The sequence below is a fragment of the Actinomadura gamaensis genome, from assembly GCF_042652125.1.
GTDB lineage: Bacteria > Actinomycetota > Actinomycetes > Streptosporangiales > Streptosporangiaceae > Spirillospora > Spirillospora gamaensis.
The window spans coordinates 228,989-283,706 of sequence record NZ_JBHSIT010000003.1 but is presented as its reverse complement, the minus strand read 5'-3'; the positions used below and the strand labels follow the sequence as shown (position 1 = coordinate 283,706).

Genomic DNA, 54,718 nt, shown 5'->3' with positions numbered 1-54,718 from the left:
TCGCCGCGACCGCCGCGCTCGTCCCGCAGCAGACGTTCATGTTCGACGACACGGTCCGGGGCAACATCACGCTCGGCCTGGACGTCCCGGACGAGCAGGTCTGGGCGGCGCTGCGGCTCGCGCAGGCCGAGGGCTTCGTCGCGGCGCTCCCGGACGGCCTGGACACCAGGATCGGTGAGCGGGGCGCGACGCTGTCGGGCGGGCAGCGGCAGCGGCTGGCGCTGGCGCGCGCGGTGGTGCGGCGGCCCCGGCTCCTCGTCCTGGACGACGCGACGTCGGCCGTGGACCCGCAGGTGGAGCAGCGGATCCTCGCGGGCCTGCGGGAGTCGGAGGAGAACGAGGCGGCGACGGTCGTCGTGGTCGCCTACCGGAAGGCGACGATCGCGCTCGCCGACGAGGTGGTGTTCATCGAGCACGGCCGCGTCGTCGATCGCGGGACGCACGCGGAGCTGCTGGAACGCTCCGAGGGCTACCGGAACCTCGTGAACGCCTACGAGCGCGCCGAGGCCGAGCAGGAGGCCCTCGAAGAGTCCGCCGCGGAAGTCGTGGAAGCCGACGACGCGCAGGCGATCGCCGAGAGAGAAGAGACCGGCGGCGCCCACGCGACCGGCGCTGCGCAGGCGACCGGCGCTGCGCAGGCGACCGGCGGCGGGCAGGCGACCGGCGATGTGGAGGAGACCGGCGGAGTGGGAGGCAGGGCATGACGGCGCTGAGCGAGTCGGCCTCGGCCGAGAGCGCGCTGAGCACGCTGCGGCGGGGGCTGCGGATCAGCCCCGAGTTCCGCGCCGGCCTGGCCGGGACGCTGCTGCTGGCGCTGGTCGCGACGGCGGGGCGGATCGTGGTCCCGGTCGCGGTGCAGCAGGTGATCGACAAGGGGCTGGGGAAGGGCGACGCGCATCCGGACCTGCCGTTCATCCGGACGGCGGTCGCGCTGTGCGCGGTGGGCGTGCTGGTCACGGCCGTCTGCGCGTACCTGATGAACGTCCGGCTGTACAGGAGCAGCGAGACGGGGCTGGCGGCGCTGCGGGTGCGGGCGTTCCGGCACGTCCACGACCTGTCGATGCTGACGCAGAGCGGCGAGCGGCGCGGCGGGCTGGTGTCGCGGGTCACCGGCGACGTGGACCAGATCAGCCAGTTCATGCAGTTCGGCGGGCTGATGATCATCGTGTCGGCGGGCCAGCTGGTGGTCGCGAGCCTGCTGATGGCGGTCTACTCGTGGCCGCTGATGCTGCTGGTGTGGGCGTCGTTCCTGCCGCTGGCGTGGGCGCTGCGCCGGTTCCAGCGGATGATCTCCGCGGCGTACACCCGCGTCCGCGAGCGCACCGGTGACCTGCTGTCGGTGGTCAGCGAGAGCGTGGTGGGCGCGCCGGTGATCCGCGCGTACGGCGCGGAGGAGCGGACCGCCCGCCGGGTGGACGAGACGGTCGACGCGACCCGCGCCGCGCAGACGCGCGCGCAGGGGCTGATCGCGATGACGTTCCCGTCCAGCGAGCTGGTCGCCGCGCTCGCGACCGCCGCCGTCGTGGTGTGCGGCACGCTGCTCGGCCTCGGCGGGCACCTGACCGCCGGGGAGCTGGTGGCGTTCCTGTTCCTGGTGACGCTGTTCGTGTCGCCGATGCAGACCGCGACCGAGGTCCTGAACGACGCGCAGAACGCGATCGCGGGCTGGCGGCGGGTGCTGTCCGTCCTGGACACCGAGCCGGACGTCGCCGACCCCGGCGAGGACGGCGAGACGCTGCCGCGCGGCCCGATCGAGGTGGAGTTCGAGCGCGTCGGGTTCGCCTACCCGGGCGGCCCGCCCGTCCTGCACGAGGTGAACGCGCGCATCGCGCCGCGCAGCCGGGTCGCGATCGTCGGCGAGACCGGATCGGGCAAGACGACGTTCGCGAAGCTGCTGACGCGGCTGATGGACCCGTCCGAGGGCGAGGTCAGGGTGGACGGGGTGCCGCTGCGCCGCGTCCGGTTCTCGTCGCTGCGGGACCGGATCGTGATGGTGCCGCAGGACGGCTTCCTGTTCGACGCGTCGCTCGCGGACAACATCCGGTACGGCCGTCCGGACGCGTCGGAGGCCGAGCTGCGGCTCGCGCTCACCGAGCTGGGCCTCGCGGACTGGCTGGACGGCCTGCCGCAGGGCCTCGCGACGCCGGTCGGGCAGCGCGGCGAGTCGCTGTCGGCGGGCGAGCGGCAGCTCGTGGCGCTCGCCCGCGCCTACATCGCCGACCCGGACCTGCTCGTCCTGGACGAGGCGACCTCGGCGGTGGACCCGGCGACCGAGGTCCGCATCCAGCGCGCCCTGGACGGCGTGACCCGCGGCCGGACGGCCGTCTCGATCGCGCACCGGCTGTCCACGGCCGAGGCGGCGGACGAGGTGATCGTGTTCGACAAGGGCCGGATCGTCCAGCGCGGCCCGGCGTCCGAGCTGGTCAAGGTGCCCGGCGTCTACGCGGACCTGCACGCCTCCTGGGTCGCCCAACGCAAGATCTGACTCCCCGTGCCCCGCCCCATATGAGCGCGTCCGCGCGGCAGCGGGCGCGGGGGCGGGGTGCGAGTGGGATCGGACACGTCTTCGGGAACCCGGGACGAACCGGGACGGCGCTCCGTGTCGTCTCGATCCGCGGCCGGGGCGGGGGGCGAGGTGGGTCCGGGAAGGGGTTCGCGGTGCCGGGGGCGGGGTACGGTCGGGGCGCGGCGCGGGAAAGCACTTGCCCGATATCTGGTCGAGTGCGCATTCTGCTGGGGTGAACAACGAGGTCGTGGTGGAATCGGCGAGCACCCTTCACGGGCAGCTCCAGCGTGGACTCGGCAGGGCGGCGCGCCGCGCCGCCGAGCGTCGCGGCGCCGGTGAGTACGTCTATGACTGTGTGCGGCGCGACCCCAGATGGGATCGCCGGTGCGAGTCTCGCGGCCTGTACTACGCGCGGTTGCTGGTCGATCTGGAGCTGCCCGTCGGGCCGCTCTCCGACCATCTGTTCGACGCCGCCGACCAGGACGACGAGGACGGCAGCCGGCCGGGACAGCGGGTCGATCTGGCGCTCGAGGTGCTCTCGGACCTGGTCCGGCTGAGCCGCCGCGAGGCCGCCGAGCCGCTGCGCCGGTACGCGCGGGAGGGCGCGCACTGGTTCGACGCGCTGAAGCTGCTCGTCGATCTGCGGGACCCGGCGCTGACCTGGGACCTGGACGACGTCGCGGACGGACGGTGCGACGATCACGAGCTGGCGCGGCTCGCGCTCGACACCGGCAATCCGGTGCTGGAGATGTGGGCGGCGCGGAAGCCGCGCGTCGCGGCGGCGCTCGCGGAGGAACGGGAGCGGAGGGCGCGGCGTCCGGTGGGGCGGTTCCGCGATTCCCGGGACCGCTTCGCGCGCGCAGGAGGGACCGCCGGGGTGGGCGGTGGTGAAGGCGGGCCCTCCGACACCGAACTGGTCGAGCTGGCCCGCCAGGGCGACGACACGGCGATCGCGGCGCTGTTCGAGCTGGGCCGCCGACGCGTCCCCGCGCTGCTGGACCTGGCCGAGGAGATCCTCCCGCAGCGCAAGCCGCGCTGGATCGGCGCGGTCGGGAAGGCAATCGAGTTCTACGGGCCGGACGCGCTGCCTCGTGCGCGCGTGTGGGCGAACTCGCCTGGTCCGTGCTCGTACGTCGGGAGGCGTCTGATCGCGAACCACGGCACCCGCCAGGACATCCCCCTGCTCATGGACGAGCTGACCGACGCCGTCGAGCGCGGTGAGTGGGGCTCGGCGGCCGAGCCCGTCGAGGGCCTCGGCAGGCTCCGCGCCGGCCAGGCCGTCCCGCTGCTGAAGTCGGCGTGGGTGGACACCGAGTACGCCTACCTGCGCCGCCGCATCCTGACCGCGCTGATCCGGACCGCGCCGCACACCGCCGAGTCCTACGCGGTCGAGGGCCTGTGGGACTGCGAGGAACCCGTCCGGCGGACGGCCGTGGAGGCCGCGCCGATCACCGAGGAGACCCGCACGCGACTCCAACGGCTCCAGCACGACTCCCCCGAGAGTCCGGAGGTCCGCGCGTCCGCCGCGTCGAGACTCGCGCACTGACTCCGCGCCGTTCCCGAACGCGGTGACGCCGGAGCCCAGACGTACTGAGGCGCGCGGAACTCGGGCGCTCTGAGGCGCGGAACTCGGGCGCTTCGCTGAACCGGGGCTCGGGGGGACGCGTACCAGAGCGCGACCCACACTCCGGGAGGCGCGATGAAACGCGAACTGGCGGCGATGCTGCTCGTCGGCGCGACTGCGGCGGCCTGCGGCGGCGGCGGAAGCGGAACCGGCGGCCGGGACGGCATGGCGGGCATGGGCATGGGATCGTCGTCCGGGCCCGCCGCGTCCATCGAGCAGCTCGCCGCGAAGACCGGCTGCACGCTGACCGGACGGCGCAGCTCCGACCAGCTGCGGCAGGGCGCGTGCCGGACGGCGAAGGGCCGGTACACGCTGGTCGGCTTCGACAGCGACAAGGACCGGGACGCCTGGCTGGACGAGGCGAGACCGTGGGGCGGTTCGTACCTGGTCGGGACGCGCTGGGTCGCCGTCGGCACCCCGGAGACGCTCCAGGCGCTCCGCGCGGACGTCGGCGGAACGGTCATGACGGGCGCCGAGCACGCCCACTGAGTCCCGGGACGGCACTACACTTCGCTCATGCGTTCGATCAGCGTCGCCGAGCGGCGGGCCCGCCTCGGCATCCGGCACAGGCTCGCCGCGGGTACGCGCAGCGAGGATCCGCTGGAGATCGCCCGGTCCCTGACCGCGCTCCACGCGACCGACCCGGCGACGGTGTACCTGCAGGTGGCGGCGCGCAGCCGCACCGCCGGGCCGACCCACGTCGAGCAGGCGCTGTACGGCGACCGCACGCTGCTGCGGCTGCTGGCGATGCGGCGGACGATGTTCGTCGTCCCGACCGACTTCCTGCCCGCGTTGCAGGCGGCCGTCGCCGAGCCGCTCGCCGTCAAGCAGCACCGCAGGTACGGCAAGCTCATCGCCGACGCGGGCGCCGTCGACGGCGACGTGGACGGCTGGCTGCGCGACGTCGAGGACGCCACGCACAAAGCGCTGCTCGAACTGGGCGAGGCGACCGGGGCGCGGCTCAGCGCGGCCGAGCCTCGGCTGCGCACGCAGGTGACGCTCGCCCCCGGCAAGCCGTACGAGAGCACGACCGGCATCACGACGTGGGTGCTGGTCACGCTCGGCTGCGAGGGGCGGATCGTCCGGGGCCGTCCGAACGGGTCGTGGGTCAGCAGCCAGTACGTGTGGTCGCCGGCCGAGACGTGGCTGCCGGACGGCGTGCCGTCCACCCTGCCGGTGGACGAGGCGCGCGCCGAGGTCGTCCGCCGCTACCTGCGCACGTTCGGCCCGGCGAGCGCGCTCGACGTCAAGTGGTGGACGGGCTGGACGGCGGGCGAGGTGAAGAAGGCCCTCGCCGGGCTCGACACGGCCGAGACCGACGCGGGGATCGTCCTCGCCGACGACCTCGAACCGGTCGCCGCGCCCGAGCCGTGGGCCGCGCTGCTGCCCGCGCTCGACGCGACGCCGATGGGGTGGAAGGAACGCGACTTCTACCTCGATCCCGGTCACATTCCGTCACTGTTCGACCGGAGCGGCAACATCGGCCCCACCGTCTGGTGGGACGGCCGGATCGTCGGCGGCTGGGGTCAGGACGCCACCGGAGCGGTCGCGTTCCGGCTCCTGGAGGACGTCGGGTCGGACGCGGAGGCCGCCGTGACCGCCGAGGCGGAACGTATATCCGCCTTCCTCGACGGCGTCCGGATCGTCCCCAGGTTCCGGACGCCCCTGGAACGCGAACTGTCGTCGTGACGGAGCGTGCGTCCGCGAAGACGGGGCCATGCCCGCTGAACGGATGCTCCCCACCCCCGGATCCGAGGACCTGATCGCGCTCACCCGCGGGCTGGCGGCCAGGGAGCTGGCCCCGCGCGCCGCGCCCGCCGAGGAGGCCGCCGCGTTCCCCCGCGAGGTGTTCCGGCTGCTCGGCCGCGCGGGACTGCTCGGCCTGCCCTACCCGGAGGCGGACGGCGGCGGCGGGCAGCCCTACGAGGTGTACCTCCAGGTCGTGGAGGAGATCGCGTCGGTGTGGGCGTCGGTCGCGGTCGGCGTCAGCGTGCACACCCTGTCCTGCCTCCCGCTCTGGACGCACGGCACCGGCGAGCAGAACAAGCGCCTGCCGGACCTGCTCGCCGACATGGCCGCCGCCGTCGAGTCCGCCCGCGCGTCCCTCCGTCCGCCGGGCGCTGGCGCCATGTGACGGCGGGCCGGCTTCCGCCCGGCCCGCCGTCACACCGTCATACCGTCATCTTCGTCATGCCGTCATGTCGTCACGCCGGGTCCGAGCGATCAGCCGGTCGCGCGGGCCGACTTCGCGGCGCGGTCGATGATGCCCGCGATCACCTGCGCGGTCTCCGGCGGATGGCGGGCCAGCCACCGCAGGACGGCCCGGTCGTATTCGCCCAGCTCGACGTCGTGCTGGGCGCAGACCGAGACGAGCAGGTCGTGCGTGCGGGCGCGCATGACCCCCCGCTTGCCGTGCGAGGCGTAGATGTCCCGCACCTCCATGTAGGCGTCGTTCTCGGTCTCGTAAGGTCCGCTCATCCCCTGGCCTCTCATAGCCCCGTTTACCTCTTATTCGCCGCAGCCGGAAATCGGTTCCCGGTCTCCGCTCAGCGGACCTTCGCGAGCTTGGCCGTCCGCCCGTCCTGCCAGAGCAGCCAGTCCCCGGCGGCGAACACGCGCCCGGGCCAGACGACGCGCTCGTGCGTGCGCAGGTCGTAGACGAACGACCCCACGCGTCCGCGCGAGTCGGTCACCGAGTAGGCGATGACGTCGTTCCCGACGGTCAGCTGCGAGGTTCCGCTCATGGTGGGAAGGTGGTCGACGCTGACGGGGGCATCGGAGGACCCGTTCATGCGGTCCTTGAGGTAGAGGGTCCGGCCGTTCACCCAGGCGAGCGTCTGCTTCGTGGCCGCGGCGACCCACGTGCGGCCGATGTCGGACGTCTTCGCCGGAAGCATGGCGCGCGGAACCGGGAGGCTCCGTGCGAACCGCGGTGGAGTGGTGCTGAGGTCGATCTCGTTCAGTGTCGTGAGCTTCGTGGAGTCCAGATAGAACAGCGTCGGATCCGACAGAGCGACCGGGAACGCGTGCGCTCGGGCGAGCATGTCGGAGGTGGCGAGGGTCTCGGCGTCCTTGGGAGAGGCGTGACCGCAGAGGCGGTAGGCCCTGATCGCCCAGGGTTGCTCGGTGTACACGACATGCGTCCCGTCCGCCCAGACTCCGTAACGGGTGTCGATCGGTCCGTAGCCGGCCTTCACCTCTCCGGCCGCGTTGGCGCAGCTCATCCCGTCCTGGAAGGCGTAGATCCGCGCTTGCGGTGTGATCGCGTACCGGGAGTTCGGCTGTGGGTTCTTCGCACTCGGGAAAGCACGCTCGAGTGAGTACAGGCGGGTGCTCTTCCCGGGGCGCGGCTGCCCGCGTGTCAGAGGGGCGCCGATCTGCCAGAGTTCAGAGCCGAAGCGGGCCAGGAACGAGCCGTCCGGGGAGAGGGCCACCGGGACCATGGGTCCGGCGGGCGAGGCGGGGACCTCGACCGGTACGGACTTCTTGGTGAGGTCGGCCGGGTCGCCCTTCTTCTTGACCAGGGCGCCGGACGTCGTGCCCGAGGTGATCCGGGAGATCGGCAGGTGGGCGCTGACCGCCATGGGGACGGTGACCGCGGCGACGGTCGCGGCGGCGGCGCAGGCCAGGGCGGCGTGGCGGCGGCGGGTGGCGCGGCGGACGCGGTGGCGGTTGTCCGCGGCGGCGTCCGGGCTCGGGCGGACGGCCGCCGCGCGGCTTTCGAACGCCTCCTTCAGGCGGCTTTCGAGGTCGGTCATGGCGTGTCCTTGAGTTGCTCGCCGAGCGCGGCGATGGCGCGGGAGGCGTGGGCCTTGACGGTTCCGACGGCGACGCCGAGGGTGTCGGCGGTCTCGCGTTCGGTGAGTTCGAGCCAGTAGCGGAGGATGAGCACCTCGCGCTGGCGGCGCGGGAGCGCGTCCACGGCCCGGAGGAGTTCCGCGACGTCCTCCTGGTCGAGGGCGGCGGTCTCCGGGGTGCCGGACGCGGCGGGCGCGACGGCGAGCTGGGCGTGGCGGCGGCGCGCCATGCGCAGGTGGCGGAGCCGACTGCGGGACGCGTTGCACACGCTCGCGCGCACGTAGGCGAGGGCGGCGTTGGGGTCTCGCAGGAGGCGCCGTCTTCGGTGGAGGCGGACGAACGCGTCCTGCGCGACGTCCTCCGGATCGTCCGCGCCGAGGAGCCGCGCCAGGCGGACCATGCCCCAGAAGTGCGCTTCGAACAGCTCGTCGTAGGGCACCTCGGGGACGGGCACCGCGACGCCCTCCGCTGTCAGGTGTTGGATCACGGACCAGAGACGAAGCTGACGCCTCGGGGTTTACCGTAAGCCGAGACTTTCTGCGAGAGGAGCGTGGCCGATGGCGCTGCCCGAGCTGGAACCCGGCGTGCTGCCGCCCGGGACCGAGCGGCTGCGCGGGGAGGTGCGGGACTTCCTGCGGGCGGCGGACTTCGAGCCGCGCTGCGACTCGTGGCTGACCGGCGCGGACCCGGAGTTCAGCCGGGCGCTCGGCGCGCGCGGCTGGCTCGGGATGACGCTGCCGGTGGAGTACGGCGGGCGCGGACGCTCGCCGCTGGAGCGGTTCGTGGTGATCGAGGAGCTGCTCGCGGCGGGCGCGCCGGTCGGGGCGCACTGGATCGCGGACCGTCAGATGGGACCGTCCATCCTCGCGAACGGCACCGAAGAGCAGAAGCGCCGCTTCCTGCCCGCGATCGCGCGCGGCGAGTGCTTCTTCGCGATCGGCATGAGCGAGCCCGACGCCGGTTCCGACCTGGCGTCCGTCCGGACCCGGGCCGAACGGGCGGACGGCGGGTGGCGGCTCAGCGGGACGAAGGTGTGGACGAGCGGGGCGCACATCGCGCACGCGATGGTCGTCCTGGCGCGGAGCACGCCGGGCGCGACGCGGCACGAGGGTTTGAGCCAGTTCATCGTGGAGCTGCCGTCGGACGGCGTGACGATCCGTCCGATCCGGGGGCTGTCGGGTGAGCATCACTTCAACGAGGTCGTGTTCGACGGGGCGCCCGCGGAGCTGTTCGGCCGCGAGGGGGACGGCTGGCGGCAGGTGACGGCGGAGCTGGCGTACGAGCGGTCCGGGCCGGAGCGGTTCCTGAGCACGTTCGCGCTGGTCAGGCTCATGTGCTCGCTGTCGCCTGGCGCCGCGTCCGGGCGGCTCCTCGGCCGGCTGTGGGCGCTGCGGCAGGCGTCGCTGGCCGTGGCGGGCGCGCTCGCGGACGGCCGCACGCCCGATCTCGAAGCGGCCATGGTGAAGGATCTCGGGACGCGTTTCGAGCGCGAGGTGATCGAGGTGGCGCGCGAGCAGCTCGGCGTCGAGCCGGACCCGGCTTCGCCCGACCAGGCGGCGCGGATGCTGGCGCAGGCCGTCGTGCAGGCTCCCGGGTTCACGCTGCGCGGCGGGACGAACGAGATCCTGCGCGGCATTGTCGCGCGCGGCCTGGGGGTGCGCTGACGTTGACGCCGGTCGAGAGGACGAAAGCGCTGAAACTTGCGTCGGTCGGGGAGATGAGGCCGCTCAGGAGCGCGTCCGTCGGAAGGCGGGGTCGTTCATGAGCGCGCCGGTCGGAAGGCGGGGTCGTTCATGAGCGCGCCGGTCGGGGAGAAGGCGGCCTGGTGGGTCGCGTCGGTCGAGGTGGGGGTGCGGTGAGCGTGGAGCTTCTCGAAGAGACCGCCGGCGCGATCTTCGCGGGGGACGATCCGTGGCACGGCCTTGAGGAGACGGGGCTGACGGGTGTGGGCGTCCCGGAGGAGGCGGGCGGCAGCGGCGGTGATCTCGCGGACGTCGCCGTCGTGCTGCGGGCGCAGGGGTATCACGGGGTGAGCGTCCCGTTGGCGGAGACGATCCTCGCCGGGCGGCTCCTCGCGGCGACGGCGCATTCGGTTCCGCCCGGTCCGCTGACCGTCGTGGCGGGACGGTTCGCGCGGCGCGTGCCGTGGGCGAGCAGCGCGCACCGCCTGGTCGTCCTGCATCGGGGCCGCGCGGCGATCGTCGATCCGGGGGACGTGGCGATACGGCGGGGATCGAACGTGGCGGGTGAGCCGCGCGACGACGTGACGGTCGCGAGCGATCAGGCGGCCGTGGCCTGTCCGGTTTCGGCCGAGGACGTGTTCCTGCGCGGCGCGCTGTTCCGGGCCGTCCAGATGGCGGGGGCGATGCGCGGAGTTCTGCAACGATCGGTGCAATACGCGGGCGAGCGGGAGCAGTTCGGACGGCCGGTCGGGCGGTTCCAGGCCGTCCAGCAGCAGCTCGCGGAGCTGGCCGCGGAAGTGGCGGTCGCGGACGTCGCGGTGCGGGCGGCTTTGCGCGTCCCGGACGACGAGTTCGCGGTCGCGGCGGCGAAGCTGAACGCCTCGCGCGCGGCCGGCGTGGTCGCCGGGATCGCGCACCAGGTGCACGGCGCGATGGGCGTGACCTCGGAACATCCGCTCGGCGCGCTGACCACGCGGCTGTGGGCGTGGCGGGAGGAGTTCGGCGGCGAGGTGTACTGGGCCCGGCGGCTCGGTGAACTCGGCCGGATGCCGTGGGACGCGGTCAGTCGAACCGGCGGCGCACCGACTACCGTTACTTGGTAGTAGCCCCCCGACGGAGACGAGAAGCATGGCTCTACTCGACCGCCTGCCGACTCCCCCGCTGCCCCAGCTCCGGGTGCCCCGCTACACCGTCCACCGGCGGATCCCGGTGACGATGCCGGACGGCGTGACGCTGCTCGCCGACCGGTACGTCCCGCGCGGCGCGAAGAAGCCGCCGCCGACGCTGCTCGTCCGCACCCCGTACGGGCGGCGCGGCCCGGCGGCGCTGCTCAACGGCCTGCCGTTCGTTCCGTTCGGGTTCCAGCTCGTCGTGCAGAGCGCGCGCGGGACGTTCGGGTCGGGCGGCGAGTTCGACCCGCTCGGCAGCGAGCGCGACGACGGCGTCGCGACCCTGCGCTGGCTGCGCGAGCAGCCCTGGTTCGGCGGGTCGCTCGGCCTGTACGGGGCGTCCTACCTGGGTTATTCGGCGTGGGCGCTCGCGGCGGACGCGGGCCCCGAGCTGAAGGCGATGGCGTTGCAGATCACCGCGTCGTCGTTCCGCGAGGCCGCCTACGTCGGCGGGTCGTTCGCCCTGGAGTCGACGCTGACCTGGACGGACCTGACGCACCGGCAGACCGGCCGGTTCGGCGTGCTGACCGCGCCGCTCGTGTCGCGCCGCCGGGCGCTGCGGGCGGCGGCGTCGCTGCGCCCGCTCGCCGAGCTGGACGTCCTGACCGGCGGCGCGCCGATGCGCTTCTACCAGGACCTGCTCGCCGCGCACGCGGACGGCTCCGACTACTGGCTCACGCGCGACTTCTCCGGCAGCGTCGGACGGGTCGAGGCCCCCGTCACGCTCCTCGGCGGCTGGTACGACGTGTTCCTGCCGTGGGAGATCAAGGACTACCTCGCGCTGCGCGCCGCCGGGCACCGGCCGTACCTGACGATCGGCCCGTGGTGGCACGCGGACGCCCGGCACGGCATCGTCGCGTTCCGCGAGTCGCTCGCGTGGTTCCGCGCGCACCTGATGAACGACCCGTCCGGGCTGCGCAAGCATCCGGTGCGGCTGTACGTCACGGGCGCGCGCGAATGGCGCGACTACCGCGACTGGCCGCCGCCGGGGATGCGTCAGGAACGCTGGCACCTGCACAAGGGCGGCGGGCTCGGCCCGGACGGTCCGCAGCGGCACGAGCCGAGCACGTACCGGTACGACCCGGAACGTCCGACGCCGGCGCTGGGCGGGCCGACGCTGCTCGGCAGCTCGAAGCCGGTGGACAACCGCCCGCTGGAGAGGCGTCCGGACGTGCTCGTGTTCACCTCGCCGCCGCTCACGTCCGACCTGGAGCTGATCGGGCCGGTATCGGCCGACGTGTATTTGCGGTCGTCCCGAGCGCACACCGACCTGATCGTCCGGCTGTGCGACGTGGACGAGGAGGGCGTGTCCCGCAACGTCTGCGAGGGCGGGCTGCGGCTCACGCCCGTCCACCCCGCGGACGGCGACGGCGTGCACCGCGTCACCGTGGACCTGTGGCCGACTGCGCGGCGGTTCAGGCGCGGGCACCGGGTGCGCGTGCACGTGACCAGCGGCGCGTACCCCAAGGTCGCGGCGAACCCCGGCACCGGCGACCCGCTGACGAGCGCGGCGCGCCCGCCGGTCCCGGCCGACCAGGAGGTGTTCCACGACCCGGACCGTCCCTCCGCGATCCTGCTCCCGGTCGTCGAGCGGTCCCCGGAGGCGTCCGTGCCCGCCGCCCCGGACGCCGAGATGGGCGGCGCCGCGAACGGGAACGGCGGGGCCGAATAGGGCACCGCCGAAACCTCCCCTCCGGGAGGGGCACCTTCGTCCCGGCGAACTCCGCCGGGGCGCCGGAGTAGCCTTCGATCATGACCGACTGGCGGACCACCGCCGATCCGTCCGCCTTCGAGGCGGCGGTCGGCGGCCTGCTGCGCGCGGACCCGGTCCGCCACACCACCCAGTTGACGATCCTGGACGCCTTCCGCCGCACCGGCCCGCACGCCTACGGCCTGGACGACCCGCTCTTCGGCTGGCTCGGCGAGCCCGAACCGGTGGCCGCGTTCCTGTGCACGCCCGGGTTCCCGGTGCTGCTGACGTCGGTCGCCGACGACGACGCGCGCGCTCTCGCGGACACGCTGCCGATCAGCCCGGCGGGGGTGAACGCCGAGCCGTCCGCCGCCGTCGAGTTCGCCGAGGCCTGGCGGAAGCGGACCGGCGCGGCGTCGTGGCCGCTCATGCGGCAGCGCCTCTACCGGCTCGGCGACCTCGCCCCGCCTCCGCCGCCGCCCGGGAGCGCGCGGACCGCGACGCCCGCCGACGCCTCGCGCGTCCTGACGTGGAACGCCCTGTTCGCCGACGAGGCGCGCGGCGGCGTCCCGCCGCAGACGATGATCGACCGGCTGCGCTCGGGCTGCGTCCTGCTGTGGGAGGTGGACGGCGAGGCCGTCTCGATGGCCGCGCGCACCCCCGCCGTGGACGGCATGACCCGCGTCGCGCCCGTCTACACGCCGCCCGAGCACCGGCGGCGCGGCTACGGCGCGGCCGTGACCGCCGCGCTCAGCCGCGCCGCGCTGGACGAGGGCGTGCGCGACGTCGTGCTCTTCACCGATCTCGCGAACCCGACGACCAACGCGATCTACCAGGCGATCGGCTATCGCCCCGTGGGCGACCGCCTCATCCTGGGCTTCACGGAGGCAGCCACGTGAACGGGACATCGAGCGCCGGCGACGAGGCGACAGACGCGAACGGCACGCCGGCGGACGCGAACGGCACGCCGGCGGGGGGACGGGCGACGGGGGTTGGGGTCCCGGCGGGGATCGATCCGTCGCGGCCCTCGGCGGCGCGGATCTATGACTACTTCCTCGGCGGTAAGGACAACTTCGAGGCGGATCGGGCCGTCGCCGAGCATCTGCTGAAGCTCGATCCGAGGACGGTCGAGGCGGTGCGGGAGAACCGGCGGTTCCTCGTCCGGGCCGTCCGGCATCTGGTGGAGGACGCCGGGATACGGCAGTTCCTCGACATCGGCACCGGCCTGCCGACGCAGGACAACGTGCATCAGGTGGCCGCGCGCTACGCGCCGGACGCCCGCGTCGTCTACGTGGACAACGATCCGCTCGTCCTCGCGCACGCGCGCGCGTTACTGAGCGGCGGTGGCGCGACCATCGTGCAGGGCGACCTGCGGCGGCCCGACGAGATCCTGGCCAATCCCGACGTGCGGGAGGCGCTCGACTTCTCCCGTCCGGTCGCCGTTTTACTTGTGGCGGTGCTGCATTTCGTCGCGGACGACGAGGATCCGCGCGGCGCGGTCGCGACGCTGCGCGACGCGGTGCCGTCCGGGAGCCGGATCGTCCTCACGCACGGCACGGCGGACGGCCCGTACGCGCGCGGTGAGGAGTCGACCGAGGCGTACCGGAAGGCCGACAGGTCGCTGACGCTGCGCTCCCTCGACGAGATCAGCCCGTTCTTCGACGGCCTCGACCCGGTGCCGCCGGGCCTGACGTGGGTCCAGCGCTGGTGGCCCGAGCGCCCCTACGAGGACGGCGACCTGCGCGGCATGTACGCGGGCATCGGCGTCAAAAGGTGACGGGCAGCCGTTCGGGACGGCGGACCATGAGGCCGCTGCGCCACGGGATCGCGTCCGCCGGTTCGGCGAGCGCGAGGCCCGGCAGGCGGCGGGCGAGCGTCCCGAAGGCGACCTGGAGTTCCATGCGGGCGAGGTTCGCGCCGAGGCAGTAGTGCGGCCCCTGCCCGAACGTCAGATGCGGGCATTCTTCCCGCGTCTGGTCGAAACGGTCGGCCCGATCGAACACCTCGGGGTCGCGGTTGGCCGCGGCCGACAAGGGCATGACGGCCTGGCCCTTCGCGACGCGTCCGGACGGCAGCTCGACGTCCTCCAGCGCGACGCGCAGCATCCCGCCGTCGCCGGGAACGTCCCAGCGCAGGATCTCCTCCACCGCGGTCGGGACGGACTCAGGGTCGGCGACGAGCGCGGCGTACCGGTCCGGCTCGGCGAGCAGCGTCAGCGCGCCCCGCGCGATCACGGTCGCGGTCGTCTCGTGCCCGGCGACGATCAGCCCGACGACCATCCGCAGCAGCTCCCGCTCGGACATCGCCTCGCCGCCGTCACGGGCCTCGATCAGCGCGTCCACCAGGCCGTCCGAGGGGTGCGCCCGGCGCTCGGCGATCAGTTCGGCGACGTACCGGGAGAACGCCCGGCCCGCCTCGGCGCGCTCGTCCGCGCCCTGGTCGGACGTCGAGAGGAACGCGTCCGACCAGACGCGGAACCGGTCCCAGTCCTCGGGCGGGACGCCGAGCAGCTCGGTGATGATCCGGATCGGCAGCGGGAACGCGAACGCCGCGACCAGGTCGGACGGACTGCGCATGGCGTCCACGAGGTCGTCGGCGATCCGCTGCGCACGAGGCCGCCACGCCGCGATCCGGCGCGGCGTGAACGCGCCCGACGCCAGCCTCCGCAGCCGGGTGTGGCGGGGCGGATCCATGTTGATCAGCGCGCTCGGGTCGTCGCCGACGTCGGTGCCGCGCAGCAGCCGCGGCGCGCCCGGATAGTGCAGCTCGCGGCTGAACCGCGGGTCGCCGTACACCTGCCGGACGTCGGCGTGCCGCACCGCGACCAGCGCCTCGTCCCCGCTCGGCAGCCGCACCGGCGCGAGCGGGTCGTCCGCCTGCCTGCGGTGCGGCTCCGACTCGTCCTCGAACGGGAACGCGCGCACGGCCCACCTCCTTGATCACGTCCGCGCCCGCCAGTCTCCCCGCCCACTGGACACCTGTCCAGGGCCCCGGAAAACCCTTCGCGCCGTCCGGCCGGCGCTTCCTACGATCGGGCCATGGACGATCCCGACGGCTACTTCGGTGAACAGGTGGCGGCCCGCTACGACGACGATTCCTCGGAAAGGTTCCGTCCGGAAACCGTGAACCGGACGGCCGACGTCCTGGCCGACCTCGCGGGCGGCGGCCGGGCCCTGGAGTTCGCCGTCGGCACCGGACGCATCGCGCTCCCCCTCGCCGCCCGCGGCGTCGAGGTGCACGGCATCGAGCTGTCCCGCGCGATGCTCGCGCGCCTGCACGCCAAGCCCGGCGCCGACAAGGTCCGCACCACCGTGGGCGACATGACGACGACCCGCGTGGACGGCCCGTTCTTGCTCGTCTACCTGGTCTTCAACACCATCACCAACCTGACGACGCAGGACGCGCAGGTCGCCTGCTTCGAGAACGCCGCCGCCCACCTGTCCCCGGGCGGCCGCTTCGTGATCGAGGTCGGCGTCCCCGAACTGCGCAAGCTCCCGCCCGGCCAGACGATGATCCCGTGGCACACCGGCGAGACGTCGTACTGCTACGACGTCCTGGACGCCGGCACCCAGTCGATGATCGGCCACTACATCACCGTGGACGGGGAGCGTTCGGAGCACAAGACGATCCCGTTCCGCTACGTCTGGCCGTCCGAGCTCGACCTGATGGCGCGCCTCGCGGGCCTGCGCCTCGTCCACCGCTGGTCCGACTGGACGCGCGAGCCCTTCACCCACGAGAGCACCGGACACGTCTCCGTCTGGCGCAAACCCGCCTAGCATCGGTCATGGGGAGCTGACCGTAATGGAGCGTGCTCATGACCGCATGGAGCGAGTACACGACCGGTGAGCGCGTGAAGATTTTGCGCGGCACCGAACTCACGCAAGCGGGGCTGGCCGAGGCGGCGGGGGTGTCGCTGGCGCTCGTCCAGAAGCTGGAACAGGGCGGGACCGTCAAGGTGGCCTCGCTCATCAGCGTCGGCGACGCGCTCGGAACGGACGTCTCGGTGCTGCTCGGGCAGCAGGCTCCGCGCCGTTCCATGTCGCGGGCCGAGCGGACGGCGTTGCGCACGATGTCGCTGGCCATCCACGACAGCGCGCTCACGCCGCCGGACGCGTCCGTCGAGCCGCCGCCGCTCGCCGATCTGAAGGCCGCGCTCGCGCGGGCGTGGGACGGTTACTGGCGCGGCGACTACCTGAACGCGTGCGCCATCGCGCCGCGGCTCATCGCGGAGGCGCGCGCCTTCGTCGAACGGCATGAGGGACGGCTGCGGGAGCAGGGACTCGCCGTCCTCGCCGACACGCTCCAGATCGCGGGATGCGTGGCCAACCTCTTCGGCAAGCCCGACCTCGCCTACGCGGCGATCACGCACGCGCTGCGCGCCGCCGACGGCTCCGGCGACGTGCTCCTCACGTCCGTCCTGAACTCGGCCCTCGCCTGGATCCACCTGCGGGACGGACGCGTCGAACGCGCCGTGTCCGTCTCCGAACAGGCGGCGGTCGCGATCGAGCCGAGTTTCGGGCGGGCCGATCCGGACCGGCTCTCGGTGTTCGGCAACCTGATGCTCCGTGCCGCCGTGTCGTCCGCGCGCTGCGACGATCGCGTCCGCGCGGAGGACTACCTCTCGCAGGCGCACGCCGCCGCCGCGCGCCTGGGCGTGGACGGCGACCGCTACCACACGCTCTTCGGCCCGACCACGGCGCGCACGCACTCCTTGGAGATCCATCTCGCCTTCGGCGACGTCGGCAAGGCCCTCGACCTGATCGCGGAGACCCGTCTCCCCCGCAACGTCCCCCTGGCGGCGTGGGGACGCCACCAGCTCAACGTCGCGCTCGCCTACAGTGACGCCCGGCGCTGGGACGCCGCCACCGACACGCTCCTCGAAGTCTGCGACCGGGCACCCAACTGGATTCGCCACCAGGTTCTCGCCGGAGCGGTGGCCCAGCGCATCGGCGACGGCTCCACCGCCAACCTCCGCAAGGTCACCCAGCACCTCGGCGTCCCCCTGCTGCCCCGCTGACTCTTACGGGTCGTAAGAGTCGGGCAAGGGCGGCGCTCCGGACTGGAGTGCACATACCTTAACTCTTCGTGTTCGCACTGCGACTGTGGGGGCATGAAGGCGCGAACCCCTGGCCTGGGACGGATCCGGGCGATCGTTTACGTGCGTGAGCGGGACGCCGAGCGGTGCCGCCGGTGGGCGGGCTGCCATGACTGGACGGTCGCGGCGGTCGTGCGGGAGATCTCGCCGGACGGGCCGCCGATGGCGCGGCTCGGGCTCCGGACGGTCTTCGGCCTGCTGGACGCCGGGTGCGCCACGGTGCTGCTGGCCGCGACGCGGACGGAGGTCGCCGAAGGCCCGGACGGCTTCCTCAAGGTGTGCGCGCGGGTCGAGCGGGCCGGCGGGTTCGTGCACGTGCTCGACGATCCCGAGGAGGACGGCCATGCGCCGTAGCCATGCCGACCACGCCCGCCGCGACGGGCTGCACGACTTCGCGGAGTCGCCCGCTCCCCCGCCCGTCGAGGCCCGGGCCGTCCACCTGGAGATGCTGGCGCGTGCGGTCGCGGAACTGACCGGGCTGCGGGCCCGGGTCGTGCCGGCGGGGCCCGCGTTCCTGCGGGTCGTCAACCCGAAGGCGGCGAGTCTCGCGGAGGACGTGCGGTGCGATCTGCTCGCGGGCGAGTGGTGGTTCGTGTGGAGCTGGGGTGACCGGCTCGGTCCGGCGGACGATCCGGACGGCGCGGCCCGGATGCTCGACCACGTGCTCAGTCCGGGGCGCTGACGGTTTCGAGCAGGCGGGCCGTCAGGGGGTTCGGGTCGTCGCGGCGCCAGGCCACGGCGACGCGGGTCCGGGCGGGCGTGTCGAGGGCGCGGAAGGCGACGCCCTTGAGGCGGACGCGGCGGATGCCCGCCGGGGCGATCGAGACGCCCAGGCCCGCTTCGACCAGCGCGCAGACGGTCTGCCATTCGACGGCGTTCTGCGTGACGTGCGGAGCGTGGGACGCCGCCGTGCAGAGGCCGACGATCCGGTCGTGGAGACCCGGCCCGGCCTCGCGCGGGAGGAGGATGAACGGTTCGTCCGCGAGGCTCGCGACCGGGACGGTACGGCGGGCGGCGAGGGCATGACCGGACGGCAGGACGGCCACGAACCGCTCGTCCAGCACGGTCGCGAAGTCGAGGTCCGGGTCGTCCTCGGGTGGTTCGCGGAGGAGGCCGGCGTCGATGGTCTTGTCGCGGAGCGCGGTGAGCTGCGGTGCGGTCGTCATCTCGTGGATGTCCAGGTGGACGTCCGGGAACCGGTCGCGGAAGCGGCGCAGCAGGTCGGGCAGGACGGTCAGGGCGAGCGAGGCGGCGAAGCCGATGCGCAGGCATCCTGACCGTCCCTCGCCTGCGGCGCGAGCGGCGGCGAGGCCGTCCGCCAGGCCGGAGAGGGCGCGCTGGGCGGCGGGCAGCAGCTCGCGTCCGGCGGGAGTGAGGGTGATGCGTCCGGGTTCGCGACGGAACAGCGGATGGCCGACCTTGTCCTCCAGGCGCCGGATCTGCTGGCTCAGCGGCGGTTGCGCGATGCCCAGCCTGGCCGCGGCGTGCCCGAAGTGCCGCTCCTCGGCGAGGACGACGAACGCGTGCAGTTGCGGCAGCGGCAGTTCGGGGCGGTCCATACGCCCAGAGATATCACGGCTGAGGCTCGCCGGTATTGGACGTATCGCCGCTGGTCATTCTAGGTTCGGCGGGTGACAGAGCGACGTGCGATCCTCAGCGGTTCGACCTTCGAGGAGCAGATCGGATACGCCCGCGCCGTGGTGGACGGCGACCGGGTGCACGTGTCCGGGACGACCGGTTTCGACTACGCGACGATGACGATCCCGGACGGCGTCCGGGAGCAGGCCGAGCAGTGCCTGCGCAACATCGGGGACGCGCTGGCGCAGGCGGGGTGCGGTTTCGCCGACGTGGTCCGGGTGCGCTACCTGCTGCCCGACCGCGCCGACTTCGAGCCGTGCTGGCCCGTGCTGCGGGCGGCCTTCGGGGACGTCCGCCCGGCCGCGACCATGATGGTGTGCGGGCTCGCCGACCCCAGGATGAAGATCGAGATCGAGGTGGACGCGCGCCGGCCCGGACCGGCTCGTCCGGCGGCCGGGGAGACTACGCCCGCCGTGGTAGGGCGGGACACTCCGCACGCATGACGACTCGGGGCGGCGGGGCGTCCGATGATCGGGCGATGGACACCTCGATCCCCCTCGGACGCCGCCGCTTCCTCCGGCTCTCCGGCACCACGGCCGCCGCCGTCGCCGCGGGCGGAGGGACCGCCTCGGCGGCGTCCGGCGAGAACGCGATCAGGCATCGGACGGTCCGGACGAACGGCATCCGCATGCACGTCGCCGAGGCGGGACGCGGACCGGTGGTGCTGCTCCTGCACGGCTTCCCGGAACTCTGGTACTCCTGGCGGCACCAGATCCCGGCGCTGGCGGCGGCCGGATTCCGCGTCCTGGCTCCCGACCTGCGCGGATACGGCCGGACGAGCGCGCCCGCCGAGCCGTCCGCCTACCGCCTGCGCGAGAACCTCGCCGACCTCACCGGCCTGCTGGACGCGCTCGGCGTCCGGACGGCGGCCGTCGTCGGCCACGACCAGGGCTCGACCATCGCCTGGGCCGCCGCCCAGCTCCACCCGGACCGCTTCCCCGCGGTCGTCTCGCTCGGCGTCCCCTACACCGCCCGGACGCCGATGCCGCTCACGCAGCTCCTCCGCAAGAACAATCCGGGCAAGTTCAACGTCGTCCTGTACTTCCAGGAACCGGGGGTGGCGGAGGCCGAGCTCGACGCCGACGCGTCGCGGACGCTGCGGATGACGATGTACGCGCTGTCCGGCCAGGCTCCGCCCGATCTCGTGCCGCGATGGCTCCTCGGGACGCCCGAAGGGTCCGGTTATCTCACGCCGCTGCCCGATCCCGGCGTGCCTTCGCGCTGGTCGCCCTGGCTCACCGACGCGGAATTCGGTCACTACGTGCGGGAGTTCCGGCGCACCGGTTTCGACGGGGCGATCCGGCGCTACCGGACGTTCGACATCGACTGGTCCGACCTGCCGATGGTCGGCACGATCGAAGTGCGCCAGCCCGCCCTCTACGTGACGGGCGACCTCGACTCGGCCTACCGGTTCCAGAGCGATCTCAGCGCCATGCGCGCCGGCGTCCCCGGCCTGCGCGGCGTCGAGATCCTGCCCGGCTGCGGCCACTGGACGCAGCAGGAACGTCCCGCCCGCGTCAACGAACTCCTCATCCGCTTCCTGCACTCGCACCACACCACCCCCTAGCCCGCCCACGCGAACACCACGCCGCGCAAACAACGCGGCACCCTAACAACGCGCCGCGCCGCGCAACCGAGGCCTCGCGCGAACGCCACGCCTCGCGTGAACGACGCGGCGCGCGAACGAGGCGGCGTGAACTAGGGGTGCTGGGCGTAGGACGCCAGGCGGTCGGCGAAGTCGGCGACGAGGTCGCGTAGTTCGTCCGGGCGCTCGATGACGAACGGGCGGTCGAGCGAGGCCAGCACCGGCGGCAGCCAGTCGAGCCGCTCCGCGCGCACCTCGACGCGCCGCCATCCCTCGGTCGCGTCGTCCTCGACGAGCGCGACACTCGCGGGGAGGCGGGCGCGGATCTGGTGGACCGTCGCCTGGATCCGCAAGGTCACTTCGTGCCGGTACTCGGCCGTGGCGAAGCCGGACAGGAGGCGCTCCGCCGGGTCCGTCCGCTCGGGCGGCGGCTCGAACGAGCCGGGGAGCGTCCTCGCGTCCTCGATCCGGTCCAGCCGAAAAGTGCGCGCCTCGCCGAGCTGCACGTCCTCGCCCGTGACGTACCAGCGGCCCGAGTGGGCGACGAGGCCGTGCGCGTGCAGCGTGCGCTCGCTGCGGCGCCCGTCGCGGCCGGTGTACCGGATCGAGATCGGCCGGTGGTTCCGGACGGCGTCGGCGACGGCGAGCAGGATCCCGGTGTCCGGAGCGTCCGGTTCGCCGGGGCTGTCGGTGAAGGCGACGGACTCCAGGACGGCGTCCACCCGCCGGGCCAGATGCCGGGGCAGGACGCGCCGGATCTTGGCCGCGGCCGTCTCCCCCGCCGTCCGCTCGGCCGCCGTCAGCCCCGTCCGGCGGCCCGCGACCAGGCCGAGCAGCACGGCGAGCGCCTCGTCGTCGCCGAGCATCAGCGGGGGCAGCCGGTAGCCGGGGCCGATCCGGTAGCCGCCGTAGCGTCCGCGCACCGACTCCACGGGGACGTCGAGGACGATCAACTGGTCCACGTACCGCCGCACGGTGCGTCCGTCCACGCCGAGCCGGTCGGCGAGCTCGGCGACCGTGCGCGTGCCGCCGGACTGGAGCAGCTCCAGAAGCGTCAGCACGCGGCCGGTGGGACGGGACATGTCTCCACTTTAATCCGAATACAGGACGGGTTCTGTCCAGTATCCCGCCTAGCGTGCGAGACGCGTCAGACCCCGACACCCTCGACAACTTCGGAGAACGTCATGGAATTCGTCTCGATCCGCATCATTACCGGCGATGTCGCCCGTCTCGTCGACTTCTACGAGCGCGCCACGGGCGTGGCGGCGGAGTGGGCCACCGAGGAGTTCGCCGAGCTCCGGACGCCGTCCGCCACCCTGGCGATCGCCGGAACCGGCACCGTGCCGCTGTTCGCGCCGGGCTCGGCCCGTCCGGCGGACAACCACACGGTGATCATCGAGTTCCTCGTGGACGACGTGGACCGGACGCACCGGAACGTGGCCGGTCTCGGCGCCGACATCGTCGCCGGGCCGACCACGATGCCCTGGGGCAACCGCTCCCTGCTGTTCCGCGACCCCGACGGCAACCTCGTCAACTTCTTCACGCCCGTCACCCCGGCGGCCGTCGAGAAGTTCGCCCGACGCCGCCCCGCCTGACCGGCCGCCCGCCCCAGCCCCGCCCGACCGGCGCACCCCCGGCCGCGCCCCGGCCAGGACGGGCAGCGCGGCCCGAGCACGCCCCGGTCACGCGGGCAGCGCGGCCCGAGCACGGCCCGGTCACGCGGGCGGCGCGGCCCGAGCACGCCTTGCCTGCTCGGGCCGCGGTCGCCACGACTGCGGAGTCAGAGGCGGCCGTTCGCGGCGGCCACCTCGGCCGGGACGCGCGGCTTCGCGTCGCTGTTCGGCCTGCCCTCGCCGGTCGTGAGGAGGGCGGGCAGGCTCTCGGTGACGAAGAACGTCCACGCGGAGTGGCACGCGTCGTAGCAGTCGTAGGACGGGACGAGCCCGTGCTGGGTGAAGACCAGCTCGGTCGCGCCGTCCTTCTCGGTGATGTCGAACGTGATCGTGTTGCCGATCCACTCGGTCTTGTCCTCGACGAACGCGAAGTCGTTGTCCAGGACGAGCCAGGCGACGCGGCGTCCGGGCACGGCCTCGGTGACGCGCATCCGGGTGCGGTGGGTGTCGAGGTAGTGGTAGCCGAACTCGGCGCCCACGCGGTCGGCCGGCCCGTCGATCTCCTCCGACCACCAGGCGCGCGGGTCCAGGACGGCGTCGTAGACCTGCCGCGCGCTGACCCCGTCCACGGTGATCGCGGTGGTGAAACTCTGCTCGGACATGGCGTTGCTCCTTCTGGCCGGACTACTGGTCGAGATGCTTCTTCAGCGCGTCCAGGTGGCCGTCCCAGTCGCGGGCGAGGGCGGCGAGGTACTGCTGCGCGACCCGCATGGGCGCCGAGCACAGCCGGTACCGGACGCGGCGGCGTTCGCCCGGCTCGGCCGTCACGAGGCCCGCGTCGGTGAGCAGCGCGAGGTGCTTCGCGACGGCCTGCCGCGTGATCGGCAGGCGTCCGGCGAGGTCGGTCGCGGTCGCCGGGCCGCCCGCCGCCAGCTCCGCCAGGACGGCCCGCCGGGTCGGGTCGGCGAGCGCCGCGAACACCTGCTCCGCGACCGCCTCCGCGCCCAGGCTGGCGCCCGCCTCCGCGCCCGGATCGGCGCCCGGGTCGGGGCCCGCCTCCGCGCCCAGGCCGGCGACCGGATCGGCGCCCGGGCCGGCACCCGCCTCCGCGCCCGCCTCCGCGCCCGGATCGGCGCCCGGGTCGGGGCCCGCCTCCGCGCCCAGGCCGGCGACCGGATCGGCGCCCGGGCCGGCACCCGCCTCAGCACCCGGGTCGGTGCTCGCCTCGGCGCCCGGGTCAGGCCGCATCGAGGTGGGCGGCGAGGTTGCGGAACTGCTCGGCCCAGCCGTCGCGGTTGCCGCCGAACGCCTTGCCGTGCGCGTCGTCCGGGAGCTGCGCGAAGCCGGTCTCGACGACGGTCAGGCGCGTGCCGCCGCCGGACGGCTCCAGCGTGAACTCGACATAGGTGCGGCGCGGGTCGTCGTCCGGCAGGCCGTAGACCTGCCAGGTGAAGCCGAACACCGCCGGCTCCTCGACGCGCTCGACGCGCAGGTGCTGCTCGAAGCCGTTGCCGAAGCGCAGCCGCCCGGCGCCACCGGGCTTCGGCTCCAGCGTGGCCTCGGCGGCGAACCAGGCGGCGAGGCCGTCGGCCGTGGCGAGGGCGCTCCACACCCTGGCGGGCGGGTGCGCGAGTTCCATGGTCCGTTCGATCCGGTCGGGAAAGCCCATGAGCCACCTCCGTGTAGCAACCTGTTGGTTGCAACACTATGGCAACCGATCGGTTGCGTCAATGGCTCCGGCTCACGGCACCTCGGGCAGCGAGCGGACGAACTCCAGCAGCCGGCGGACGGTCGGCAGCGCGTCGTCCAGCCCCTGCTCGGCCAGAGCGGCCTCCGCCCCTTCCACGAACGGCCGCCGGACGGCCCGGATCCGGTCCGCCAGTTCCCGTCCGGACGGCGTGAGCGCCAGCTCGACCTGCCGCCCGTCGTGCGGCGACGGGCGCCGCTCGATCCAGCCCGCCGCGCCGAGCCGGTCGGCCAGGCGGCTCGGATGGCCCGGGTCGGCGGCCATCCGCGCGCCGAGCCCGGCGATCGAGAGCGGGCCGTCCTCGGCGAGGATCACCAGCGCCTCCGCCTGCACGGGCGTGACGCCGAGCGGGCGCAGCAGCCGCGCGAACCTCCGCTCCAGCTCACGGTTGGCGACCTTGACGGCCATGACCAGTTCGAGCACGGGATCCACGCCGGGAGTCTATTGCCTTATGTGTCATGACATGCATATGCTGCCCGCGACCCCGATCTGTGTCATGACACACAAGGAGGTGGGGCGGCGTGCGCCGGATCAGGTTCTCGCGGACCCCCGTGTTCCACTTCGAGGCCCTGCGCGCGGTGTGGACCGCCGCCGCGGGCGGTGGCGACTTCGGCGAGGTCGCCGCCGTGCTGGAGCGGGTGCGGCCGAACGACTTCGAGTCCTGGTACCGGCGCTGGTCGGAGATGGCCGAGCGGGTCGTCGACGGCGCCCGCGCGACCGGCGAGCCGGTGTCCCGCGGGCGGGCGCTGCTGCGGGCGAGCAACTACGTGCGGGAGGCCGAGTTCTTCCTGCGCCCGGACGACCCGCGGCGCGTCACCGCCGCGCAGGCCCAGCGCAGGTTCTTCGACGCCGGGACCGCCTACCTCGGCGTCCCCATCACGCGCGAGCGCGTCCCCTACGGCGACGCCCACCTGGAGACCCTGCTCCTCACCCCGCCCGCCTCGCCCGCCCAGCCGGCGCCGCGTGGGCCGAGGACGCTGCTGGTCGTCCAGGGCGGCTTCGACTCGACGCTGGAGGAGCTGTACTTCATGATCGGCGCGGGCGCGGCCGAACGCGGCCACGACGTGCTGATGTTCACCGGCCCCGGCCAGGGCACCACCCTGCGCGAGGACGGCGTGCCGTTCACCCCTGAGTGGGAGCGCCCGACCCGCGCCGTCCTCGACTGGGTGGACGGGCGCGTCGAGGCGGACCGCACGGTCGGCGTCGGCATCAGCTTCGGCGGCCACCTGCTCGCCCGCGCCGCCGCGTTCGAGGAGCGCTACGACGGCATCGTCCTGTTCGACTACTTCCCGGGGATGCTCGACGCGTTCGTCCACAGCGTCCCGGCACCGCTGCGCGGCGCGTTCACCCGGATGCCCGCCTGGCTCCGCGCGTCCATCCCGGTCTACGCCCGGTTCGACGCGCAGGCCCGCTGGGCGATCCGCAACGCGCTCTGGACGTTCGGCGTCGGCACCCTGCCCGATCTCGTCGAGACGCTGCGCGCCTACGACGACCACGACTGGGCCGGCCGGATCACCGCCGACGCCCTGGTCATGGCCGGCGAGGGCGAGCACTTCTACGATCCCGAACTCGCCCGCGACTTCACCGGGCGCCTGACCGGCGCCCGCTCGACCCGGCTGCGCCTCTTCCCCGCCGAGGGCGGCGGCCACCTGCACTGCCAGGCGGGCGCGCTCGAACAGGCCCACGAGGTGATCTTCGAGTGGCTGGAGAGGACCGCCCCCGCCCCGGTGTGAACCGAGCGGACGTCAACCGGGAGGACGAACCGGAAAAGGTCCGCTAACCTGCCGGAATGGAGATCACCACGCTGGCCGAGCGGCCGGAGCTGGAGCCCGCGCTGCTGGAGCTGAGCGGCGAATGGCCGGGCTTCACCGGATACGAGGCGATCACGCAGAGCCGGTGGGCGGAGATCCCGCGATCCTTCCCCGAGTTCGTGCTCGTCGCGACCGAGGGAGGGGAGCTGGTCGCGCGCGCGTTCAGCGTCCCGTTCCGCTCCCGCGGCGCGCTCCCCGGCACCGGCTGGGACCAGGTCATGATCTGGGCCTTCCGCGACCACGCCGCCGGGACGCCGACCGACGCCGTCAGCGCGATCGAGATCACCATCCGCGGCGACCACCGCGGCGCCGGCCTCTCCTCGACCATGCTCGGAGCCATGCGCGACAACGCCAAGGCCCGCGGCTACACCGAGCTCGTCGCGCCCGTCCGGCCGAACGCCAAGCACCTGGAGCCCGCGACGCCGATGGCCGAGTACGCCTTCCGCACCCGCGAGGACGGCCTCCCCCACGACCCGTGGCTGCGCGTCCACATCCGCGCCGGCGGCGTCATCGACTCCCTCGCCCCCGCGTCCATGGTGATCGCCGGGTCCCTCGCCCAGTGGCGGGACTGGACGGGCCTCCCCTTCGACGCCGCCGGCCCCGTCGAGGTCCCCGGCGCCCTCGTCCCGGTGACCTGCTCGCTGGAACACGACCACGCCGTCTACGTCGAACCGAACGTCTGGATCCGCCACACCCTCTGAGCACCCCGCGACATCAAGCAGCGGCATCGCCGGGCCGCGACGTCACCAGGCCGCGCCCCCGCTCACGCCCTTCCCGGCGAGAAGGGGGAACGTGCGCAGGACTCCGGTGTCCAGGTCGTAGCGGGCGAGCCGGCCGTCCTTCTGCAACAGGACGTGCCGTCCGCCGCCGTCCGGGTCGAGGGTGCCCCACGAGCCGTTCCGCTCGTCCCAGGTCTCGGTGGACACGCGGATCGTGCCGTTCCTGAGCTCGTCCACCGACGTCGTGCGCCCGTTGGACGCGACGCTCTCGGCGATGATCGAGTCACCCGCGAACGCGGCCGCGACGACCCCCGCCGGCAGCGGTGACCGGCGCGTGCGTCCCGTACCGGCCGCCATGCTGACGATGTTCCGCCCGTCGAACGTGATCGCCCGCGCCCCGTCCAGCGTCGAGGAGGGGTCGATGGCCGAGACCCCGCCGATGGCGAACACGCGGGAGCGTCCCGTGGCCAGGTCGAGGACGGTCAGCACGCCGCGCATCGGATCTGTCCACATCAGCCGCGTCCCGTCCGGGGCCGCCGCCAGCACCGGGAGCGCGGACATGGTGAACGAGGCGCGGTCCACGGGTCGCAGGTCGGCGGGCTCGCCGCGGTCGCCGAGCCGCAGCCGGTAGATCCGCTGCGTGTTCTCGCCGAGGCCGAGCACGGCGTCCAGGAAGAACAGCCGGTTGTCGCGGGCGGCCGTCACCCCGGCGAACCAGGCCACCTCGCGGGGCGTCGGGACGGTCGCGACGACACGTCCGGCCGAGGCGTCCCTGACCTCGACGACCGACGTCGGCCGTTCCCCGGGGCCCCGGCCACCGCGCACCACGACGACGAAGTCCGGCGACGCCGGCGCCGGACCGGCCACCGGCACGGACTCCGGCCGCGGCGCGCCGGCGCGGTGCCCGTCCCCCGGCGCGACCAGGGCGACGACCGCGATGACGGTCACCAGCGCGGACGCGGCGGCCGGCACCGCCCACCTCCATGCCGACCCGCTCCGGAACCGGCGCCGCCGCCGGGCCGGGACCACCGGCACGGTACTCGGCACGGCCTGCTCCGCCAGCTCGGAGAGGACCTCGCGAATCGCCGTCTCCAGGTCGTTCATGCCTTCCCTCCGAGAGTCCGCGCGAGCGCCGCGAGCGCCCGGGACGTCGTCGACTTGACCGTGCCGGCGGAGATCCCCATCGCCTCGGCGATCTCCGCCTCCGTGAGGTCGAGGTAGTACCGGAGCACGAGCGCCTCGCGCTGCCGGGCGGGGAGCCCGGACAGGGCGGCGTGCACCTCGCGGTGCTCCTCGGCGACGATGGCCGCCGCCTCGGCGGACCACACCGACGGGTCGTGGGCCGGGCGCAGCCTCAGCCGCCGGCGGCGTAAGACCGAACGGCAGCCGTTGACGACGGCCGTGCGGAGGTACGGCAGCAGGTCGTCGCGGTCGGACAGCTCCGGCAGCCGCCGGTGGACCCGGGCGAACGCCTCCTGGACGACGTCCTCCGCGGTGGCGCGGTCGCCGACGATCAGCAGGGCGGTGCGGACGAGGTGCAGGTGGTGCCTGCGGAACAGGCTCCCCAGCACCTCGCCGGCATCGTCGGATGGGTTTCGCACGTCGAGTCCCACACCTCATACACGCGGACGCGGGGTGCGGGGTTGCTCGGCGCGGACGGTTTGGCGCAGCGCGGACGGGTCGGGCGCAGCGCGGACGGGTCGGGCGCGGCGCGGACGGGTCGGGCGCGGCGCGGACGGGTCGGGCGCGGCGCGCTAGAGGCGGGCGGCGATGGCCTTGGCGAAGCGGGCGGCGGAGTCGGGGGCGATGTCCAGGAAGAGGGAGGGCTCGGTGAGTTCCAGTTCCATCAGGACCGGGGTGCCGTCGGGGCCGGTGACCATGTCCACGCGGGCGTAGAGCAGGTCGGAGCCGCCGGGGACCGCGGAGAGCGCCCGGTCGGCCAGGGCGAGCTGGGCCTCGGTGGGCCGGGCGGGGGTGATCGCGCCCCGGCCGTCCGCGCCGGTGACCAGGCCCTCGACGCCCGCGCCCGCGCGGAGGATGGGGGCCTTGCGGGCGGCGTGGCTGAACTCGCCGTCGCAGTAGACCAGCGCCGTCTCGCCCTCGGTGTCCACGGCGGACAGGAACGGCTGCACCATCGCCGGGGCGCCGCGCAGCGCGGCGAGGTGGGCGCGGGCCTGCTCGTCCTCCACGCCGCGGCGCCAGCGGGCGGTGTCGCGGGAGCCCGCCGAGACGGCGGGCTTGACGACGAACTCGTCCCAGTCGGGCAGGTCGTCCGGGTCCCAGAGGGTGGGGACGGTCGGGACGCCCGCCGCGGCGAGGTCGCGCAGGTAGCGCTTGTCGGTGTTCCAGCGCAGCACGGACGCCGGATTCGCGACGTTCGGGAGGGAGTCGGCCCAGGCCAGGAACTCCGCGCGGTGGTCGATGTAGTCCCACGTCGAGCGGATCACCGTCAGGTCGTAGGACGGCCAGCCGGCCGCGGGATCGTTCCACACCACCGGCTCGGCGGTCACGCCGAGGTCGGCGAGGGCGGCGCGGAGCAGCGCCGCCTCCGCGCCGCCGTCGGGAATCAGGGAGAACGTGGCGATGGCGACCTTCATCGGACGGGGAGACCTTCCTGGCGCAGGGCGTCCTTCACGTCGGGGATCGTGAGTTCGCCGAAGTGGAAAACCGACGCGGCGAGGACCGCGTCGGCGCCGGCGGCGATCGCGGGGGCGAAGTCGCCCACGGCGCCCGCGCCGCCGGACGCGATGACCGGCACCGACACCTCGGCCCGGACGCGCCGCAGCATCTCCAGGTCGAACCCGGACTTGGTGCCGTCGGCGTCCATGGAGTTCAGCAGGATCTCGCCCACGCCGAGCTCCTCGCCGCGCCGCGCCCACTCGACGGCGTCGATGCCGGTGCCGCGGCGTCCGCCGTGGGTGGTGACCTCGAAGCCCGAGGCGGTGCCCTCGGCGCGGCGCGCGTCCACCGACAGCACGATGCACTGCGAGCCGAACCGGTGCGCGGCCTCGCGCAGGAACTCGGGACGGGCGATCGCGGCGGTGTTCACCGACACCTTGTCCGCGCCCGCGCGCAGCAGCCGGTCCACGTCCTCGACGGTGCGGACGCCGCCGCCGACCGTGAGCGGGATGAACACCTGCTCGGCCGTGCGGCGCACCACGTCGTAGGTCGTGGAGCGGTCGCCGGACGACGCGGTGATGTCGAGGAAGGTGAGCTCGTCGGCCCCCTCGGCGTCGTAGCGGGCGGCCAGCTCGACCGGGTCGCCCGCGTCGCGCAGGTGCTGGAAGTTGACGCCCTTGACGACCCGCCCGGCGTCCACGTCCAGGCAGGGGATCACTCGAACGGCGACGGTCACGATGCCTCCCGATTGCCGCGCCAGACGCCGCGCGAGACGCCGCGCCAGACGCCGCGCGAAACGCCGCGCGAGACGCCGCGCGAGGTGAAGGGCTCGGTCAACGCACGGCCTCCAGTGCCTCTTCCAGCGTGAACGCGCCCGCGTACAGCGCCTTCCCGACGATCGCGCCCTCGACGCCGACCGGCACCAGCTCGGCCAGCGCGCGCAGGTCGTCCAGCGAGGACACCCCGCCGGACGCGATGACCGGCTTGTCGGTGCGCGCGCAGACCTCGCGGAGCAGCTCGGCGTTCGGGCCGCGCAGCGTGCCGTCCTTGGTGACGTCGGTGACGACGTAGCGCGGGCAGCCGTCGTCCTCCAGGCGCGCGAGGACCTCCCAGAGGTCGCCGCCCTCGCGGGTCCAGCCGCGCGCGGCGAGCGTGGTGCCGCGCACGTCCAGGCCGACCGCGATCCGGTCCCCGAACTCGGCGATGATCTTGCGGCACCAGGCCGGGTCCTCCAGCGCGGCGGTGCCGATGTTGACCCGCGCGCAGCCGGTCGCGAGCGCGGCCTCCAGGGACGCGTCGTCGCGGATGCCGCCGGACAGCTCGACCTTCACGTCCAGCCGCCCGGTGACCTCGGCGAGCAGCTCGCGGTTGGAGCCGCGGCCGAACGCGGCGTCGAGGTCCACCAGATGGATCCACTCCGCGCCCGCCTCCTGCCAGGCGAGGGCGGCCTCCAGCGGCGCGCCGTAGGAGGTCTCGGTGCCCGCCTCGCCCTGCACCAGGCGGACGGCCTGGCCGTCGGCGACGTCGACGGCGGGAAGCAGCGTCAGTGACATGAGAAAGGGACCCTTACCAGGAAGGACGGGTGGATCAGGACGAGGCGGAACAGAGGTTGGTCGAGCGTGGCGGTCAGTCGACCGTGGCGAGCCAGTTCTCCAGCAGCTGCGCCCCGGCGTCGCCGGACTTCTCCGGATGGAACTGGGTGGCGCACAGCGGGCCGTTCTCGACGGCCGCGACGAAGCGGTCGCCGTGCTCGGCCCAGGTGACCAGCGGCGGCCTGATGTTGCCGGACGGGTCGGCCTCCAGCTCCCACGTCCGGACGCCGTAGGAGTGCACGAAGTAGAAGCGCGTGTCCGCGTCGAGCCCGGCGAACAGCGCCGAACCGGACGGCGCGTCCACGGTGTTCCAGCCCATGTGCGGCAGGACGGGCGCGTCGAGCCGCTCGACCGTGCCCGGCCACTCGTGGCAGCCCTCGGTCGTGACGCCGTGCTCGACGCCCTTCGCGAACAGGATCTGCATGCCGACGCAGATGCCGAGCACCGGACGGCCGCCCGCGAGCCGCCGTCCGATGATCCGCTCGCCCTTGATCTTCAGCAGCCCGGCCATGCACGCCTCGAACGCGCCGACGCCGGGGACGACCAGGCCGTCCGCGGCGAGGGCGGCGTCGAAGTCGGAGGTCACGGTGACGTCCACGCCGTGCCGCGCGATCGCGCGCTCGGCCGAGCGCAGGTTCCCCGACCCGTAGTCGAGGACCACGATGCTCTTGCCGGAGGCGCTCACAGCGCGCCCTTCGTGGACGGGATGCCGTGCACCTTCGGGTCGAACGCGACCGCGTCGCGCAGCGCCCGCGCGAGCGCCTTGAACTGCGCCTCGACGATGTGGTGCGCGTTGCGCCCGTAGGGCACGTGGACGTGCAGGCAGACGCCCGCGTTCGCCACGAACGACTCCAGGATGTGCCGGGTCATCGTCGTGTCGTACTCGGGGCCGATCATCGGGGCCATGTTCCCGGGCTCGCTGTGCACCAGGTACGGACGGCCCGCGATGTCCACGGTGACCTGCGCGAGCGCCTCGTCGAGCGGGACCGAGGCGTTCGCGAACCGGCGGATGCCCGCCTTGTCGCCGAGCGCCTCGCGGAACGCCTGGCCGAGCGCGATCGCGGTGTCCTCGATGGTGTGGTGGCTGTCGATGTACAGGTCGCCGGTCGTCTTGACCGTCAGGTCGAACGAGCCGTGCTTGCCGAGCTGGGCGAGCATGTGGTCGTAGAAGCCGACGCCGGTCGCGACGTCCACCTCGCCCGTCCCGTCGAGGTCCAGCTCGACGAAGACCTCGGTCTCCTTGGTCCCCCGCGAGACCCTGCCCGTGCGGCTCACTGACTCTCCTTGAGTGCGGTTCGGAAGGCGTCCATCTCGTCCGGGGTTCCGACGCTGACCCGCAGCCACTCGGGCGGTCCCACCTCCCGGATCAGGACGCCCCGGTCGAGCATCCCCTGCCAGACCTTGCGGCGGTCCGGGAATGTCCCGAAAAGGACGAAATTGGCGTCGGAGTCGGCGACGCGGAAGCCCTCGCCGCGCAGCCACCCGACGATCTCGTCGCGCTCGCGGCGCAGCGCCTCGACCGAGCCGAGCAGCTCGGCGCCGTGCGCGAGCGCGGTGCGCGCGACGGCCTGCGTGACGGCCGACAGGTGGTACGGCAGCCGGACGAGCAGCAGCGCGTCGATCACGGCCGGGTCGGCGGCGAGGTAGCCGAGCCGCGTGCCGGCCATGGCGAACGCCTTGGACATCGTCCGGGTGACGATCAGGCGCGGGTGGCCGTCCAGCAGGGTCAGCGCGGACGGCGTCCCGGCGCGGCGGAACTCGGCGTACGCCTCGTCCACCACGACCATGCCGGGGGCCGCGTCGAGGACGGCCTCGATCGCGGCGAGCGGCAGCGCCGTCCCGGTCGGGTTGTTCGGCGAGGTCAGGAACACGATGTCCGGCCGATACTCGCGGACGGCCCGGACCGCGGCCTCGGGCTCCAGCCCGAATTCCTCGTCGCGGAACGCGTTCACCCAGCGGGTGCCGGTCACGCCGGTGATGATCGGGTGCATCGAGTAGGACGGCTCGAAGCCCAGCGCCGTCCGGCCGTGCCCGCCGAACGCCTGGAGGATCTGCTGGATGATCTCGTTCGAGCCGTTCGCGGCCCACACGCGGCGCCCGGTCAGGCCGACGCCCGGCGTGTCGGTGTTCAGGAACGCGGCCAGGTCGTCGCGGAGCGCCACGGCGTCGCGGTCCGGGTAGCGGTTCAGGCCGCCGGCGACGTCCATGACGGCCTCGCCGAGCGCCTTCACGAGCCGGTCGGACGGCGGGTACGGGTTCTCGTTGGTGTTCAGCGCGTACGGGACGCCCAGCTGGGGTGCCCCGTAGGGCTCCCGGCCCCGCAGGTCGGCGCGGATCGGGAGGTCGGAGAGGGACGTCACGAAGGGATCTCCCAGTCGAAGCGGGCCTTCATCGCGGCTCCGTGGGCGGGCAGGTCCTCGGCCTCGGCGAGCGCCACCACGCGCGCGGTGGCGTCCGCGAGGGCGGTCTCGTCGTAGCGCACGACGTGGACGCCGCGCAGGAACGACTGGACCGACAGGCCGGACGAATGGCAGGCGCACCCGCCGGTCGGCAGGACGTGGTTGGAGCCCGCCAGGTAGTCCCCCAGCGACACGGGCGCGAACGCCCCCACGAAGATCGCGCCGGCGTTGCGGACCCGCGCCGCGACGGCCTCGGCGTCGGCGGTCTGGATCTCCAGGTGCTCGGCGGCGTAGGCGTCGACGACCTTCAGCCCGGCCTCCACGTCGTCCACCAGGACGATCCCGGACTGGCGGCCCGCGAGGGCCTCGGTGATCCGCGCGGTGTGCCGGGTGCGGTCGGTCTGGATCTTCAGCTCGGCCTCGACCGCGTCCGCGAGCTCCACCGAGTCGGTGACCAGGACGGCGGCGGCGAGCACGTCGTGCTCGGCCTGGCTGATCAGGTCGGCCGCGACGTGCACCGGGTCGGCGGTGCGGTCGGCGAGCACGGCGATCTCGGTCGGACCGGCCTCGGAGTCGATGCCGATCACGCCCTTGAGCAGGCGCTTGGCCGCCGCGACCCAGATGTTGCCGGGGCCGGTCACCAGGTCGGCGCGCGGGCACTCCTCGGTGCCGTAGGCGAACATCGCGATCGCCTGGGCGCCGCCGGCCGCGTACACCTCGTCCACCCCGAGCAGCGCGCACGCCGCGAGGATGGTCGGGTGCGGCAGCCCGCCGAACTCCGCCTGCGCCGGCGAGGTGACCGCGAGCGAGCCGACCCCGGCCTCCTGCGCCGGGACGACGTTCATCACGACGCTGGACGGGTAGACGGCGCGTCCGCCCGGCACGTACAGGCCGACGCGGCCGACCGGGATCCACCGCTCGGTCACGGTGCCGCCGGGGACGACCTCGGTCGTCACGTCCGTGCGGCGCTGGTCGCGGTGGACCTTGCGGGCGCGGCGGATCGACTCCTCCAGCGCGTCGCGGACGGCCGGGTCGAGCCCGGCGAGCGCCCGGCCGATCTCCTCGACGGGAACGCGGGTGCGCTCCAGCTCCACGCCGTCGAACCGCCTGGTGTACTCCCGTACGGCCGCGGCCCCATGATGGCGCACGTCCTCGCAGATCGGCCGCACCTTCTCGAGGGCGGCCTCGACGTCGAGCTCGGCGCGGGGCAGCACGGAGCGCAGGTCGCCGGGAAGCGAACCGCGCAGATCGATACGGGAAATCACCCCGCCAGTCTACGGAGTGAGTCCATCGGGTGAGGTACCGTCTCGCCTGCCGAGACGCGCATCACCGGAGTTTCCGGGACGCATGTGACACACGCGACCCGCGTGGACGACACGCGACCCGTGTGAACCGTTCCAGCGGGCGATGCGTCGATCATGAGGCAAGCTCCCTCGGGTAGAAAGAGGATCCATGCGCAAGATGACGGTGGTCGCGGTCGCCGCGACGGCCACGATCGGCGGGGCCGGCCTCGTCGCCGCCCCGGCGAACGCCTCGGAGATCACCTCCGCCAAGGCGTCCTTCGGACGGCTGACCGAGTTCCGGACCCCCACGGGCGGGCTGTTCTACACGGCCAGCGCCAAGGAGGCCAAGCTCGCGGTCGCCAAGTACAAGTTCCGCCCGACCGGCGCGAAGCTGGGCTACCTGAGCGCCAAGCCGTTCCGGGGCGGCCTGCCGCTGTACCGCCTGCGGACGAACGGCAAGAGCGCGAACTACCTGATCACGATGTCGGCCAAGGAGCGGAACAAGCTGGTGGCCAGCCACCGGTTCCGCTACGAGGGCGTGCTCGGCTACTCCTCGACCAAGTCCGCCACGACCCGCACGCTGCTGCTCCGGGTGACCAACGGCAAGGTCTGGAAGCTGGCGCTCAAGTCCCAGTACCCGTGGCTGAAGAAGCACGGCTACAAGCTGGACGGCCCGCTCGGCTACGTGTGGTATCGCGCCTGACCACGCCCCGCTGACGCCCCGGCCGCGGGCCGCCGACCAGCCCCGTTCGGTGCTGCCGGCGGCCCGGTCCAGGGCGGCCGGCGCCCGGGTCTGAGCGCCTGACGCCGGGCTCGGAGCGCCTGACGCCCGGGCTCGGAGCGGCTGACGCCCGGGCTCGGAGCGGCTGACGCCCCGGTTCCCGCCCTCCCAGTGCGGGAGCCGGGGCGTAGCGCGTTCCAAAGGCGATTTCCGATCGCGGGCGGCCGGCGTTACGTCCGTCCGGGACCGGGGTCGCCTTCGGCGCTCCCTCAGGCGGTGAGCGTGCCGTCCAGGATCGTGACGGCTCCCCCGGTGAGGACGACCCGGTCGCCGCGCAGCTCCGTGCGGACGTACCCGCCGCGCTCGGACGCCTGGTACCCGGTCAGGTCGTCGCGTCCGAGGCGGGCGGACCAGTAGGGCGACAGGGCGCAGTGCGCGGAGCCGGTCACCGGGTCCTCGCCGTCCGCCCGGAGCCCGCGGGCCCCGAAGAACCGGGACACGAAGTCGTGGTCGGCGCCCGGCTCGGCGGGCGCGGTGACGATCACGCCGCGCGCCTCGATCGCGCCGAGCGCCGCGAGGTCGGGCGCCAGCCCCCGGACGGTCTTGGCGTCGGCGACCTCGGCCAACACGTCGTTCACCGGCGTCCGGCCGGTCCAGGACACCGGGGCGCCGAGGGCGGCGGACAGGCCGTCCGGCTCGGTGGTCTCCTCGGGCGGGCAGGACGGGAAGTCCATCGCCAGGCCGCCGCCGGGCGCGGGCGCCACGGTCAGCACGCCGCTGTGCAGCGTCCGGAAGCGGAGCGGCCTGCCGGCCTCGGCCGTGCCCGTGCTGAACAGGGCGTGCGCGGCGGCCAGCGTCGCGTGCCCGCACAGCACGACCTCGACGACAGGGGTGAACCAGCGCAGCTCGAAGTCGGCGTCCGGGTCGTCCGCGCCGAGCGGCCGGACGAACGCGGTCTCGGAGTGCTTCATCTCGGCGGCCACCCGCTGCATCCAGTCCGGCTCGGCGGGACCGTCCAGCAGGCAGACTCCGGCGGGATTGCCCGCGAACGGGCGCTCGGTGAAGGAGTCGACGACAAGCAGTCTCATGCCTTCGACGCTAATCGCGCGCCGCGTCGCCGGGAAACGGCCAATCCGCGCGAGTGGCCTGCTCGCCGCTCGTGATCGAGCGGAGCAGGTCAGGCGCGGGTGGTCAGGCGGGCGAGGGCGGTGAGGCGCGCGCGGACGGGGACAACGGGGACGGAGACGGGAACGGGCACGGAAGCGGTGGCGGGCACGGAAGCGGGGACGGGCACGGCAGCGGGGACGGGCACGTGCTCGGCGGTCGGGACGGCGGCGGCGGGCCGAGGCGCGGCGGCGCGGGGCGCGGCGGCGCGGCGGGGGGCGGCGTCGTGGCGGTGGCCGGGGCCGGGCGCGGCCTCGTCGCAGTAGTGCGCGTCCCAGCGGCGGGGGCAGGCGACGATCCAGCCGAGCACGAAGCCCACGGCGAGGCTCGCGACCCCCATCATCAACAGGTTGAGCCACATGTCGGGCGCTCTCCAGGTCTTTCCGGGGGGCGAACCCCCCGGGACGTGGGACGACGTTAGCGGCCCGCGCACCCCCGCCACCGGCGCTTCCACCGGAACTGGCCCGTGGTGACCATAGGCCCATGCCCCGTTCCGGCCATGTCGGAGTGCCCGTCGCGCGCCTGCCCACGCCGGGCGGGGCGACGTAGGCTGGCGGGGAGGGCACCTGTCGCGCCCGAGGGCCCGGTACGGCCGCGAGTGGGGAGGACGCGATGACCGATCGGATCGCCCTGTTCCCGCTGAGCGCGGTGCTGTTCCCCGGGGTCGTCCTGCCGCTGCACCTGTTCGAGGACCGGTACCGGACGCTCCTGTCCGACCTGATGAACGGCCCGGAACCCCGCCGCTTCGGGGTGGTCGCGCTGGAGCTCGGCCGCGACACCGACGACTTCGGCGAGGCGGGCGGCGGATCCGGCCCCGCGGAGCCCCCCGGCGCACCGGACCTGCCCGGCGCGGCGGTCACGCCGCGGCTGGCGGAGGTCGGGTGCGTCGCCGAGCTGCACGATGTCGTCCCGCTGCCGGACGGCCGGTTCGACGTCGTGACGGTCGGCGGGCGGCGGTTCCGGCTGAAGGAGCTGGACCGTTCCCGGCCCTACCTCCGCGGGGACGTCGAGTTCCTGCCGGAGGAGCCGGGGGACGCGACGGGCGGGCTCGTCCGGCGCGTCCGGCAGCTGTTCCACCTGTACCGGCACCGGCTCGCGGCGGCGGGCGCGGCGGCGGGCGACCCGGGCGACCTCCCGGACGACCCGGTCGCGCTGTCCTACCTGGTCGCCGCCGCGACCGTGCTCGACCCGGCGGACAAGCAGCGCCTGCTCGCCGCCGAGGACGCCGCGCACCGGCTCCGCGCCGAGCGCGACCTGCTGCTGCGCGAGACCCGCCTGCTGGACGCGCTGCCGACCGTCCCGGCCGGGCAGTTCCTGGACTCCTCGTTCCATCCCAACTGACCGGTGCCCGCGTCCGTCCGCCGGCGGCGGGCCGTCCGCCCCGCAATGATCGCCGGTTGCGGCAGACTGGGCGCATGGCGAAGGGGAAGAGGCAGCACGGCGGCACCGGCACCCCGGCGACCGTCGCCGCGACCAAGGCGAAGATCGAGTTCGAGCTGCACCCGTACGAGGTGGACCCCGCCGCCGAGTCCTACGGCGAGGCCGCCGCCGACGCGCTCGGGATCGCGCACGACCGGATCTTCAAGACGCTGCTCGCCGAGGTGGACGGCGACCTCACCGTGGGGGTCGTCCCGGTGTCGTCCTCGCTGGACCTGAAGGCCCTCGCCGCCGCCGTCGGCGGCAAGAAGGCGCAGATGGCCGACCCGCACGACGCCGAGCGCGCCACCGGGTACGTGGTGGGCGGGATCAGCCCGCTCGGCCAGCGCAGGCGGCTGCCGACCGTGGTCGACGAGTCGGCGTCAGCCCTTGCGACGGTCTACGTCTCGGCCGGTCGGCGCGGACTGCAGATCGAGCTGGCCCCCGCCGACCTGGTGCGTCTCACCGGCGCCCGGCTCGCCCCCATCGCGCGCCGCTAGCCCGCCGCCGCCCGCCGGACGGTCACCGTCCTCGATCGCCTGGCCGCCGCCACCGCCGCCGTCCGCCGGAAGCTCGCCGGCGCCGGCGGCGGGGAGCCGCTTGACGATCATCTCCAGGACGGCGTACGCGCCCACGGCCAGCAGTGGCCAGAAGACGAGGACGCCCCGGGCCCGCACGTCGGCCGGGCCGTTCACCTCGGTGCCGTCCGTCGCGGTGCGGACGACGTGCTCGTAGTGCGACAGGCCGAACTGATGGCCCACCCACCAGGCCAGGAGCGCCGCCGCGACGCCGCCGACCGCCAGCCCGGCGATCAGCGGGACGTCGTTGTCGCGTCCGCCGAAGCGGTAGGCGATCACGCCGCACACGATCCCGGCGACGACGCCGATCAGCGCGAACCGGGCGTCGGTGCCGATCGGCCCCTGGCCCTCGCCGTCGGCGAAGAACGCCTCGCCGCGCAGCACGACGAACGCGACCTTGGGCGACACCGCGTGCCAGAGCACCCCGGCGAGCGGGCCGAGCACCGCGACCAACACGGTGGTGACCGCGAAGGTCCGCACCGCTCTGAGGGACCGTCCCCGCACCTCGTACGCTCCTCACGGGCCGGAGAGTCGCGCCCGTCGCCGTCCGTTACCGATCAACAGCGAAAGCCTAACCCGCGCGTCCGGACCCCACGACCGCGCCCCCGCACCGCGCCCCCGCGGAAGGCGCACGCCGCGCGCCCGGCCGGCAGGGATGCCGCCCGGCCACGCGGACGCGGGCCGGACGGGCCGGAAGCGGGACCGGTCTTTCGGCGGAATCTCCCCTCCGAGCCGTCGGTTTCTTGAGATAATGTTGCCCGACATGTCCGGATTCAGTCCCGCGTTCGAGCGCCTCGGCGCCGCCCTCGCCGCGGTCGTCCTGCAGCAGCAGGAGACCCTCGCGGAGTTCCTGCCGCGCGAGGACTGGAGCGCCGACCTGACCGCGCGCACCTACACCAGCGGTGGCGTCACGGTCCGGGTCGGCCTGCTGGGCAGCTACGCGACCCGCGAGCGCACCTGGCTGTGGGGCTGGGCCAACCCCCAGTTCGGCGAGGACCACCCCGCCGTCCGCCCCACCCTGCCGATCCGGGCCATCGGCGAGCGCCTCGGCATCCCCGAGTTCACCACGCCCGAGGTCGACCTGTCCTGGTACGAGGGGCCCGCCGGGCACGGCGGCGAGCTGGTCGCGATGGCGGCGGGCGGCGTCCTCGGGGGCGGCGGCTACATCGGCGCGGGCTACGACGGCGGCTCGGCCTACCTCCACGTGGACGACCCGCAGGCGCCGCCCGCCGGCTGGGACCCGGTCCCCGTGCCGCGGCTGCTCACCAACGCGACGAGCCTGTTCGCGCGCGAGCCGCGCCTCACCCTCGCCCGGCTGCTCAGCCGGCACCGGGTGCCCTACCGCGAGCGCGGCGAGGTCACCGAGGTCCTGCTTCCGGGCGGCGGCACCGCCCGCGCGTTCTTCGACAACCGCGGCCGGTTCGTCCGCTGGGAGTCCGACCTCGCCGCCGCGCCCGTCCCGGACGACCACGGCGTCCCGCTCGTCCACTGACCCGGCACGGCGGGAGACCGCGCGGACGCCCGTCCGGCGCGGCCTCGCTTCCAGTGCCCGAGGTCGCCGCACGTCGAGGTGCCGTCGCAGTCCCCGACCGAGGAACCGTGCCCCCCGCCCGCGGACACGGGCGGGGGCCGAGCGTCAGGATTCGAGCCAGGGCAGCGTGACGCGGGCGAAGACGATCCCGCCGGTGTCCCCGATCTCGTAGAGGACGCCGACGGAGCCGTCCGGCATGACCGCCATCGTGGAGTAGCCCGCGGTGCCCGGCTTGACCAGGGCCGAGTGCGGCCAGCTCGCGCCGTCGTCGCGGCTGACCCGGACGGTCAGCTCGGTGCGGCTGCTCGCCGCGTTGTTGCTGTGCAGGGCGACGTCCGTCAGGCCGGGCGCGCCGCTCGCGGGCCGCAGGTAGGAGATCTCGTCGCCGTTGCAGCCCGGGTCGACGAGGCCGCTGTTCCAGCTCGTCCCGAACGGGGCGGTCACGTCGGCGGCGGTGGCGTACCAGCGGTCACCGCCGGCGTTGGAGCGCATGTTCTGCGCGATCCGCCCGGTGGCGCGCTGGACGGCCTTGCTCTCGTTCACGCCGGTCCCGGCCGTGGTGCCGTCGTGCCAGGTGGCGCCGTGGTCGTCGGAGTAGATGTCGGCGGCGTGGTCGCCGCCCGCGTCGCGGTACACGATCGGCTGGACGAGCCGTCCGGAGGCGAGCTGGATCCCGTGCCCGGACGAGGCGAACATGCCCGCCCAGTCGCTCTTGCGGACCGAGGGGTTGAGGTCGACGGGCGCGCTCCAGGTGGCGCCGTCGTCGGTCGAGGTGATGTACCGGATGTGCGTGTTGGTGGTCGCCGTGGCGGAGGTGTCGCCCGCGGTGGAGCCGTTGTAGCCGACGCCCGGCTTCGGGGAGTAGGTGAAGAACGCGAACAGCCGGCCGGTGACGCGGTCGACGATCAGGCTCGGATCGCCGTAGCCCTCGGACGTCGTCGGCGCCTGCGCGATGATCTTCGGGGCGGAGAAGGTGGCGCCGCCGTCGGTGCTGCGGACCATCGCCAGCCGGATGTCGTTGGTGCCCCCGCCGAGGTCGTACGAGCCGTCCACGCGGGCGTCCGCGACGGCGACGACCGTGCCGCCGCCGGTGACGGCGAGGGCGGGGATGCGCACCGACTTCGCGGCCTTCCCCAGCCCGTCGATGACGGTGGACGTCGTCAGCACGGTCTGCGCGTTCATGCCGGGCCTGCCGCTGCCGACGCCGCACCCCGACGTTCCCGAAAGCGTCCGGCTCCAGCTACCGGACGAGATCTGGAACGTGTAGGAGGTGCCGTCCGGGACCGTCCAGTAGAGGCCGTCGTCACCGCGCCCGGCCGGGACGGCCACCGACCAGGGGGAACCGGTGCCGCCGGGCCAGGCGACGGTGAAGGTCCTGGCGTCGGCGGAGTGGTTCTCCAGGACGAGGCGGAGGCGGTGCGGGCTGCCGCAGTCCATCGCGGCGCGGGCGCTCAGCGCGCCCGAGCAGTCCAGGGTGCCGCCGTCGGTCTGGTCGAAGCCCTCTGGCGTCGTCGTCCGGAACGTGTAGGCGGTTCCGGACGGCCTGGTGAAGGAGAAGTGACCGCTGTCCCCGGCGGCGACGGCGGCCTTCCATGTGCCGACGCCCGGCCAGGTCAGCGTGAACGTCGTGGCGGCGGAGGTCCGGTTGGTGACGGTCTCCTGGATGCGGCCCGACGTGCAGTCCGTCGTGACGACGGCCGACTGCGCGGTGGCGGCGTGCGCGGGCGGCGCGAGCAGCGCGGACGCCGCCAGCAGGACGCCGGACGCGGCGGCGAGCGGGAACCGGGGGAAGGGGAATCGCGGGGGCAGGGGTCTGCGGGACATGGCCTCACCCTTTCGATCGGAGATGGGACATGGGATGTCCCATCCGCCCGACGAAGGTAGGCCCGGCGGCCCGGCCCGTCAATGGCCGGGCCGCCGGGCCCTCAGGCGCCGGCGGCCCGGAGGCGGTCGCGGATGCCCTTGAAGTGCGCGGCCATCGCGGCGACGGCGGCCTGGCGGTCGGCGGCGCACAGCGCGTCGTAGATGTCGCGGTGCCGCTGCGCGACCTCGGCGGCCTCCTGGGCGACCGGAGCCAGGTCGTGCTGGAGGGTGCGGTACACGTCCCAGAACGCGCCGAGCAGCCGGTTGACGATCGGGTTGGCGAGCGGCCGGTAGAGCAGCTCGTGGAACAGGCGGTCGGTCTCGGGCGTCACCAGCCCGGCCGCGGCCTCCTCCTCCATCCGCCGCATCACCGCGTCCAGCTCGGTGTTGCCGGTCGCCAGGCCGCGGTCGACGACCTGCTCGATCAGCCCGCGTTCCAGGAGCTCGCGGATCTCCACGAGGTGGGCGAGGTCGTCGCGGCCCTGCTGCTTGGAGATGCGGGCGTGGAAGGTCAGCTCGTCGACCAGCGCGCCGAGCGACATCGTCCCGACGTACATCCCGAAACCGTGCCTGATCTCGACGATCCCGACGGCCTGGAGGGCCTTCAGCGCCTCGCGCAGCGAGTTGCGGCTGACGTCCAGCTCCTCGACCAGCTCGAACTCGGTGGGCATCGGATCGCCGACCGCGAGACCGCGCTCCAGGATCAGCTGCTTGACGCGCTGCTGCACCTCCTCGGTCCGGCTGCTGCGGCCCCGCGTCGTCCGGCCTCGCGTCCGACCAGCGGTCATCGGTTCACGCTCCCCATCCCCGTTCGTCAGTCCCTCACCGGTCCCTCGGCGGCGCGGCACTTGACCTCGCCGGGACCGCGCCCTACGGTACACCGACGAGTGACGTTGGATGTCCTACCTCCCCTCTCACCTGCGTCGCTCATCCTCCCACCCCCCGCAATCGATCTCCAGGAGTCGACGTGACCGAGCTCCAGACCGGCCGCGGCGTGAACCGCCGCGACTTCCTCCGCTACTCCGGCCTCCTCGGCGCGGCGGCGACGATCGCGGCCGGGCTGTCCGCGTGCGGCGGCCCGTCCTCCACCGGCTCCGGCGGGAGCGGCGGCGACAGGGACACCATCACGGCCGCGCTCGCCTACGCGCTGTCGGGCGGCTTCGACCCGATGACCGCCTCCAGCGCCGTCGCCGTGGCCGCCAACCTGCACGTCCTCGAACCGCTGGTCGACCTCGACCCGGTCACCCGGCAGCCCTACAACGCGCTGGCCAAGGCGGCGCCGGAGAGGATCGACGACACCACCTACCGCGTGGCGCTCCGGGACGGCGCGACCTTCCACGACGGCTCGCCCGTCACCGCCGACGACGTCGTCTTCTCCTTCGAGCGCATCCTCGATCCCGGGAACGCGTCGTTGTTCGCCCAGTTCCTGCCGTTCCTGGACGGCGTGCGCAAGGTCGACGCCGGCACGGTCGAGTTCAAGCTCAAGTACGCGTTCGCGCTGTTCAGCGAGCGGCTGGCCGTCGTCCGCATCGTCCCGAAGAAGCTCGTCCAGGCGGGGCAGCGGAAGTTCGACGCGCAGCCGGTCGGGTCCGGGCCGTACCGGCTGACCGCCGCGAACGCGGGCACCGGCCTGACGTTCGCGAAGTTCGACGCCTACAACGGGCCGCGCCCGGCGAAGACCGCGAAGATGACGTGGCTGCTGCTGACCGACCCGTCCGCGCGCGTCACGGCCCTCCAGTCCGGCCGCGTCCAGGCGATCGAGGCCGTCCCCTACCTGAACGCCGACCAGCTGTCGAAGACGGCGGAGGTCCGGTCGGTGCAGAGCTTCGGGCTGCTGTTCCTGATGTTCAACTGCAGGATGAAGCCGTTCGACGACGTGCGGGTGCGGCAGGCGCTGCACTACGCGATCGACACCGACAAGCTGATCAAGACGGCGCTGCTCGGCAACGCCACCGCCGCGACGAGCTTCCTGCCCGCCGACCACCCCGGCTACTCCAAGGCCGCGACCGCCTACGGGTACGACCCGGAGAAGGCGAAGGCGCTGCTCCGGGAGGCCGGCGCCGGCGGCCTCAAGGTCGAGCTCATCACCACCGACACCGACTTCGTCAAGGACTGCGTCCCGCTGATCAAGCAGAACTGGGACGCGGTCGGCGTGCAGACCACGCTGAACGTCGGGCAGTCCGGCGGCCAGTACGCCAACCGCGTCGACACCGGCAGGTACCAGGTGATGGCCGCGCCCGGCGACCCGTCGGTGTTCGGCAACGACGTGGACCTGCTGATGCGCTGGTTCTACGTCGGGACGTGGCCCGAGAAGCGGCACTACAGCTCCGGCACCGAGGAGGGGAAGAAGGTCGTGCGCCTGCTCGACCAGGCGGCCCGCGAGACCGACGAGGGCGCCCGCAGGAAGCTGTGGGCCGAGGCCATCGACGTCGTCGCCGAGCAGGCCGCGCTCTACCCCGTCTTCCACCGCAAGCTCGTGACCGGCTGGAACGGCAAGGCGCTCAGCGGGTTCCGGCCGGTGCCGACCACGGGGTTGTCGTTCCAGAACGTCGGACGCGCCTGACCCCGGCCCCCTCCGGGCAGAGAGAACGGACCCCACCCATGGCAACCATCCTGCGGATGGCGCTCGGACGGCTGCTGACCCTCGTGCCGATGGTGCTCGGGATCACGCTGTTCGTCTTCGTCGTCCTGCGGTTCTCCCCGAACGACCCCGCCTACAACGCGCTCGGCGAGGGCTCGACGCCGGAGGCCCGGCACGCCTACGCGGTCGCCCACGGCCTCGACGACCCGCTGCCGGTCCGCTACGTCCGCTTCCTCGGCGACCTGGTGCACGGCGACCTCGGCGTCACCGCGCCGCCGAGCCGGCCCGTCACCGACGCGATCGGCACCGCGTTCCCGCTCACCCTCCAGCTGACGGTCCTGTCGGTGCTGGTCGGCGTCGTCCTCGCCCTGCTGCTCGGGGTCACCGCGGCGCTGTTCCGGGACCGCTGGCCCGACCAGATCATCCGGGTGGTGTCCATGGCCGGGGTCGCGATGCCGTCCTTCTGGCTCGGCATCCTGCTGATCCAGCAGTTCGCGCTGCGGCTCGGCTGGTTCCCGACCGGCGGCTACGTCAACCCGGCCGACTCGGTCGGCCAGTGGCTGCGCAGCCTCGCGCTGCCCGCGCTCGCGGTCGGGTTCCCGGTCGGATCGCTGCTGGCCCGCGTCGTGCGGACGGCGATGGTCGAGGAGCTCGACCGCGACTACGTCCGCACGGCGGTCGGCGGCGGCGTGCCCCGCGCCGTGGTCGTCGGACGCAACGTGCTGCGCAACGCGCTCATCACGCCGCTGACCGTCCTCGGCCTCCAGGTCGGCTACCTGCTGAGCGGCGCCGTCGTCGTCGAGGCGATCTTCGGGCTGCCCGGGCTCGGCACGCTCATCATGCAGGGCGTCACGGCCGGCGACCCGGCGCTCGTGCAGGGCGTGGTGCTGTCCATCGCGCTGACCTTCCTCGTGGTGAACCTGCTGGTCGACGTCCTCTACCTGTTCGCCAACCCCCGGCTGAAGGGAGCGACCCGATGAGCCTCCCGGGTGCCCTGCGGCGGCTGCGGCCGGCGTCCCGCGCCGCGCTCGCCGTGCTGCTGGTGATCGTGCTCGCCGCGCTGTGCGCGCCGCTGATCGCGCGGCACGACCCGCTGACCACGGGCGTCGCGGGCCTCGGCCCGTCCGGCGACCACTGGTTCGGCACCGACCGCGTCGGCCGCGACGTGTTCGCCCGCGTCCTGTACGGGGCGCGGTGGTCGCTGGCCATCGGCGCCGGCGCCGCGCTGCTCGCGCTGGCCGCCGGCGCGGTGCTCGGCTCCCTGGCCGCCACCTCGCACCGGGCCGTGGACGAGATCGTCATGCGCTGCCTGGACGTCGTCATGGCGTTCCCGGCGGTCGCGCTCGCCGCCGTCCTCGTCACCGTGTTCGGCAAGAGCCTGCCGGTGCTGATCGGGACGATCGCGTTCCTGTACGTCCCGCAGATCTCCCGCGTCGTCCGGGCGAACGTGCTCTCGCAGTACGGCGAGGACTACGTCGCCGCCGAACGCGTCATCGGCGCGGGCCGGGCGCACATCCTGCGCCGCCACGTCATCGTCAACTGCGCGGCGCCGATCCTGGTGTTCGTCACGATCGTCGTCGCGAACGCCATCGTGTTCGAGGCGAGCCTGTCGTTCATCGGCGCGGGCGTGCAGGACCCGGATCCGTCCTGGGGCAGCGTCATCGCCTACGGCAAGACGCTCGTGCTGTCGGGCGGCTGGTGGGCGACCTTCTTCCCCGGCCTGTTCATCCTCGTCACGGTGCTGGTGCTGAACATCCTCTCCGAGGGCGTGTCGGACGCGTGGGCGGCGCCGTCGGCCCGGTCCGGCGACGACGCGTCCGCCGCGCCGCCTGTCGCACCGGCGACCACGGCGCAGGCGACCAGCACTCCGGCGACCGCCGCGCCGCCGACCCCTGCGCCGCCGACCGCCGCACCGGCGACCACGGCGCCGGCGGCCGAGGGCGGGGCCGCCGCCCTGCCCGCCACCGTGGACGAGGGGCTGCACGAGGCGGGCCGCCGCCTGGCCGAGCGCGCCCGCCCGCTGCCGCAGGGCGAACCGCTGCTGCGCGTCGAGGACCTGACGATCTCCTTCCCCGGCCGGTACGGCGACGTGGACGTGGTCGACGGAGTCTCGCTGGACGTCCGCCCCGGCGAGGTCGTCGGGCTCGTCGGCGAGAGCGGCTGCGGCAAGAGCCTCACCAGCCTCGCGATCATGGGCCTGGAGCCGGACGCGGCGCGGATCGGCGGACGGCTGCTGTTCGACGGCCGCGACCTGCGGACGATGCCCGCCCGCGAGCGCCGCCGCCTGCTCGGCCACGACATGGCGATGATCTACCAGGACGCGCTGTCGTCGCTGAACCCGGCGATGACGATCCGCGCCCAGCTCCGCCAGCTCACCCGCCGCGGCGGCACCCGCACCCCGGCCGAGCTGCTCGGACTCGTCGGGCTCGACCCCGTCCGGACGCTGCGCAGCTACCCGCACGAGCTGTCGGGCGGCCAGCGGCAGCGCGTCCTGATCGCGATGGTGCTGTCGCGGGACCCGCGCCTGGTCGTCGCCGACGAACCGACCACGGCGCTGGACGTCACCGTCCAGGCCGCCGTCATGCGGCTGCTGCTGCGGCTGCGCGAGGAGCTCGGCTTCGCGCTGATCCTCGTCTCGCACGACCTCGCGCTCGTCGCCGACGTCACCGACCGGGTGGTCGTCATGTACGGCGGGCAGGTCGCCGAAGCCGGCGTCACGCCCGAGGTCGTGGCCGCGCCGCGCCACCACTACGCGCGGGGCCTGCTCGGGGCGGTGCTGTCGCTGGAGGCGTCCGGGTCGCGGCCGGTGCAGATCCCGGGCACGGTCCCGTCGCCGTCGCACTTTCCCGCCGGATGCCGGTTCGCCGACCGCTGCGCCGCCGCGACCGCGGACTGCGCGCGGATCCGGCCGGAACCGTCCGGCGACCCCCACCGGCACGCGTTCGCCTGCCACCACCCGATCGGCGCCGCCGACCCGGTCACGACGGGAGACCCGCGATGAACGAACCCGCGCCGAACGAACACGCGGCGAGCGAACCTGTGCCGAACCAACCCGCGCTGAACGAACCTGTACCGAACGAACACGCTCCGAACGAACCTGTGCCGAACGAACACGCGCTGAACGGCCCCGTGAGGGACGAACCCGCGCCGAACGCGCCCGTGATGGAGCTGCGCGACGTGCACGTCCGGCTGCCCGCCCGCGGTGGCCCGGCGTTCCGCCGCTCGGTCGTCCACGCCCTGACCGGCGCCGACCTCGCGATCGCGCCCGGCGAGACGGTCGGGGTCGTCGGCGAGTCCGGCTGCGGGAAGTCGACCCTGGCGAAGGTGCTGATCGGGCTCCAGAAGCCGACGTCCGGGACGGTGCTGTTCGAGGGTTCCGACCTCGGGTCGCTCCCCCGCAAGGAGCGCGCGGCCCGGCTCGGCGCGTCCGTCGGGATGGTCTTCCAGGACCCCTCGACCGCCCTCAACCGGCGGCTGACCGTCCACTCCGTCCTGCGGGACCCGCTCGACGTGCACCGGCGCGGCACGCCCGCCGAACGCGACGAGCGCGTCCGCGAGCTGATGGCGCTGGTCGGGCTGCCGCCGTCGGCCGCCGCCGCGCTCCCCGGGCAGCTGTCGGGCGGGCAGCGGCAGCGCGTCGCGATCGCCCGCGCGCTCATGCTGGAGCCGTCGCTGCTGGTCGCCGACGAGCCGACCTCGGCGCTGGACGTGTCCGTCCGCGCGCAGATCCTCAACCTCCTGCTCGACCTGAAGGACCGGCTCGGGCTGTCGATGGTGTTCGTCTCGCACGACATCCAGACCGTCCGCCGCATGTCCGACCGGGTCGTCACCATGTACCTCGGCCGGATCGTCGAGGACGTCCCCGCCGCGGCGCTCGCCGACACCCGCCACCCGTACACGCGGGCGCTGCTGTCGGCGACGCCGAGCCTGCTCGACCCGATGGAGCCGATCCGGCTGGAGGGACCGGTCCCGTCCGCCGTCCACCCGCCGAGCGGCTGCCCGTTCCGCACCCGCTGCTGGCGCGCCACCGACGCGTGCGGGGAGGCCATGCCGCCGTTCACTCCCGCGTCCGAACCCGGGCACCTGTTCCGCTGCCTGCATCCCATCACCGACACCGATACCGGCGCCGGTTCCGCCGTTCTCCAGGAGAAGACCCCGTGACCACCGCTCCCCCCGCCTCCGTCCTCCGCGGCGTGGTGCCGCCCGTCTGCACCCCGCTCACCCCCGACCTGGAGATCGACGTCCCGTCCCTGAAGCGGCTCGTCGACCGCCTCGTGGACGCGGGCGTGGACGGGCTGTTCGTGCTCGGCTCCACCAGCGAGGTGGCGTTCCTGCCCGACGGGCACCGCCGCACCGTCCTGGAGACGGTGGCCGGGCACGTCGGCGGGCGCGTCCCGGTGCTCGCCGGGGCCATCGACATGACCACCCTGCGGGTGATCGGGCACGCCCGCGCCGCCGCCGACGCCGGCTGCGACGGCATCGTCGCGACCGCGCCGTTCTACACGCGCACCCACCCGGCGGAGATCGAGGCCCACTTCCGCCAGGTCGCCGCGGCCGTCCCGCTGCCCGTCTACGCCTACGACCTGCCGGTCTCGGTGCACTCCAAGCTGGACGCCGCGATGCTGCTGCGCCTCGCGTCCGAGGGGGTGCTGGCGGGCGTCAAGGACTCCAGCGGCGACGAGGGCGGCATGCGCCACCTCATGCTCGCGCTGCGGGACGCGGCCGTTCCCGGCTTCAGCGTCCTGACCGGCTCGGAGCTGACGGTGGACGCGGCGTTCGCGATGGGCGCGCACGGCGTCGTGCCCGGCCTCGGGAACGTCGATCCCGCCGGTTACGTCCGGCTGTACGGGCACTGCCGCGCCGGGCGCTGGGACGAGGCGCGCGCCGAGCAGGAGCGGCTGCTGCGCCTGTTCGACATCGTCAACTCCGGCGCCGCCGACCGCATGGGGCGCGGCTCGTCCGCGCTCGGCTCGTTCAAGGCGGCGCTGCACCTGCTCGGCGTCATCGACTGCCCGGTCACGGCCCCGCCGCAGATCCAGCTCGACGCCGGCGAGACCGAGCGGGTGCGGCGCATCCTCGCCGAGGCCGGTCTCCTGTGACGGGACCCCGCTACGCGGCGCTGGACATCGGCGGCACGAAGATCGCGGCGGGGCTGGTCGCGGGCGATGGAACGGTCCTGGACCGGGCGCGCGTCCCGACCCCCCGCGGCGGCGGGGCGGCCGTCCTCGCCGCCGCCGCGGGCCTGCTGGACGGCCTCGGCCCGTTCACCGCGCTGGGCGTCGGGGCCCCGGGCGTCATCGACGCGGCGACGGGCCGCGTCGTCTCGGCGACCGATGTCCTGCCGGGCTGGGCGGACACGCCCGTCCGGGAGGTCCTCGCCGCGCGCACCGGGCGGCCGGTCGCGGTCGTCAACGACGTCCGCGCCATGGCGTTCGGCGAGGCCTCGGCGGGCGCGGGCGCCGGGTTCCACCGCGTCCTGCACGTCTCGGTGGGGACGGGCGTCGGCGGCGCGATCACCACCGGCGGGCGGCTCGACCCCGGCGCGCACGGCACCGCCGGGGAGCTGGCGCACCTGCTCGTCCCCGAGGACGGGCCGGTGCCGTGCGGCTGCGGACGCCGCGACCACCTGGAGGCGGTCGCGTCCGGCCCGGCCATCGCGGCGACCGGTGACCCCGCCCGGGCGGGCGCCCTGCTCGGCCGCGCGCTCGCGGGCCTGCTGGCCGTCCTCGACCCGGACGCCGTCGTGATCGGCGGCGGCGTCGCCCAGCTCGGCGCCCCGTTCCTGGACGCCGTCACCGAAGCCGTCCGGGACGAGGCGCTCCCCCCGCTCCGCGCGACCCCGATCCTGCCCGCCCGCCTCGGCACCGACGCCCCGCTCGTGGGCGCGGCGCTCCTCGCCCGGACCGAAGAGAGGGACCGATGACCCCGCACGCGTTCGCCGCGGCCGTCGCCGGACGGCTGATCGTGTCCTGCCAGGCGGGCGACGGCCACCCGCTGCGCGACACCGCCGCGCTCACCCGGATGGCGCGGGCGGCGGCCGGCGGCGGCGCCGCCGCGATCCGCTGCGGCGGCGTGGGCGGCCTCCCCGACGTGGCGGCGATCGTCGCCGCGGTCGACGTGCCCGTCATCGGCCTCACCAAGGACGGGACGGACGGCGTCTTCATCACCCCGACCGTCGCGGCGGCCCGCGCGGTCGCGGAGGCGGGCGCGGACGTCGTCGCGGCCGACGCGACGGCGCGTCCCCGCCCGGACGGCCGTCCCCTCAAGGACTCGGTAGCGGCCGTCCACGACGCGGGCGCCCTGTTCATGGCCGACGTGGCGACCCTCGCGGAAGGCGTCGCCGCGCTGGCGGCCGGCGCCGACATGGTGGCCACCACGCTCGCCGGCTACACGCTCCCCGGCCCGCCCCCGGACGGCCCCGACCTGGACCTCGTCCGCGCCCTGCGCGCCGAGCTCCCGGACGCGGTGATCGTCGCCGAGGGCCGCTACCACTCCCCCGCGCAGGCGGCGGCGGCCCTCGGGGCGGGCGCGACGACGGTGGTGGTCGGCACGGCCATCACCGACCCGCGCTGGATCACCTCGCGCTTCGCGGCCGCCCTGGCGTGACCTCAGCCGAGGAGGCCGCGCAGGTCGGCGGCGGCCTGGCGCGCGGCCTCCTCGGCGGCGGCGGAGACGCCGCCGAGCCCGAAGTACCCGTGGTTGAGCGTCGGCCACTCCCGGTGCACCACCTCGACCCCGGCGTCCCGGAGCGCGGCGGCGTACGCGGCGCCCTCGTCCCGCAGCACGTCGTATCCGGCGGTGTGGACGACCGCGGGCGCGACCCCCGACAGGTCGGCGGCGCGCAGCGGCGACACCCGCCAGTCCTGCCCGTCCCCCGGCGCGTACAGCTCGGCGAACCAGCGCATCCCCGCGAGCGTGAGGCCGTATCCCTCCGCGCGTTCGGCCCGCGACGGGTACGAGGCGTTGACGCCCGGGTCGGCGTACCCGCCCAGCACGTCCACGACCGGCACGATGAGCAGTTGCGCGGCCAGCGGCACCCCCTCGTCGCGGCAGGCGAGCGCGACGGACGCGGCGAGCTGCCCGCCGGCGCTGTCCCCGGCGACGACGACCCGCTCCCCCGCCGCCGCGAAGTGCCGGGCGACGGCGAGGCAGTCCTCGAAGGCCGCCGGGAACGGGTGCTCGGGCGCGAGCCGGTAGTCCACGCCGGCCACGGTCCATCCGGTCCCCGCCGCGAGGCGGCACATGTGCTGCCGGTGCGTGCCGGTGTCCCCGGCGATCCACCCGCCGCCGTGGCAGAACACGACCACGGTGCCGTCCCGCCGCCCGGCGGGCTCGATGACGCGGACCGGCACGCGTCCGCCTCCGGCCGGCACCCGCTCGTCGCGCTCGGCCGCGGGCACGGGCGGATCGGCCAGCAGCGCCCGCGACCGTTCGTTGACGGCGACGGAATGGAGCCGCGCCCCCTCCACCGACGCGTCGGCCGCGGTCGGGTCCTGCTCCCGCTCCCGCAACCACTCCGCGATCGCCGCGTCGAAACCGTCACCGGACATCAGGCCACCACCTCCACATAGGACATGGGACATCCTATGTTCGACTCCCCGACGCCGCACAAGAGCCGGCGGACGTTTCGTCCCGGTTCACCCCGGACACGGCGAAGGGGCCGGACGGTCGTTCCGTCCGGCCCCTTCGCCGTCAGCGTGCCGCGCGCCCGAGCGTCAGCTCAGGCAGGACGGCCCGAGCAACTGCTTCAGGTCGCCCATCAGCGCCGGGGACGGCGCGACGCGCAACCGGTCGTCCAGCCGGACGACGGTCGTGCGCGGGCCGTTCTGGATGTGCAGGTGCACCTCGGAGTTGCCCGGGTGCGTCGTCAGGACCTCCTTGAGGCGGCTGACGACCGGCGGGATGCAGCGGCCGATCGGCAGCGTCACCGACAGCGGGCCGACCGAGTCGGTGACGGTCAGGTCCGGCTGGGTGACCTCCATCGCGATGATCTTCGCGACGTCCTCGCGCCGGTCGAGGCGGCCCTTGACCACCAGGATCGCGTCCTCGGCCAGCAGCGTGGAGCAGAGCTGGTAGGACGACGGGAAGCACATCACCTCGATCGCGCCGCCCAGGTCCTCCAGCTGGAACATGGCCCACGAGTTGCCCTGCTTGGTGACCTTGCGCTGCAGGCCGCTGAGCAGGCCCGCCACGACCACGACCTGGCCGTCCGGACGCTCGCCCTCGTTCAGCGACGCGATCGAGCAGTCGGCCTCGCGCTCCAGCACGTGCTCGATGCCGAGCAGCGGATGGTCCGACACGTAGAGGCCGAGCATCTCCCGCTCGAACGACAGCAGGGTGGTCTTGTCCCACTCCTCGTCCTCGGGGATGGCGACGGCGAACGCGTCCTCGCCCGAGTCGGCCTCCAGCGCGCCGAACAGCGAGTCCTGGCCGATGGCCTCCTTGCGCTTGATGTCGATCACCGAGTCGATCGCCTGCTCGTGCACCATGAGCAGCGCCTTGCGCTGGTGCCCCAGCTCGTCGAACCCGCCCGCCTTGATCAGCGACTCGACCACGCGCTTGTTGCAGACCTGCGTCGGCACCTTGTTCAAGAAGTCGTTGAAGTCGGTGTAGTCGCCCTTCTCGCGGCGCGCGGCGATGATGCCGTCCACCACGTTGACGCCGACGTTGCGGACGGCGCTCAGGCCGAAGCGGATCTCCTTCTCCCCGATCGGGGTGAAGTCGGCCTCGGAGGTGTTGACGTCCGGCGGCAGCACCTTGATGCCCATGCGGCGGCACTCGTTCAGGTACAGCGCGCTCTTGTCCTTGTCGTCGCCGACGGAGGTGAGCAGCGCCGCCATGTACTCGGCGGCGTGGTTCGCCTTGAGGTAGGCCGTCCAGTACGAGACCAGGCCGTACGCCGCCGAGTGCGCCTTGTTGAACGCGTAGTCGGAGAACGGGACGAGGATGTCCCACAGCGTCTTCACGGCCTCCTTGGAGAAGCCGTTGTCGAGCATCCCCTGCTCGAAGCCCTCGAACTGGGCGTCCAGCTCGGCCTTCTTCTTCTTGCCCATGACGCGGCGGAGCAGGTCCGCCTTGCCGAGCGTGTAGCCCGCGACCTTCTGCGCGATCGACATGACCTGCTCCTGATACACGATCAGGCCGTAGGTCGTGCCGAGGATCTCGGCGAGCGGCTCCTCCAGCTCGGGATGGATCGGGGTGATCTCCTGCTGGCCGTTCTTGCGCAGCGCGTAGTTGGTGTGCGAGTTCGCGCCCATCGGCCCCGGCCGGTAGAGCGCGCCGACGGCGGAGATGTCCTCGAACTCGGTCGGCTTCATCAGCCGCAGCAGGGACCGCATGCCGCCGCCGTCCAGCTGGAACACGCCCAGGGTGTCGCCGCGGCCGAGCAGCTCGTAAGTGGGACGGTCGTCCAGCGGGATCTTCAGCAGGTCGAGGTCGATGCCCTTGTTCTTCTTGATGTTGTCGACCGCGTCCTGGATGATCGTCAGGTTCCGCAGGCCGAGGAAGTCCATCTTCAGCAGGCCGAGCGTCTCGCAGGTCGGGTAGTCGAACTGCGTGATGATCGCGCCGTCGGAGTCGCGCCGCATCACCGGCACGTGGTCGGTGATCGTCTCACCGCTCATGATCACGCCGGCGGCGTGCACGCCGGTCTGCCGGATCAGTCCCTCCAGGCCCTGCGCCAGGTCGATGACCTGCTTGACGTCCGGCTCCTCCTCGTACAGCTTGCGCAGCTCGCCCGCCTCGCCGTAGCGCGGGTGCTTCTCGTCGAAGATGCCGGAGAGCGGGATGTCCTTGCCCATGACGGCCGGGGGGAACGCCTTGGAGATGCGGTCGCCGAGCGCGTACGGGAAGCCGAGGACGCGGCCCGCGTCCTTCACGGCGGCCTTCGCCTTGATGGTGCCGAAGGTGGCGATGTAGGCGACCTTGTCGGCGCCCCACTTCTCGGTGGTGTACCGGATGGCCTCGGCCCGCCGGTCTTCAGGGAAGTCGATGTCGATGTCGGGCATCGACGCGCGCTCGGGGTTCAGGAACCGCTCGAAGATCAGTCCGTGCGGGATCGGGTCGAGGTCGGTGATGCCCATCGCGTAGGCGACCAGCGAGCCCGCCGCGCTGCCTCGGCCCGGCCCGACCAGGATGCCGTTGCGCTTGGACCACATGATGAAGTCGGCCACGACGAGGAAGTACGAGGGGTACCCCTTGCCGATGATGACGTCCATCTCGTACTCGGCCTGCTCCTTGTAGCCGTCCGGGAGGCCGTCCGGGAACCGCTCGTGCAGGCCCTTCCAGACCTCCT

Annotated in this window: 56 protein-coding genes and 1 pseudogene (2 of these 57 cut by a window edge); 31 read left to right on the top strand and 26 right to left on the bottom strand. The window is 73.8% G+C overall.

The genetic code is table 11. The features are described 5' to 3' along the window. From ACFPCY_RS11725 to ACFPCY_RS11700, 6 genes and pseudogenes are all read left to right on the top strand, one after another. On the top strand, window positions 1-704 hold the end of the coding sequence (locus ACFPCY_RS11725) for an ABC transporter ATP-binding protein (RefSeq protein WP_378255125.1). The gene continues 1,237 nt to the left of window position 1, outside the view; the window shows 704 of its 1,941 coding nt (coding positions 1,238-1,941); its start codon lies beyond the left edge, outside the window; its stop codon occupies window positions 702-704. Continuing rightward, window positions 701-2,485, top strand: a complete 1,785-nt coding sequence (locus tag ACFPCY_RS11720) for an ABC transporter ATP-binding protein (protein ID WP_378254235.1) — start codon at window positions 701-703, stop codon at window positions 2,483-2,485. The genes ACFPCY_RS11725 and ACFPCY_RS11720 overlap by 4 nt, the downstream gene beginning before the upstream one ends. 253 nt (window positions 2,486-2,738) lie before the next feature. Further along, window positions 2,739-4,052: a HEAT repeat domain-containing protein gene (locus tag ACFPCY_RS11715; protein WP_378254233.1), complete on the top strand. Its 1,314-nt coding sequence runs from the start codon at window positions 2,739-2,741 to the stop codon at window positions 4,050-4,052. Between the two features lie 153 nt (window positions 4,053-4,205). Next, window positions 4,206-4,619 (top strand): hypothetical protein, encoded by a 414-nt coding sequence (locus tag ACFPCY_RS11710; protein WP_378254231.1) that lies wholly within the window; start codon window positions 4,206-4,208, stop codon window positions 4,617-4,619. A gap of 27 nt (window positions 4,620-4,646) precedes the next feature. Beyond that, window positions 4,647-5,819 carry a winged helix DNA-binding domain-containing protein gene (locus tag ACFPCY_RS11705; protein ID WP_378254228.1) on the top strand — a complete coding sequence of 391 codons (1,173 nt, stop codon included), beginning with the start codon at window positions 4,647-4,649 and terminating at the stop codon, window positions 5,817-5,819. A 28-nt stretch (window positions 5,820-5,847) separates the two neighbouring features. Continuing rightward, a pseudogene (locus ACFPCY_RS11700) lies at window positions 5,848-6,195 on the top strand (acyl-CoA dehydrogenase family protein); the annotation flags it as partial. A 158-nt stretch (window positions 6,196-6,353) separates the two neighbouring features. On the opposite strand, the gene ACFPCY_RS11695 reads toward ACFPCY_RS11700, so the two are convergent. From ACFPCY_RS11695 to ACFPCY_RS11685, 3 genes are all read right to left on the bottom strand, one after another. Then, on the bottom strand, window positions 6,354-6,608 hold the full coding sequence (locus ACFPCY_RS11695; protein WP_378254226.1) for a hypothetical protein: 255 nt from the start codon (window positions 6,606-6,608) through the stop codon (window positions 6,354-6,356). 68 nt (window positions 6,609-6,676) lie between these two features. After that, window positions 6,677-7,888: a hypothetical protein gene (locus ACFPCY_RS11690; RefSeq protein WP_378254224.1), complete on the bottom strand. Its 1,212-nt coding sequence runs from the start codon at window positions 7,886-7,888 to the stop codon at window positions 6,677-6,679. Continuing rightward, window positions 7,885-8,415, bottom strand: coding sequence for a sigma-70 family RNA polymerase sigma factor (locus tag ACFPCY_RS11685; RefSeq protein WP_378254223.1), 531 nt, complete (start codon window positions 8,413-8,415; stop codon window positions 7,885-7,887). Before ACFPCY_RS11685 ends, ACFPCY_RS11690 begins: the two co-directional genes overlap by 4 nt. A 70-nt stretch (window positions 8,416-8,485) precedes the next feature. On the opposite strand from ACFPCY_RS11685, the gene ACFPCY_RS11680 reads away from it, so the two are divergent. The 5 genes from ACFPCY_RS11680 to ACFPCY_RS11660 all read left to right on the top strand — a co-directional run bounded on the left by ACFPCY_RS11680 (window position 8,486) and on the right by ACFPCY_RS11660 (window position 14,246). Further along, window positions 8,486-9,592: an acyl-CoA dehydrogenase family protein gene (locus ACFPCY_RS11680; RefSeq protein WP_378254221.1), complete on the top strand. Its 1,107-nt coding sequence runs from the start codon at window positions 8,486-8,488 to the stop codon at window positions 9,590-9,592. Window positions 9,593-9,783: 191 nt separating this feature from the next. Beyond that, window positions 9,784-10,713 (top strand): acyl-CoA dehydrogenase family protein, encoded by a 930-nt coding sequence (locus tag ACFPCY_RS11675; RefSeq protein ID WP_378254219.1) that lies wholly within the window; start codon window positions 9,784-9,786, stop codon window positions 10,711-10,713. A 25-nt stretch (window positions 10,714-10,738) separates the two neighbouring features. Then, on the top strand, window positions 10,739-12,451 hold the full coding sequence (locus ACFPCY_RS11670) for a CocE/NonD family hydrolase (RefSeq protein WP_378254217.1): 1,713 nt from the start codon (window positions 10,739-10,741) through the stop codon (window positions 12,449-12,451). Between the two features lie 80 nt (window positions 12,452-12,531). Further along, window positions 12,532-13,368, top strand: a complete 837-nt coding sequence (locus ACFPCY_RS11665) for a GNAT family N-acetyltransferase (protein ID WP_378254215.1) — start codon at window positions 12,532-12,534, stop codon at window positions 13,366-13,368. Then, window positions 13,365-14,246 carry an SAM-dependent methyltransferase gene (locus ACFPCY_RS11660; protein WP_378254213.1) on the top strand — a complete coding sequence of 294 codons (882 nt, stop codon included), beginning with the start codon at window positions 13,365-13,367 and terminating at the stop codon, window positions 14,244-14,246. Before ACFPCY_RS11665 ends, ACFPCY_RS11660 begins: the two co-directional genes overlap by 4 nt. Here the strand turns inward: ACFPCY_RS11660 and ACFPCY_RS11655 are convergent. After that, window positions 14,236-15,393 (bottom strand): cytochrome P450, encoded by a 1,158-nt coding sequence (locus ACFPCY_RS11655; protein WP_378254211.1) that lies wholly within the window; start codon window positions 15,391-15,393, stop codon window positions 14,236-14,238. The two genes, ACFPCY_RS11660 and ACFPCY_RS11655, sit on opposite strands and share 11 nt — an antisense overlap. Window positions 15,394-15,507: 114 nt before the next feature. Here ACFPCY_RS11655 and ACFPCY_RS11650 point away from each other — a divergent pair, with 114 nt between their 5' ends. The 4 genes from ACFPCY_RS11650 (at window position 15,508) to ACFPCY_RS11635 (ending at window position 18,246) form a co-directional block, all read left to right on the top strand. Further along, complete coding sequence (locus ACFPCY_RS11650) at window positions 15,508-16,245, top strand: class I SAM-dependent DNA methyltransferase (RefSeq protein WP_378254209.1); 738 nt, start codon at window positions 15,508-15,510, stop codon at window positions 16,243-16,245. 38 nt (window positions 16,246-16,283) lie between these two features. After that, window positions 16,284-17,486: a helix-turn-helix domain-containing protein gene (locus tag ACFPCY_RS11645; protein ID WP_378254207.1), complete on the top strand. Its 1,203-nt coding sequence runs from the start codon at window positions 16,284-16,286 to the stop codon at window positions 17,484-17,486. Between the two features lie 93 nt (window positions 17,487-17,579). Further along, window positions 17,580-17,918, top strand: coding sequence for a hypothetical protein (locus ACFPCY_RS11640; RefSeq protein WP_378254205.1), 339 nt, complete (start codon window positions 17,580-17,582; stop codon window positions 17,916-17,918). Further along, window positions 17,908-18,246: a hypothetical protein gene (locus ACFPCY_RS11635; RefSeq protein ID WP_378254203.1), complete on the top strand. Its 339-nt coding sequence runs from the start codon at window positions 17,908-17,910 to the stop codon at window positions 18,244-18,246. Before ACFPCY_RS11640 ends, ACFPCY_RS11635 begins: the two co-directional genes overlap by 11 nt. Here ACFPCY_RS11635 and ACFPCY_RS11630 read toward each other — a convergent pair. After that, window positions 18,230-19,123, bottom strand: a complete 894-nt coding sequence (locus ACFPCY_RS11630) for a LysR family transcriptional regulator (RefSeq protein WP_378254201.1) — start codon at window positions 19,121-19,123, stop codon at window positions 18,230-18,232. The genes ACFPCY_RS11635 and ACFPCY_RS11630 overlap by 17 nt on opposite strands. 72 nt (window positions 19,124-19,195) lie before the next feature. Here ACFPCY_RS11630 and ACFPCY_RS11625 point away from each other — a divergent pair, with 72 nt between their 5' ends. Further along, a complete protein-coding gene (locus tag ACFPCY_RS11625; RefSeq protein WP_378254200.1) occupies window positions 19,196-19,645 on the top strand; it encodes a RidA family protein in 450 nt (149 codons plus the stop codon). After that, the gene (locus ACFPCY_RS11620) at window positions 19,642-20,769 is read left to right on the top strand and encodes an alpha/beta fold hydrolase (protein ID WP_378254198.1); all 1,128 of its coding nucleotides are present in this window, start codon (window positions 19,642-19,644) and stop codon (window positions 20,767-20,769) included. Before ACFPCY_RS11625 ends, ACFPCY_RS11620 begins: the two co-directional genes overlap by 4 nt. A gap of 131 nt (window positions 20,770-20,900) precedes the next feature. Here the strand turns inward: ACFPCY_RS11620 and ACFPCY_RS11615 are convergent, their stop codons facing one another. Further along, window positions 20,901-21,869: a helix-turn-helix transcriptional regulator gene (locus ACFPCY_RS11615; protein ID WP_378254196.1), complete on the bottom strand. Its 969-nt coding sequence runs from the start codon at window positions 21,867-21,869 to the stop codon at window positions 20,901-20,903. A gap of 102 nt (window positions 21,870-21,971) precedes the next feature. Between ACFPCY_RS11615 and ACFPCY_RS11610 the strand changes: the two genes are divergently transcribed. Next, the gene (locus ACFPCY_RS11610) at window positions 21,972-22,382 is read left to right on the top strand and encodes a VOC family protein (protein WP_378254194.1); all 411 of its coding nucleotides are present in this window, start codon (window positions 21,972-21,974) and stop codon (window positions 22,380-22,382) included. A gap of 185 nt (window positions 22,383-22,567) precedes the next feature. Here the strand turns inward: ACFPCY_RS11610 and ACFPCY_RS11605 are convergent, their stop codons facing one another. From ACFPCY_RS11605 to ACFPCY_RS11590, 4 genes are all read right to left on the bottom strand, one after another. Further along, on the bottom strand, window positions 22,568-23,062 hold the full coding sequence (locus ACFPCY_RS11605) for an SRPBCC family protein (RefSeq protein ID WP_378254192.1): 495 nt from the start codon (window positions 23,060-23,062) through the stop codon (window positions 22,568-22,570). Between the two features lie 22 nt (window positions 23,063-23,084). Then, window positions 23,085-23,648, bottom strand: a complete 564-nt coding sequence (locus ACFPCY_RS11600; RefSeq protein ID WP_378254190.1) for an ArsR/SmtB family transcription factor — start codon at window positions 23,646-23,648, stop codon at window positions 23,085-23,087. Beyond that, window positions 23,638-24,069 carry an SRPBCC domain-containing protein gene (locus tag ACFPCY_RS11595; protein WP_378254188.1) on the bottom strand — a complete coding sequence of 144 codons (432 nt, stop codon included), beginning with the start codon at window positions 24,067-24,069 and terminating at the stop codon, window positions 23,638-23,640. Before ACFPCY_RS11595 ends, ACFPCY_RS11600 begins: the two co-directional genes overlap by 11 nt. A 72-nt stretch (window positions 24,070-24,141) precedes the next feature. Next, the gene (locus tag ACFPCY_RS11590) at window positions 24,142-24,579 is read right to left on the bottom strand and encodes a MarR family winged helix-turn-helix transcriptional regulator (protein WP_378254186.1); all 438 of its coding nucleotides are present in this window, start codon (window positions 24,577-24,579) and stop codon (window positions 24,142-24,144) included. A gap of 89 nt (window positions 24,580-24,668) precedes the next feature. On the opposite strand from ACFPCY_RS11590, the gene ACFPCY_RS11585 reads away from it, so the two are divergent. Both ACFPCY_RS11585 and ACFPCY_RS11580 read left to right on the top strand, forming a co-directional pair. Further along, a complete protein-coding gene (locus ACFPCY_RS11585; protein WP_378254184.1) occupies window positions 24,669-25,880 on the top strand; it encodes an alpha/beta hydrolase in 1,212 nt (403 codons plus the stop codon). A gap of 56 nt (window positions 25,881-25,936) precedes the next feature. Continuing rightward, window positions 25,937-26,659, top strand: coding sequence for a GNAT family N-acetyltransferase (locus ACFPCY_RS11580; protein WP_378254180.1), 723 nt, complete (start codon window positions 25,937-25,939; stop codon window positions 26,657-26,659). 42 nt (window positions 26,660-26,701) lie between these two features. On the opposite strand, the gene ACFPCY_RS11575 is transcribed toward ACFPCY_RS11580, so the two are convergent. From ACFPCY_RS11575 to hisD, 9 genes are all read right to left on the bottom strand, one after another. Continuing rightward, entirely contained in the window at window positions 26,702-27,781 is a 1,080-nt protein-coding gene (locus tag ACFPCY_RS11575; RefSeq protein ID WP_378254178.1) for a hypothetical protein, read from the bottom strand. Then, on the bottom strand, window positions 27,778-28,278 hold the full coding sequence (locus ACFPCY_RS11570; protein WP_378254176.1) for an RNA polymerase sigma factor: 501 nt from the start codon (window positions 28,276-28,278) through the stop codon (window positions 27,778-27,780). The genes ACFPCY_RS11575 and ACFPCY_RS11570 overlap by 4 nt, the downstream gene beginning before the upstream one ends. A 153-nt stretch (window positions 28,279-28,431) precedes the next feature. Continuing rightward, window positions 28,432-29,274 (bottom strand): ATP-grasp domain-containing protein, encoded by an 843-nt coding sequence (locus tag ACFPCY_RS11565; RefSeq protein ID WP_378254174.1) that lies wholly within the window; start codon window positions 29,272-29,274, stop codon window positions 28,432-28,434. Continuing rightward, window positions 29,271-30,032 (bottom strand): imidazole glycerol phosphate synthase subunit HisF, encoded by a 762-nt coding sequence (gene hisF, locus ACFPCY_RS11560; protein WP_378254172.1) that lies wholly within the window; start codon window positions 30,030-30,032, stop codon window positions 29,271-29,273. Before hisF ends, ACFPCY_RS11565 begins: the two co-directional genes overlap by 4 nt. Before the next feature lie 97 nt (window positions 30,033-30,129). Next, on the bottom strand, window positions 30,130-30,849 hold the full coding sequence (gene priA / locus ACFPCY_RS11555) for a bifunctional 1-(5-phosphoribosyl)-5-((5-phosphoribosylamino)methylideneamino)imidazole-4-carboxamide isomerase/phosphoribosylanthranilate isomerase PriA (protein ID WP_378254170.1): 720 nt from the start codon (window positions 30,847-30,849) through the stop codon (window positions 30,130-30,132). A 73-nt stretch (window positions 30,850-30,922) separates the two neighbouring features. Beyond that, on the bottom strand, window positions 30,923-31,573 hold the full coding sequence (gene hisH / locus ACFPCY_RS11550; protein WP_378254168.1) for an imidazole glycerol phosphate synthase subunit HisH: 651 nt from the start codon (window positions 31,571-31,573) through the stop codon (window positions 30,923-30,925). Then, window positions 31,570-32,163: an imidazoleglycerol-phosphate dehydratase HisB gene (hisB, locus tag ACFPCY_RS11545; RefSeq protein WP_378254167.1), complete on the bottom strand. Its 594-nt coding sequence runs from the start codon at window positions 32,161-32,163 to the stop codon at window positions 31,570-31,572. Before hisB ends, hisH begins: the two co-directional genes overlap by 4 nt. Then, window positions 32,160-33,248: a histidinol-phosphate transaminase gene (locus ACFPCY_RS11540; protein ID WP_378254165.1), complete on the bottom strand. Its 1,089-nt coding sequence runs from the start codon at window positions 33,246-33,248 to the stop codon at window positions 32,160-32,162. Before ACFPCY_RS11540 ends, hisB begins: the two co-directional genes overlap by 4 nt. Then, window positions 33,245-34,552: a histidinol dehydrogenase gene (gene hisD / locus ACFPCY_RS11535; protein WP_378254163.1), complete on the bottom strand. Its 1,308-nt coding sequence runs from the start codon at window positions 34,550-34,552 to the stop codon at window positions 33,245-33,247. Before hisD ends, ACFPCY_RS11540 begins: the two co-directional genes overlap by 4 nt. Before the next feature lie 187 nt (window positions 34,553-34,739). On the opposite strand from hisD, the gene ACFPCY_RS11530 reads away from it, so the two are divergent. Beyond that, window positions 34,740-35,273, top strand: coding sequence for a hypothetical protein (locus ACFPCY_RS11530; RefSeq protein ID WP_378254161.1), 534 nt, complete (start codon window positions 34,740-34,742; stop codon window positions 35,271-35,273). A 287-nt stretch (window positions 35,274-35,560) separates the two neighbouring features. Here the strand turns inward: ACFPCY_RS11530 and ACFPCY_RS11525 are convergent, their stop codons facing one another. Both ACFPCY_RS11525 and ACFPCY_RS11520 read right to left on the bottom strand, forming a co-directional pair. Then, window positions 35,561-36,379 (bottom strand): PhzF family phenazine biosynthesis protein, encoded by an 819-nt coding sequence (locus ACFPCY_RS11525; protein WP_378254159.1) that lies wholly within the window; start codon window positions 36,377-36,379, stop codon window positions 35,561-35,563. Window positions 36,380-36,468: 89 nt separating this feature from the next. Then, window positions 36,469-36,816, bottom strand: a complete 348-nt coding sequence (locus tag ACFPCY_RS11520; RefSeq protein WP_378254157.1) for a hypothetical protein — start codon at window positions 36,814-36,816, stop codon at window positions 36,469-36,471. A 251-nt stretch (window positions 36,817-37,067) separates the two neighbouring features. Between ACFPCY_RS11520 and ACFPCY_RS11515 the strand changes: the two genes are divergently transcribed. Beyond that, window positions 37,068-37,796: an LON peptidase substrate-binding domain-containing protein gene (locus ACFPCY_RS11515; RefSeq protein ID WP_378254155.1), complete on the top strand. Its 729-nt coding sequence runs from the start codon at window positions 37,068-37,070 to the stop codon at window positions 37,794-37,796. Between the two features lie 74 nt (window positions 37,797-37,870). After that, window positions 37,871-38,371, top strand: coding sequence for a Cys-tRNA(Pro) deacylase (gene ybaK, locus ACFPCY_RS11510; RefSeq protein ID WP_378254153.1), 501 nt, complete (start codon window positions 37,871-37,873; stop codon window positions 38,369-38,371). On the opposite strand, the gene ACFPCY_RS11505 is transcribed toward ybaK, so the two are convergent. Beyond that, on the bottom strand, window positions 38,255-38,953 hold the full coding sequence (locus tag ACFPCY_RS11505) for a hypothetical protein (protein WP_378254151.1): 699 nt from the start codon (window positions 38,951-38,953) through the stop codon (window positions 38,255-38,257). The two genes, ybaK and ACFPCY_RS11505, sit on opposite strands and share 117 nt — an antisense overlap. Before the next feature lie 259 nt (window positions 38,954-39,212). Here ACFPCY_RS11505 and ACFPCY_RS11500 point away from each other — a divergent pair, with 259 nt between their 5' ends. Beyond that, window positions 39,213-39,941, top strand: coding sequence for a DUF6882 domain-containing protein (locus tag ACFPCY_RS11500; protein ID WP_378254149.1), 729 nt, complete (start codon window positions 39,213-39,215; stop codon window positions 39,939-39,941). 144 nt (window positions 39,942-40,085) lie between these two features. Here the strand turns inward: ACFPCY_RS11500 and ACFPCY_RS11495 are convergent, their stop codons facing one another. Together ACFPCY_RS11495 and ACFPCY_RS11490 are read right to left on the bottom strand one after the other, a co-directional pair. Beyond that, entirely contained in the window at window positions 40,086-41,804 is a 1,719-nt protein-coding gene (locus ACFPCY_RS11495; RefSeq protein ID WP_378254147.1) for a sialidase family protein, read from the bottom strand. Between the two features lie 101 nt (window positions 41,805-41,905). Further along, on the bottom strand, window positions 41,906-42,631 hold the full coding sequence (locus tag ACFPCY_RS11490; protein WP_378254145.1) for a FadR/GntR family transcriptional regulator: 726 nt from the start codon (window positions 42,629-42,631) through the stop codon (window positions 41,906-41,908). 179 nt (window positions 42,632-42,810) lie between these two features. Here ACFPCY_RS11490 and ACFPCY_RS11485 point away from each other — a divergent pair, with 179 nt between their 5' ends. The 7 genes from ACFPCY_RS11485 to ACFPCY_RS11455 all read left to right on the top strand — a co-directional run bounded on the left by ACFPCY_RS11485 (window position 42,811) and on the right by ACFPCY_RS11455 (window position 51,030). Further along, on the top strand, window positions 42,811-44,406 hold the full coding sequence (locus ACFPCY_RS11485; RefSeq protein WP_378254143.1) for an ABC transporter substrate-binding protein: 1,596 nt from the start codon (window positions 42,811-42,813) through the stop codon (window positions 44,404-44,406). 38 nt (window positions 44,407-44,444) lie between these two features. Beyond that, window positions 44,445-45,404, top strand: a complete 960-nt coding sequence (locus tag ACFPCY_RS11480; RefSeq protein WP_378254141.1) for an ABC transporter permease — start codon at window positions 44,445-44,447, stop codon at window positions 45,402-45,404. Beyond that, window positions 45,401-47,425 carry a dipeptide/oligopeptide/nickel ABC transporter permease/ATP-binding protein gene (locus tag ACFPCY_RS11475; RefSeq protein WP_378254139.1) on the top strand — a complete coding sequence of 675 codons (2,025 nt, stop codon included), beginning with the start codon at window positions 45,401-45,403 and terminating at the stop codon, window positions 47,423-47,425. Before ACFPCY_RS11480 ends, ACFPCY_RS11475 begins: the two co-directional genes overlap by 4 nt. 128 nt (window positions 47,426-47,553) lie before the next feature. Next, window positions 47,554-48,585, top strand: coding sequence for an ABC transporter ATP-binding protein (locus ACFPCY_RS11470; RefSeq protein WP_465251219.1), 1,032 nt, complete (start codon window positions 47,554-47,556; stop codon window positions 48,583-48,585). Then, window positions 48,582-49,523: a dihydrodipicolinate synthase family protein gene (locus tag ACFPCY_RS11465; protein WP_378254137.1), complete on the top strand. Its 942-nt coding sequence runs from the start codon at window positions 48,582-48,584 to the stop codon at window positions 49,521-49,523. Before ACFPCY_RS11470 ends, ACFPCY_RS11465 begins: the two co-directional genes overlap by 4 nt. Further along, complete coding sequence (locus ACFPCY_RS11460) at window positions 49,520-50,347, top strand: ROK family protein (RefSeq protein WP_378254135.1); 828 nt, start codon at window positions 49,520-49,522, stop codon at window positions 50,345-50,347. Before ACFPCY_RS11465 ends, ACFPCY_RS11460 begins: the two co-directional genes overlap by 4 nt. Further along, the gene (locus tag ACFPCY_RS11455) at window positions 50,344-51,030 is read left to right on the top strand and encodes a putative N-acetylmannosamine-6-phosphate 2-epimerase (protein ID WP_378254133.1); all 687 of its coding nucleotides are present in this window, start codon (window positions 50,344-50,346) and stop codon (window positions 51,028-51,030) included. Before ACFPCY_RS11460 ends, ACFPCY_RS11455 begins: the two co-directional genes overlap by 4 nt. A 2-nt stretch (window positions 51,031-51,032) precedes the next feature. Here ACFPCY_RS11455 and ACFPCY_RS11450 read toward each other — a convergent pair whose 3' ends face one another. Both ACFPCY_RS11450 and dnaE read right to left on the bottom strand, forming a co-directional pair. Then, a complete protein-coding gene (locus ACFPCY_RS11450; protein ID WP_378254131.1) occupies window positions 51,033-51,974 on the bottom strand; it encodes an alpha/beta hydrolase in 942 nt (313 codons plus the stop codon). A gap of 165 nt (window positions 51,975-52,139) precedes the next feature. Continuing rightward, window positions 52,140-54,718 carry the 3' portion of a DNA polymerase III subunit alpha gene (gene dnaE, locus ACFPCY_RS11445; protein WP_378254129.1) on the bottom strand. It continues 952 nt past the right edge of the window, so only the last 2,579 of its 3,531 coding nucleotides appear in the window; the start codon falls outside the window, past its right edge; it ends in the stop codon at window positions 52,140-52,142.

Excerpts from the sequence above, each read along its gene's own strand:
- ACFPCY_RS11720 (WP_378254235.1), top strand. The coding sequence starts at position 701 with ATGACGGCGCTGAGCGAGTCGGCCTCGGCCGAGAGCGCGCTGAGCACG.
- ACFPCY_RS11690 (WP_378254224.1), bottom strand. The coding sequence starts at position 7,888 with ATGACCGACCTCGAAAGCCGCCTGAAGGAGGCGTTCGAAAGCCGCGCG.
- ACFPCY_RS11480 (WP_378254141.1), top strand. The coding sequence starts at position 44,445 with ATGGCAACCATCCTGCGGATGGCGCTCGGACGGCTGCTGACCCTCGTG.
- ACFPCY_RS11495 (WP_378254147.1), bottom strand. The coding sequence starts at position 41,804 with ATGTCCCGCAGACCCCTGCCCCCGCGATTCCCCTTCCCCCGGTTCCCG.
- ACFPCY_RS11530 (WP_378254161.1), top strand. The coding sequence starts at position 34,740 with ATGCGCAAGATGACGGTGGTCGCGGTCGCCGCGACGGCCACGATCGGC.
- ACFPCY_RS11450 (WP_378254131.1), bottom strand. The coding sequence starts at position 51,974 with ATGTCCGGTGACGGTTTCGACGCGGCGATCGCGGAGTGGTTGCGGGAG.
- ACFPCY_RS11650 (WP_378254209.1), top strand. The coding sequence starts at position 15,508 with ATGGACGATCCCGACGGCTACTTCGGTGAACAGGTGGCGGCCCGCTAC.
- ybaK (WP_378254153.1), top strand. The coding sequence starts at position 37,871 with ATGGCGAAGGGGAAGAGGCAGCACGGCGGCACCGGCACCCCGGCGACC.
- ACFPCY_RS11705 (WP_378254228.1), top strand. The coding sequence starts at position 4,647 with ATGCGTTCGATCAGCGTCGCCGAGCGGCGGGCCCGCCTCGGCATCCGG.
- ACFPCY_RS11600 (WP_378254190.1), bottom strand. The coding sequence starts at position 23,648 with ATGCGGCCTGACCCGGGCGCCGAGGCGAGCACCGACCCGGGTGCTGAG.
- ACFPCY_RS11520 (WP_378254157.1), bottom strand. The coding sequence starts at position 36,816 with ATGTGGCTCAACCTGTTGATGATGGGGGTCGCGAGCCTCGCCGTGGGC.
- ACFPCY_RS11500 (WP_378254149.1), top strand. The coding sequence starts at position 39,213 with ATGTCCGGATTCAGTCCCGCGTTCGAGCGCCTCGGCGCCGCCCTCGCC.
- ACFPCY_RS11610 (WP_378254194.1), top strand. The coding sequence starts at position 21,972 with ATGGAATTCGTCTCGATCCGCATCATTACCGGCGATGTCGCCCGTCTC.
- ACFPCY_RS11630 (WP_378254201.1), bottom strand. The coding sequence starts at position 19,123 with ATGGACCGCCCCGAACTGCCGCTGCCGCAACTGCACGCGTTCGTCGTC.
- ACFPCY_RS11455 (WP_378254133.1), top strand. The coding sequence starts at position 50,344 with ATGACCCCGCACGCGTTCGCCGCGGCCGTCGCCGGACGGCTGATCGTG.
- ACFPCY_RS11515 (WP_378254155.1), top strand. The coding sequence starts at position 37,068 with ATGACCGATCGGATCGCCCTGTTCCCGCTGAGCGCGGTGCTGTTCCCC.
- ACFPCY_RS11525 (WP_378254159.1), bottom strand. The coding sequence starts at position 36,379 with ATGAGACTGCTTGTCGTCGACTCCTTCACCGAGCGCCCGTTCGCGGGC.
- ACFPCY_RS11645 (WP_378254207.1), top strand. The coding sequence starts at position 16,284 with ATGACCGCATGGAGCGAGTACACGACCGGTGAGCGCGTGAAGATTTTG.
- ACFPCY_RS11605 (WP_378254192.1), bottom strand. The coding sequence starts at position 23,062 with ATGTCCGAGCAGAGTTTCACCACCGCGATCACCGTGGACGGGGTCAGC.
- ACFPCY_RS11640 (WP_378254205.1), top strand. The coding sequence starts at position 17,580 with ATGAAGGCGCGAACCCCTGGCCTGGGACGGATCCGGGCGATCGTTTAC.
- priA (WP_378254170.1), bottom strand. The coding sequence starts at position 30,849 with ATGTCACTGACGCTGCTTCCCGCCGTCGACGTCGCCGACGGCCAGGCC.
- ACFPCY_RS11490 (WP_378254145.1), bottom strand. The coding sequence starts at position 42,631 with ATGACCGCTGGTCGGACGCGAGGCCGGACGACGCGGGGCCGCAGCAGC.
- ACFPCY_RS11615 (WP_378254196.1), bottom strand. The coding sequence starts at position 21,869 with ATGTCCCGTCCCACCGGCCGCGTGCTGACGCTTCTGGAGCTGCTCCAG.
- ACFPCY_RS11595 (WP_378254188.1), bottom strand. The coding sequence starts at position 24,069 with ATGGGCTTTCCCGACCGGATCGAACGGACCATGGAACTCGCGCACCCG.
- ACFPCY_RS11710 (WP_378254231.1), top strand. The coding sequence starts at position 4,206 with ATGAAACGCGAACTGGCGGCGATGCTGCTCGTCGGCGCGACTGCGGCG.
- ACFPCY_RS11565 (WP_378254174.1), bottom strand. The coding sequence starts at position 29,274 with ATGAAGGTCGCCATCGCCACGTTCTCCCTGATTCCCGACGGCGGCGCG.
- ACFPCY_RS11620 (WP_378254198.1), top strand. The coding sequence starts at position 19,642 with ATGACGACTCGGGGCGGCGGGGCGTCCGATGATCGGGCGATGGACACC.
- ACFPCY_RS11475 (WP_378254139.1), top strand. The coding sequence starts at position 45,401 with ATGAGCCTCCCGGGTGCCCTGCGGCGGCTGCGGCCGGCGTCCCGCGCC.
- ACFPCY_RS11670 (WP_378254217.1), top strand. The coding sequence starts at position 10,739 with ATGGCTCTACTCGACCGCCTGCCGACTCCCCCGCTGCCCCAGCTCCGG.
- ACFPCY_RS11695 (WP_378254226.1), bottom strand. The coding sequence starts at position 6,608 with ATGAGCGGACCTTACGAGACCGAGAACGACGCCTACATGGAGGTGCGG.
- ACFPCY_RS11665 (WP_378254215.1), top strand. The coding sequence starts at position 12,532 with ATGACCGACTGGCGGACCACCGCCGATCCGTCCGCCTTCGAGGCGGCG.
- ACFPCY_RS11635 (WP_378254203.1), top strand. The coding sequence starts at position 17,908 with ATGCGCCGTAGCCATGCCGACCACGCCCGCCGCGACGGGCTGCACGAC.
- ACFPCY_RS11575 (WP_378254178.1), bottom strand. The coding sequence starts at position 27,781 with ATGAACGACCTGGAGACGGCGATTCGCGAGGTCCTCTCCGAGCTGGCG.
- ACFPCY_RS11580 (WP_378254180.1), top strand. The coding sequence starts at position 25,937 with ATGGAGATCACCACGCTGGCCGAGCGGCCGGAGCTGGAGCCCGCGCTG.
- ACFPCY_RS11680 (WP_378254221.1), top strand. The coding sequence starts at position 8,486 with ATGGCGCTGCCCGAGCTGGAACCCGGCGTGCTGCCGCCCGGGACCGAG.